Source organism: Algoriphagus alkaliphilus (genome assembly GCF_900103735.1).
Classification (GTDB): domain Bacteria; phylum Bacteroidota; class Bacteroidia; order Cytophagales; family Cyclobacteriaceae; genus Algoriphagus; species Algoriphagus alkaliphilus.
This window is the reverse complement of record NZ_FMXE01000022.1, coordinates 1-57,671: the sequence shown is the minus strand read 5'-3', so window position 1 is coordinate 57,671 and position 57,671 is coordinate 1. Positions and strand designations below refer to the sequence as shown.

The 57,671-nt window shown below is 43.4% G+C and carries 40 protein-coding genes (1 of these 40 running past the window's edge); 25 read left to right on the top strand and 15 right to left on the bottom strand.

Going from position 1 to position 57,671, the window contains the following annotated elements:
• Window positions 1-364 carry the start of a 2-oxoacid:acceptor oxidoreductase subunit alpha gene (locus tag BLQ81_RS14800; RefSeq protein WP_092731358.1) on the bottom strand. It extends 1,472 nt beyond the left edge of the window, so 364 of the gene's 1,836 nt are visible here — the first part of the coding sequence; its start codon is at window positions 362-364; its stop codon lies beyond the left edge, outside the window.
• Window positions 361-2,166, bottom strand: a complete 1,806-nt coding sequence (locus tag BLQ81_RS14795) for an FAD-dependent oxidoreductase (RefSeq protein WP_092731356.1) — start codon at window positions 2,164-2,166, stop codon at window positions 361-363. Before BLQ81_RS14795 ends, BLQ81_RS14800 begins: the two co-directional genes overlap by 4 nt.
• Window positions 2,167-2,759: 593 nt before the next feature.
• On the opposite strand from BLQ81_RS14795, the gene BLQ81_RS14790 reads away from it, so the two are divergent.
• From BLQ81_RS14790 to BLQ81_RS14725, 14 genes are all read left to right on the top strand, one after another.
• Window positions 2,760-6,485 carry an ATP-binding protein gene (locus tag BLQ81_RS14790; RefSeq protein ID WP_092731354.1) on the top strand — a complete coding sequence of 1,242 codons (3,726 nt, stop codon included), beginning with the start codon at window positions 2,760-2,762 and terminating at the stop codon, window positions 6,483-6,485.
• 3 nt (window positions 6,486-6,488) lie between these two features.
• Window positions 6,489-18,536 carry an ATP-binding protein gene (locus tag BLQ81_RS14785; protein WP_092731352.1) on the top strand — a complete coding sequence of 4,016 codons (12,048 nt, stop codon included), beginning with the start codon at window positions 6,489-6,491 and terminating at the stop codon, window positions 18,534-18,536.
• The gene (locus tag BLQ81_RS14780) at window positions 18,533-19,696 is read left to right on the top strand and encodes an FIST signal transduction protein (protein ID WP_092731350.1); all 1,164 of its coding nucleotides are present in this window, start codon (window positions 18,533-18,535) and stop codon (window positions 19,694-19,696) included. Before BLQ81_RS14785 ends, BLQ81_RS14780 begins: the two co-directional genes overlap by 4 nt.
• A 24-nt stretch (window positions 19,697-19,720) precedes the next feature.
• On the top strand, window positions 19,721-20,860 hold the full coding sequence (locus BLQ81_RS14775) for an FIST signal transduction protein (protein WP_092731348.1): 1,140 nt from the start codon (window positions 19,721-19,723) through the stop codon (window positions 20,858-20,860).
• Entirely contained in the window at window positions 20,861-21,910 is a 1,050-nt protein-coding gene (locus tag BLQ81_RS14770; RefSeq protein WP_092731346.1) for a sensor histidine kinase, read from the top strand. It abuts the gene before it with no gap.
• 141 nt (window positions 21,911-22,051) lie between these two features.
• Window positions 22,052-23,431, top strand: a complete 1,380-nt coding sequence (locus tag BLQ81_RS14765) for a sensor histidine kinase (protein WP_092731344.1) — start codon at window positions 22,052-22,054, stop codon at window positions 23,429-23,431.
• Window positions 23,432-23,461: 30 nt separating this feature from the next.
• Complete coding sequence (locus BLQ81_RS14760) at window positions 23,462-25,267, top strand: patatin-like phospholipase family protein (RefSeq protein WP_092731342.1); 1,806 nt, start codon at window positions 23,462-23,464, stop codon at window positions 25,265-25,267.
• A 78-nt stretch (window positions 25,268-25,345) separates the two neighbouring features.
• A complete protein-coding gene (locus BLQ81_RS14755; protein WP_092731340.1) occupies window positions 25,346-28,597 on the top strand; it encodes an ATP-binding protein in 3,252 nt (1,083 codons plus the stop codon).
• Window positions 28,598-28,601: 4 nt separating this feature from the next.
• A complete protein-coding gene (locus BLQ81_RS14750) occupies window positions 28,602-28,982 on the top strand; it encodes a response regulator (RefSeq protein ID WP_092731338.1) in 381 nt (126 codons plus the stop codon).
• 86 nt (window positions 28,983-29,068) lie between these two features.
• Complete coding sequence (locus BLQ81_RS14745) at window positions 29,069-29,587, top strand: sensor histidine kinase (protein WP_175454241.1); 519 nt, start codon at window positions 29,069-29,071, stop codon at window positions 29,585-29,587.
• A gap of 10 nt (window positions 29,588-29,597) precedes the next feature.
• Window positions 29,598-29,978: a response regulator gene (locus BLQ81_RS14740; RefSeq protein WP_092731334.1), complete on the top strand. Its 381-nt coding sequence runs from the start codon at window positions 29,598-29,600 to the stop codon at window positions 29,976-29,978.
• Window position 29,979: 1 nt separating this feature from the next.
• Entirely contained in the window at window positions 29,980-31,020 is a 1,041-nt protein-coding gene (locus BLQ81_RS14735; RefSeq protein WP_092731332.1) for an adenylate/guanylate cyclase domain-containing protein, read from the top strand.
• A gap of 18 nt (window positions 31,021-31,038) precedes the next feature.
• Complete coding sequence (locus tag BLQ81_RS14730; protein WP_092731330.1) at window positions 31,039-31,782, top strand: DUF6090 family protein; 744 nt, start codon at window positions 31,039-31,041, stop codon at window positions 31,780-31,782.
• A 150-nt stretch (window positions 31,783-31,932) separates the two neighbouring features.
• Window positions 31,933-35,562, top strand: a complete 3,630-nt coding sequence (locus tag BLQ81_RS14725; RefSeq protein ID WP_092731328.1) for an amidohydrolase family protein — start codon at window positions 31,933-31,935, stop codon at window positions 35,560-35,562.
• 175 nt (window positions 35,563-35,737) lie between these two features.
• Here BLQ81_RS14725 and BLQ81_RS14720 read toward each other — a convergent pair whose 3' ends face one another.
• Entirely contained in the window at window positions 35,738-36,202 is a 465-nt protein-coding gene (locus BLQ81_RS14720) for a TspO/MBR family protein (protein ID WP_092731326.1), read from the bottom strand.
• Window positions 36,203-36,204: 2 nt separating this feature from the next.
• A complete protein-coding gene (locus BLQ81_RS14715) occupies window positions 36,205-36,507 on the bottom strand; it encodes a DUF4286 family protein (protein ID WP_092731324.1) in 303 nt (100 codons plus the stop codon).
• Window positions 36,508-36,603: 96 nt separating this feature from the next.
• Between BLQ81_RS14715 and BLQ81_RS14710 the strand changes: the two genes are divergently transcribed.
• The 10 genes from BLQ81_RS14710 (at window position 36,604) to BLQ81_RS14665 (ending at window position 46,529) form a co-directional block, all read left to right on the top strand.
• A complete protein-coding gene (locus BLQ81_RS14710; protein ID WP_092731322.1) occupies window positions 36,604-37,269 on the top strand; it encodes a carotenoid biosynthesis protein in 666 nt (221 codons plus the stop codon).
• A gap of 96 nt (window positions 37,270-37,365) precedes the next feature.
• Window positions 37,366-37,812 carry a sterol desaturase family protein gene (locus BLQ81_RS14705; RefSeq protein ID WP_092731320.1) on the top strand — a complete coding sequence of 149 codons (447 nt, stop codon included), beginning with the start codon at window positions 37,366-37,368 and terminating at the stop codon, window positions 37,810-37,812.
• Window positions 37,809-38,705, top strand: coding sequence for a MerR family transcriptional regulator (locus tag BLQ81_RS14700; protein WP_092731318.1), 897 nt, complete (start codon window positions 37,809-37,811; stop codon window positions 38,703-38,705). The genes BLQ81_RS14705 and BLQ81_RS14700 overlap by 4 nt, the downstream gene beginning before the upstream one ends.
• A gap of 192 nt (window positions 38,706-38,897) precedes the next feature.
• Window positions 38,898-39,410: an RNA polymerase sigma factor gene (locus BLQ81_RS14695; protein ID WP_092731316.1), complete on the top strand. Its 513-nt coding sequence runs from the start codon at window positions 38,898-38,900 to the stop codon at window positions 39,408-39,410.
• 4 nt (window positions 39,411-39,414) lie between these two features.
• A complete protein-coding gene (locus BLQ81_RS14690; RefSeq protein WP_092731314.1) occupies window positions 39,415-40,899 on the top strand; it encodes a phytoene desaturase family protein in 1,485 nt (494 codons plus the stop codon).
• A 21-nt stretch (window positions 40,900-40,920) separates the two neighbouring features.
• Complete coding sequence (locus BLQ81_RS14685; protein ID WP_092731312.1) at window positions 40,921-41,763, top strand: phytoene/squalene synthase family protein; 843 nt, start codon at window positions 40,921-40,923, stop codon at window positions 41,761-41,763.
• Window positions 41,763-42,467: a lycopene cyclase domain-containing protein gene (locus tag BLQ81_RS14680; RefSeq protein WP_092731310.1), complete on the top strand. Its 705-nt coding sequence runs from the start codon at window positions 41,763-41,765 to the stop codon at window positions 42,465-42,467. Before BLQ81_RS14685 ends, BLQ81_RS14680 begins: the two co-directional genes overlap by 1 nt.
• A gap of 11 nt (window positions 42,468-42,478) precedes the next feature.
• Window positions 42,479-43,324: a 4-hydroxy-3-methylbut-2-enyl diphosphate reductase gene (locus tag BLQ81_RS14675; RefSeq protein WP_092731308.1), complete on the top strand. Its 846-nt coding sequence runs from the start codon at window positions 42,479-42,481 to the stop codon at window positions 43,322-43,324.
• A gap of 16 nt (window positions 43,325-43,340) precedes the next feature.
• The gene (locus BLQ81_RS14670) at window positions 43,341-44,045 is read left to right on the top strand and encodes a fatty acid desaturase (protein WP_092731306.1); all 705 of its coding nucleotides are present in this window, start codon (window positions 43,341-43,343) and stop codon (window positions 44,043-44,045) included.
• 81 nt (window positions 44,046-44,126) lie between these two features.
• The gene (locus BLQ81_RS14665; RefSeq protein WP_092731304.1) at window positions 44,127-46,529 is read left to right on the top strand and encodes a TonB-dependent receptor; all 2,403 of its coding nucleotides are present in this window, start codon (window positions 44,127-44,129) and stop codon (window positions 46,527-46,529) included.
• On the opposite strand, the gene BLQ81_RS14660 is transcribed toward BLQ81_RS14665, so the two are convergent.
• The 9 genes from BLQ81_RS14660 to polA all read right to left on the bottom strand — a co-directional run bounded on the left by BLQ81_RS14660 (window position 46,526) and on the right by polA (window position 56,296).
• A complete protein-coding gene (locus BLQ81_RS14660; protein WP_092731302.1) occupies window positions 46,526-46,987 on the bottom strand; it encodes a DUF1905 domain-containing protein in 462 nt (153 codons plus the stop codon). The genes BLQ81_RS14665 and BLQ81_RS14660 overlap by 4 nt on opposite strands.
• A gap of 47 nt (window positions 46,988-47,034) precedes the next feature.
• Window positions 47,035-47,478 (bottom strand): outer membrane insertion C- signal, encoded by a 444-nt coding sequence (locus tag BLQ81_RS14655; protein WP_092731300.1) that lies wholly within the window; start codon window positions 47,476-47,478, stop codon window positions 47,035-47,037.
• A 76-nt stretch (window positions 47,479-47,554) separates the two neighbouring features.
• The gene (locus BLQ81_RS14650; protein ID WP_217636673.1) at window positions 47,555-49,015 is read right to left on the bottom strand and encodes a pyridoxal phosphate-dependent decarboxylase family protein; all 1,461 of its coding nucleotides are present in this window, start codon (window positions 49,013-49,015) and stop codon (window positions 47,555-47,557) included.
• A gap of 61 nt (window positions 49,016-49,076) precedes the next feature.
• A complete protein-coding gene (locus tag BLQ81_RS14645; protein ID WP_092731296.1) occupies window positions 49,077-49,445 on the bottom strand; it encodes a DMT family protein in 369 nt (122 codons plus the stop codon).
• 51 nt (window positions 49,446-49,496) lie between these two features.
• Window positions 49,497-49,664, bottom strand: a complete 168-nt coding sequence (locus BLQ81_RS22040; RefSeq protein ID WP_407640250.1) for a hypothetical protein — start codon at window positions 49,662-49,664, stop codon at window positions 49,497-49,499.
• A 63-nt stretch (window positions 49,665-49,727) separates the two neighbouring features.
• The gene (locus BLQ81_RS14640; protein WP_092731294.1) at window positions 49,728-50,651 is read right to left on the bottom strand and encodes a DNA cytosine methyltransferase; all 924 of its coding nucleotides are present in this window, start codon (window positions 50,649-50,651) and stop codon (window positions 49,728-49,730) included.
• Window positions 50,652-50,657: 6 nt separating this feature from the next.
• Window positions 50,658-51,731 carry a HindVP family restriction endonuclease gene (locus BLQ81_RS14635; protein WP_092731292.1) on the bottom strand — a complete coding sequence of 358 codons (1,074 nt, stop codon included), beginning with the start codon at window positions 51,729-51,731 and terminating at the stop codon, window positions 50,658-50,660.
• A 233-nt stretch (window positions 51,732-51,964) separates the two neighbouring features.
• Complete coding sequence (gene radA, locus BLQ81_RS14630; protein WP_092731290.1) at window positions 51,965-53,338, bottom strand: DNA repair protein RadA; 1,374 nt, start codon at window positions 53,336-53,338, stop codon at window positions 51,965-51,967.
• Window positions 53,339-53,461: 123 nt separating this feature from the next.
• On the bottom strand, window positions 53,462-56,296 hold the full coding sequence (polA, locus tag BLQ81_RS14625) for a DNA polymerase I (RefSeq protein ID WP_092731288.1): 2,835 nt from the start codon (window positions 56,294-56,296) through the stop codon (window positions 53,462-53,464).
• 162 nt (window positions 56,297-56,458) lie between these two features.
• On the opposite strand from polA, the gene BLQ81_RS14620 reads away from it, so the two are divergent.
• Window positions 56,459-56,755 (top strand): hypothetical protein, encoded by a 297-nt coding sequence (locus tag BLQ81_RS14620; RefSeq protein ID WP_092731286.1) that lies wholly within the window; start codon window positions 56,459-56,461, stop codon window positions 56,753-56,755.
• 70 nt (window positions 56,756-56,825) lie between these two features.
• On the opposite strand, the gene BLQ81_RS14615 is transcribed toward BLQ81_RS14620, so the two are convergent.
• On the bottom strand, window positions 56,826-57,275 hold the full coding sequence (locus BLQ81_RS14615) for a hypothetical protein (protein WP_092731285.1): 450 nt from the start codon (window positions 57,273-57,275) through the stop codon (window positions 56,826-56,828).
• 76 nt (window positions 57,276-57,351) lie between these two features.
• Window positions 57,352-57,671, bottom strand: a 320-nt coding sequence (locus BLQ81_RS23025) for a transposase (protein ID WP_317042032.1), incomplete at its 5' end; no start/stop codon positions are given.

The following is a 57,671-nucleotide window of genomic DNA, read 5'->3' as shown; positions in this document are numbered from 1 at the left end:
TTTCCATCATGGGAATTCCCAAATAATGAATGTCCTCCCTTACATAGTCCGGATTCAGTTTTTTGGTGCTGTCATAGATAAAATACCCACCGGGCTTTACACTTTGCACGTCCTTGGCCATGCTTTGAGGATTGACACTGATCATCAAGTCTATCCCCTCTCTTCGGCCCAGGTATCCTTTTTCACTGACTCTTACCTCATACCAGGTAGGCAATCCCTGGATGTTGGAAGGGAAAATATTCTTGGGAGTAACCGGGATACCCATCCTAAATATGGTTTTGGCAAAAAGATAATTGGCACTGGCTGATCCGGTACCATTTACATTGGCAAAACGTACGATAAAATCATTGATGCGGGTTTTCATTTTTGGATTGCGGGTAAGGAAGCTGGTATCTGATAGGCTTTGGTGACACTGTAGAAGTATTTTTGCATATCCCAAGCAGAAGTCGGACATCGCTCGGCACAGAGTCCGCAATGCAGGCAGACGTCCTCATCTTTGATCATTACCCGTCCGGTTTTTAAGGTATCGGAGACCAGCAGATCCTGAGATTTATTTTCCGCGGGCACCAACAAATTCTGCCGAAGCTCATCCTCCTCCGCGTTTGCGGTGAAGGTGATGCAGGAAGTAGGGCATACATCCATACAGGCATCACACTCAATGCAGCGATCTTCGAAAAATACAGTCTGCGCATCACAATTGAGACAGCGTTGTGCTTCTTTATAGGCAGTTTGAATGTCAAAACCCAGTTCGACCTCTTTCTTCCGGTCTTTGAGTGTGATGGATTTTCTCGCCTGGGGCACTATATACCTGTGGTCAGCGGCTATTTGGCTGTCGTAGCTCCATTCATGGATCCCCATTTTTTGACTGACCAGATTGGTATAGGGAGAGGGCCTGTCCAAAAGGTCTTTCCCCTGACAAAACAAATGAATGGAAACTGCCGCCTGATGCCCATGTGCTACGGCGGTGATGACATTTTCCGGCCCAAAAGCTGCATCTCCACCGAAAAAGACCCTAGACAGGGTGGACTGAAAGGTTTTTCGGTCCACTACAGGCATATCCCATTCGTCAAAGTCCAATCCTAAATCCCGCTCGATCCATGGAAAACTGTTTTGCTGTCCAATGGCCACCAGTACCTCATCCGCTTCAATGAACACCTCCGGTTCATCTGTGGGAATGAGCTCTCTTTTACCTTTTTCATCATAGACAGCTCTCACTTTTTGGAATTTCATCCCAATAAGCTTTCCGTCTTTTACTTCAAAGCTCAACGGCACATGATTGTCAAAAATCTGTATATCCTCGTGCATGGCATCCTCCTTTTCCCAAGGCGATGCTTTCATCTCTTTGAATGGACTCCTGACCACCACTTTGACATCTTTCCCACCAAGCCTCCTGGCAGTTCTGCAGCAATCCATAGCGGTATTTCCCCCTCCCAGCACAATGACCTTGGGGGAAATGGATTTGGTGTGTTCAAACGCCACACTTGCCAACCACTCTATTCCAATATGAATCCCCGCAGCACCTTCTTTTCGTCCCGGCAACTTGGGTAGATCTTTTCCTCTTGGAGCTCCTGTACCCACAAAAACCGCGTCGTAATTCTTAGAAAGCACATCTTTTAGACTACTGACATATGTTAAAAATTGGGTGTGAATTCCCATGTCAAGAATGTAATCCACTTCCTCATTCAGCACAGTCTCCGGTAGTCTAAATGATGGAATCTGACTCCGCATCATCCCACCTCCGGCAATCTGCTCATCGAAGAGGTGGATTTCATAACCCAAAGGAGCCAAATCCCTGGCGACCGTGAGTGAAGCCGGACCCCCGCCGATCAGGGCGATTTTTTTTCCATTGGATGCAAAAGGACCTTGGGGCATTAAGCTTTTTACCTCACCTTTTTGATCTGCGGCAACCCGCTTTAATCTACAGATGGCCACAGGCTCCTCTTCTACGCGCACCCTTCGGCAGGCGGGCTCACAGGGTCGGTCGCATGTTCTACCCAAAATACCGGGGAAAACATTGGACTCCCAATTGATCATGTAGGCTTCGGTATATTTTTCAGCTGCAATCAGTCGGATGTATTCAGGAACAGGAGTATGCGCCGGACAGGCATATTGGCAATCCACCACTTTGTGATAATATTCCGGATCCCGGGTATTGGTAGGCTTCATGGTTGTTTTGGGTTTCGTTTAAATTGAAATCATCAAAATTTAATTAAGGTTATCAATAGATAATTTAAACAATAATTTTGCAAAAAAGCCAGTACATAGTTGAAACACAGGATCTCTATTGCCTCAAAAAAATTCCTGAATACATTCTCCCATTGAAAAGATTCGAAATAGGGCCATCTCTACATTTTACATTCGATCTCCCAGGGTAGCTTAAGTCAAGTTAGGGAGAAGACAAACTTTAGTATTACCACTCCCAAGGGCTTTTCCCTTTTCTTTGAATACAGTCATTTTTTTGTATTTCCCTTACTTAAATATGCGATTTATATCTCCGTCCTCGATTCAAACCTGCTTTATTTCAAAAACTTATCCTAAATTGAGGGTACCACTATTTTTTACTATTCACAAGAGATCTGAGCTTATTTCTTAAGGGTAACCGATTTGCCCTGAAGCGATATTAAACCTGTTCCTACACTACATCTAAGAAGAATTGTTGCCCAGGATGGAACAAAGAATCTGGTAAACTCAGAAATATCCAAGCAAGATTGCCTTGGTATTCAAAGGGATAATTGCGCTCAATTTTAATCTAATCACCTATGAAGGTTTCTTCTCACTTGGCTCATTCGTATAATTTTATTTTTCTTGTTTTTCTCGGCTTGACTTCCTGTGCTAAGGACTCTGACATTCCTTTTCCCGAAAATCCCTCAGGTTTTGAAATCCCCAAAGCCGTTCCTTTCGAATTACCAGAACCAGAACCTGTCAACTGGAAATTCTTTCCTCCCGACAGTGTACCAAAAGGGGTCAAATTCAATCTAAAACTGGAAAGCCTCCCTTACAAGCCATTTTCGGCAAATGAATTCAGACCACTTAAGGCCCCTGCTAAGACAAACTCATTCGAATGGGACAAGCTGGAAACCATTTCTTTTGATTTGGACACCATTCCCGGTAAAGCCATCCCTGTCAAAAAGTTTTTGTTGCCAGCTCCAATTATCTCGGCCGCCTCGGTCCCTTCGGTGTGGCAGGGAGGCACTGCGGCCATTGTCCGATTAGGCCAAACCGAAGGATTGCTCGGAAACAAAGTCTATGCTATGGTCAACGATCCCTACGGGAACATGTGGATTTCTACAGATAGAGGATTAACCAAATACGATGGGTCAGAATTTTTGACCTACAATTTTTTTGGCAGGGCAGATAATGGCTCGGTTGAGATTATTCCCAAGTTGATTTTTGACCAGCAGGGAAGGCTGATCATTTCAAGTATGGTGACAGGTGTTTACCGACTCGATATCACCTTGGGCTTGGTTGAGCATTTTCAAACGGATAAAGGGTACATCCGAATGGAATATGACGATCAGGGAAAACTTTGGGGAGTAAACGGTGGACTTTACCTGATGGATTTGGATGAAAAACTGATCACACAGATAGAAATGAAGTCCGGAGAAAACACCTACACAGCGGTATTTGGTGTCAAAAACGATTCGAAAGGAAATCTTTGGATTGGTCTGGGTCAAAAAATAGGGATCATGGATCCCTCCAGAAAATCCATTCGCCTGATTGGAGACCCGGAGGGTCTTTTTGTAAGGACATCTTACGAATTCACGGAAGACCCAAAGGGGAATATTTGGATTTCAGCCTTTTCCCCAGGAGCCTTTTCAATAAATCTTGAAAGCCAAACCATTCAAAACATGGGACCGGAGCAGGGATATTTTGGACGCACCGCAGATGTGCTTTTGGATGAAAGCAAACGGCTTTGGCTCATTTCCGAGGACACTGTCAGGATCTTGGATCCGGAAACTGGCTTCATGAAAAAACTTGTCACGGGCGCAGTTACCCGAGACAATAATTTCCCCTCCTCTTCTATGGTAGGAAGGGATGGTACTATTTGGTTGGGTACAGATAAGGTTGGGATCCTCCTTCTGAATCCTAAAGGAATGCTTTCGGATTATTTCCGAGTCGAAAACGGAATTGCCAGCAATGATGTATGGGGAATCAATGAAGATTCGAAAGGAAGAATTTGGCTGGGAACCTACAGAGGGCTGAACATCTATGATTCCCAAAAAGAACGGCTCTATCTTTTCCAATTCCCCGGTGATCAGCTAACCAATGATTTCAGACAAATTAATAAAATAGGTGAGGATTTGTTTTTTGTGGGAATGGCAAGAGGCTTCTCCATTTTTGACCTTAAATCCAATACAGCAACAATTTATGACACCCGAATTTCCATGGGAATACCTACCATTTTCATTGGGGAGAAAGCCGCAGATGGTAAAATCTGGATGGGTTCAGGTGCTGGATTAATTGTATTTGATCCTCAAACAAATACTGTCAAACAACTCGGGAAATTTAATGGCCTTACATCGGATATGGCTTTTGTTGTTAAGAAGGATAAAATGGGCCAAATCTGGGTATGTACAGATACCGGAGTTCATTTATTTGACCCAAAGGGTGGTTCACAACGGGTCTTAAACAAAAGCGCCGGATTAATGACGGATTACAATTCCATGCTTTTTGAGACTTCGAAAGGTGAAATCATTCTAGGCGGAGATATGGGATTTTCCATTTTCAACCAAAAAGAAAAAACCATTATGCACGTATCCGGAAAATCAGGAATCAATCCCCCTTCCCTTTATGACATGAATGAGAGCATGGGCAGAATTCAGGTCGGCTCCGAAAACGGAATCATTGTCGTGGAAAGGCCTGATAAAAATTTCGCAAATTCCCTTTGGCGCTTTACGAATTTTGGCAAATCATCCGGACTTCCTTACAACGATCATAATCAGGCGACGTCTTATGTCAGCTCCACAGGTGAAGTTTGGTGGGGTGCTGCACCTATTTTGGTGGTTAATCACCAAGATCCAAGGATCGACAGCATTGCACCGATAGTGCACATTAAGGGCATGAATATCATGGATCAAAATCCGGTTTTTCTAAAACCCTCCTTTTACCAAGCAGGACTTCAGGAAGGCGATACTTTATGGCAGAGTGACTTTTCCAAGGGATGGACGAGGTCAAATCTACCAGCAGACAGCAGCTACCTGGCGCAGAACAAAATTCAATGGAATAGCATCAGCCCAGGTTTTCACCTTCCAATTGGCCTAAAACTACCTTACGATCAGAATTCCTTTAATTTCTCCTTTGTCAATCAGGCTGCCCAAGGCAGGGATCAGATCGTATATCGCTACATTCTCGAAGGTGAGGATGAAGAATGGTCAGATGTAAGCCCGAAACCTGCCTCGCGGATTTATTACAATTTGCTACCTGGAGAGTATACCTTCAGAGTTGCCACACGGGGATTCAACGGGGTCTGGAGTGAACCCGAATCATTGACCTTCACCATTCTGCCTCCTTGGTGGCAGACTTGGTGGGCTTATTTTCTTTTTGCCGCGTTTTTTGGAGGCTTGACTTATGCGATTGTCTATGTGCGTTCCCAATACCTGAAAAAGGAAAACCGGATTTTGGAGGAAAAGGTCAGTCACCGTACCGAGCAACTGAAAAAATCCATTGACGACCTCAAATCCACCCAATCCCAACTGATACAGGCAGAAAAGATGGCCTCACTCGGTGAACTCACCGCTGGCATCGCCCATGAGATTCAGAATCCATTGAATTTTGTCAACAACTTCGCCGAAGTAAGCAGCGAACTCATTGATGAAATGAAGGAGGAACTGGAAAAGGGAAACATGGAAGGCGTGGTGGAAATATCAGACGACCTCAAAGAAAACCTTAAAAAGATTAATCATCACGGCAAACGGGCAGACTCCATTGTAAAAGGCATGCTGGAACACAGTCGGGGCAGTACTACCGACAAAAAACCAACAGACCTCAATGCCCTGGCAGATGAATTTTTACGGTTGAGTTATCACGGATTACGTGCCAAAGACAAAAGTTTTTCAGCTGAATTTGAAACAGAACTTGACCCAAATTTACCGCTGGTAAATGTAGTCGCTCAGGATGTGGGCCGAGTTATTTTGAATCTGATCAATAATGCATTCTATGCCTGTGCTGAGCAGAGTCGAACGTCTTCCGAGGACAGCTTATCATCCTACAAACCAAAAGTATCTGTCCTGACCCGCTTGGTTGAGCTCGCGGGCACTCATGGTGGAGTAGAACTCTGCATCAAAGACAATGGAATAGGAATCCCAAAGGCAATCAAAGACAAAATCTTCCAGCCTTTTTTCACTACCAAGCCCACAGGAAGCGGAACCGGCCTCGGCCTCAGTCTAAGCTACGACATAATCAAGTCGCATGGCGGTGATCTCAGAGTCAAAAGTGAAGAGGGAGAGGGAACCGAAATGATCATCTTTTTACCCATTGAGGACTAATACATGGCATTAACAAACGATCAACTCGCCCTGGCAAGAAGTATTTACGAACTCTACTGGGAAACCTACATCCGAGGAGACTTGAAAACATTCGCTTCCACCCTCGATGAGGATTTTGAAATGATAGGTACTTCTGAAAGTGAAGTTGCTCAAAGCAAAGCGGAAGGCATCGAATTTTACAAGGCACAGATGGCAGAAGTGGTGGGGAAAGTGGAAATGAGAAACCGACAGATCTCAGCAAAACCTTTGAATGATATGGTTTTGGTCAATGAGACATGTGATATCTATGTATGGGGAGAGCCGGAATGGATGTTTTACTCCAAGATCCGAATATCCACCCTCCTTCATGAAACCGCATCCGGCTGGAAAGTCATACAACAACACGGTTCCCTGCCTGATATGCGTGTGCAGGAAGGAGAAACTTTGGCCTTGGAAAAAATCACCAAGGAAAACCTGGAGCTCCGGGATGCGGTCAAGCGGCGAACCATTGAACTGGAAAATAAAAACCGGGAATTGGCCATAGAATCGGCTCTTGAGAAAGTGCGAGCCGTAGCCATGGGTATTAAAAAACCGGAAGATATGCTGGAAGTCTGTCGCATTATTTCCGATCAATTGCAGGATTTTGGAGTCGAAAAAATCAGGAATATTCAGACGGCCATCATCGATGAGGAGAAAGGAATCTATCTCTGTTACCAGTACTTTACCCCTTATGACAAAGAGGCCGTAGAACGTACAGAATATCTCAAAAGCCCTGTAGAACATGGGATGGTCAGGCAGATGATGGCATCGAAGGACGGACATTTCACCGGGACACTTTCAGGAAGAGAACTGGAGGAATTCAGAGAGCACAGAAAAGCAGAAGAACATTTTCCCGACCCAATTTTGGATGAATCAAAAGAAATCAGCCACTGTTTTTTGTCCATAGGTGAGGGGGGGTTAGGCCTGACGCTTTACCAGCCAATGGATACTTCAACATTGGAATTGTTCAAGCGATTCCATCAGGTTTTTTCGCTGGCTTATTCCAGATTTCAAGATATTCAAAAAGCAGAAGCCCGCGCCCGGGAGGTTGAAATCGAACTTGCCTTGGAGCGGGTCAGGGCCCAGACCATGGCGATGCACAGCAGCGAGGATGTAGGGAAATGTGTTGTCAAGGTGTTCGCTGAACTTACCGCTTTGGGCGTTGATGAAGGTACCCGCTTTGGTATCGGCATCTTGAATCCTAACAATGAAAAAAATCAGCTCTGGACTGCCCGAAATGACGGAGAGGAAGTCAACATGCATATTGGCAACCTGGATATGAGCTGGCATCCTCTGCTAAAAAGTGCCCGGGAAGCATGGAAAGCACAGGTTCCTTTTCACAAATACGTGTTGGAGGGAGAGGATTTGCTGGATTACTACCAAATGCTCAATAATGCACCTGACTACAAAATTCAGATTCCTTTAGAAAAACTACCCAAAAAAGAAATCCAACACTGTTTCATTTTCGAGCACGGATTTTTTTATGCCTTCAGTCCCCGTGAATTTCAACCTGAATTGATTCAAATCACAAAAAGATTCAGTTCACTTTTTGAACAAACCTACAGAAGGTATATGGATTTGGTCAAAGCAGAGGCACAAGCACGAGAGGCTGAAATCGAATTGGCTCTCGAGCGGGTAAGGGCAAGAACCATGGCCATGCACCATACGGAAGAGCTCAAAGAGGTCATTCAGGTAATATTCGATCAATTTGTAGGTTTGAATATCCATGTCGAACATGCCGGATTTATTCTGGACTATAAGGAAAAGGAAGACATGAATATCTGGCTGGCAACCCTCCAACAAGGAGTGCCAACTGAGATCACCATTCCCTATTTTGATTCTCCACATTGGAACAGTTTCCTTGGGGCAAAAGCAAAAGGGGCAAATTTCTTTGCCAACCTGCTTTCTTTTGAAGTCAAGAACAAATTCTATCAGGACCTTTTCGAGTGGATTCCGGAATTGACGGAAGAAGCACAGCAAGCCATTTTCAACAAACCGGCACTTGCCATCTCCACGGTATTGTTGGACAATGTGGGATTGTATATCGAACATTATTCAGAGACTCACTTTACACCCGAAGAGAATGCAATTCTGATGCGCTTTGGAAAAGTATTCCAACAGACCTACACCCGCTTCCTGGATTTGCAAAAAGCGGAAGTGCAGGCAAAAGAGGCCCAGATAGAAGCTGCCCTGGAGAAAGTACGTTCCCGCTCTCTAGCCATGCACAAAAGTGGCGAGCTAAATGAAGTGGTCATGGAATTATTCGAAAGACTAAATGACCTTCAGATTCCGGTAACCGCTGTGGGAATCAGCATAAACATACAAGACTCAAAAGATCTGGATAATTATACATGTGGACTGGTTGATAGCGGTATTGCCATCAACAATTACCGTCTACCCTATTTTGATCACAGAATTGCCAATGATTTTTTTGAGGCCCGGGAAAAGCAACTTGATTTTTTTGTTGGCAATTATTCAAAGCAGGAAAAAGACAGTTTCTATGAATATGTAATTAACCATACGGAGTTGAAAAATGAATTGACGGAGGACATAAAGCAATTTATTTTTCAAAGCCCCTCTTACTCTATTTCTGTGGTGACCACAAAAAACACCATGATCACCCTAAATGATTTTGAAGGAAAATCATTGTCGGTTGATGAAATAGATATTTTGAAGCGTTTTGCCAAAGTCTTCGAACAAGCCTACACCCGTTTTCTCGATCTCCAAAAAGCAGAAGCACAGGCAAGGGAGGCACAGATAGAAGCTTCATTGGAAAGAGTAAGAAGCCGAAGTATGGCCATGCACAAGAGCGATGAGCTGCTCCAGGCGGGTGAAATTCTTTTTTTAGAAATGCAAAAGTTGGGTATTGAAAGCCTAACTGCCGGTTATGTATTGATAGATAAGGAAGGAAAAAACGGGTTGAATTATACCCCGCATCCCGGTACCAAAAAACTAATGTCGGTGCCTGTAATCATTCCTCATAATGAAACCAGCCACATGCAACAAGTGGTGGAGCATTGGAAAAAAGGCAATCCTTTTTTCATCATTGAAATGGATGAGGAAGAAACTATCCAACACCAGACTTTTATTGCCGAACGCAGTACCAACTTCCCGCTGACTGCAGCACAACTTATTGCCATTTCACCTTCGAAATTGTTTTTGCATAATTTCTATTTTAAAGAAGGGTATGTATTGATAGTCGGAGGAACAAAATTATCCGGCGAACAAACAGAAATTATGTTGCGCTTCGCCAAGGTGTTTCAACAAACCTATACCCGCTTCCTCGACCTTCAAAAAGCCGAAGCGCAGGCACGAGAATCTCAGATTGAAGCTGCTTTGGAACGAGTTAGATCAAGATCGATGGCCATGCACCAGAGTGAAGAACTCAGGGAAGTTATTCAATTAATGTTTGAGCAATTCCGGTTGTTGAATTTCAACATTGACTCAGCTCAATTTGACCCTAATTATAAGGAGACCGATGACCTCAACCTTTGGACGGCAGTACCCGGTCAACCCTACTCTTTATTGCTGCATATTCCCTACGCTGACATAACTTTATTTAATTCATTGAACGAAGCCAAGAAAAGAGGGCACTCATTTATTACTCAGCATTTATCCTTAGAAGAAAAAAATCAATTTTTTCGACACTTCTTCCAGCATATCAAAGATATTCCTGTAGAAAGACAAAAATTAATTTTTGATGGTCCAGGCATGTACCGGGCTGTAGTCTTTATGGAAAATGTTTCGCTGGCCATCCAAAACTACTCAAACACTCCTTATACAGAGGAAGAAAATGACGTGCTCAAACGGTTTGGTAAAACCTTTGAACAAGTGTATACCCGCTTCCTCGATCTGCAAAAAGCCGAGGCGCAGGCAAGGGAGGCGCAGATAGAAGCGGGATTGGAGAGAGTGCGCGCTAGAACCATGGCCATGCAGCATAGTGATGAATTATCCGAATCAGCATTTGTGCTTTTCCAGCAACTTCAGATTCTAGGATTGGTTCATGAGCGAATCAATATTGGGGTGGTCAAAGAAGAGAGTAAAACAATTGATTTCTGGATCACCGAGCAGGGAGGCAATCAGATCAATACCCGGTTTACTGGCAGAATCGATGAGCATACCACACTTTCCAAGATGTATCAGGGCTGGAAAAACAAACGAAAACTGATGGTTATAGACCAAACAGGTAAGGATTTATCGAATTGGTTGAAATACTTGAAGGAGGAAATCGGGATACCTTTTGATCCTGCATTTTTACATAACCGTCGCGTTCAGACGGTAGGCTTCTTTTCAAAAGGAATGCTGGTCTTGACGACTCCCGAACCTTTGCCGGACGAACATCTACAGCTTCTGGAAAAGTTCGCCGGAGTATTTGATCTGACCTACACGCGTTTCAGCGATTTGAAACAAGCCGAAGCGCAGGCTAGAGAGGCACAGATAGAAGCGGCTTTGGAACGAATTCGAGCCAAAGGGGTGGCTATGCATCATTCCGGAGAATTGAAGGACGTGTTAACAGTATTGTTTAACCAATTTGATATTCTGGGTATCAAGCCGGTTCAGGCGCAACTTTCCCTTTTCGATTTGGAAAATAATAAGTTCTCTTTCCGATCAACCGGGAAAGGAGGGCGAGGAAATGTGGGAGAGCAAGTCATTGATATGGATGCCATGGATACCTGGAAAGAAACGATAGATACCTGGAAAGCAAGTAAGCCCAAGTCCATCAGTACCGTCTATTTTCCAAAAGAAATTCTTCCTCAGCTTTGGGCATTGTTTGATGAAGTAAGAAAACAACTTCCGGAAGAAGATATAATAACACAGGAAGATTACCCGGACGGTGTTTATGTCACAGAGGGAAATTTCAATTATGGATACATTGGTTTTTCGCACAGTAGAAAAGCAACTGCCGAAGAAGAGGATATTGTAATCCGTTTTGCCACCGAATTCGGGCGATTGTACCAGCGTTTCCTCGACCTGCAAAAAGCGGAATCACAAGCTCGGGAAGCGCAGATCCAATTGTCACTCGAGCGAATCAGGGCAAAGGCGATGTCCATGCAGCACAGCGATGAACTCAGTGGTTTCCTTACAGTCCTGTTTGAGCAATTTAAGGTGCTCAATTTAAACCCAGTTAACTGCCACCTAAATTTTTTGGATATTGAAAATAATCGAAATATTTTCCGAATTACTGGTAAAAGGGGGGCAGCCTTAATTGCCACTCAAGAAATAGATCTGGATGCCTCACCGCTATGGAAAAAAAGGAAAGAGGATTGGAAAGCCGGACATCCCAATGATGTGGATGTATTGTATGTTCCGTACGAAAACCATCTGGAAATAAATGCAATTTTTGAAGAATTATTGAGCAAACTTCCAAAGGAGGATCGCCCACTTCCAGAAGACTTCCCGGATGGTCTATATGTTATTGATGGATATTGTAGATATGGTTACTTAGGCTATAGTGCAAGCAAACCGCCATCTGATGAGGAAAAGGAGATTACCAGACGTATTGCAAATGAGTTCGGTAACGTGTACCAGCGATTCCTCGACCTTGAAAAAGCAGAGGCCCAAGCCAGAGAGGCCCAGATCCAATTATCACTCGAGCGGATCAGGGCAAAGGCAATGTCCATGCAGCACAGCGATGAACTCAGTGATTTCCTTACAGTCGTTTTTGAGCAATTTCATGTACTCAATCTACGACCTGTAGCCAGTCAACTATCTTTCTTAGATATTGATAACAATCGTAGCATTTTACGATTAACAGGAAAAAATGGGGCAACCTTAATTGCAACTCAGGAAGTAGATCTTGATGCATCACCTTTTTGGAAACAAAAAGTAGAGGACTTTAAATCAGGCCAGCCAAATGATGTAGATGTACTCTTTGTTCCCTACGACAAGCTTCCTGAAATAGTCGAAATTTTAAAAGAAATATTGGCCAAACTACCGGAAGACGAACGCCCTCTACCTGAGGACTACCCAAATGGTCAATATATTGTTGAGGGAACTTTTAAATATGGTTACTTAGGATACAGCACTACAGGACCGCCTTCCGATGAAGAAAAGGAGATTACCAGACGTATTGCAAATGAGTTCGGCAACGTGTACCAGCGCTTCCTCGATCTCCAAAAAGCCGAAGCCCAAGCACGTGAAGCACAGATAGAAGCGGCTTTGGAAAGAGTGCGTGCAAAAACAATGGCTATGCACAAAAGTGAGCAGTTGCCCGAAACAGCCCAAGTGCTATTCGAACAATTTGCTGAATTTGGAAAAATTCCCGACCGAATTGCCATTGGCATCATCAAAGAAGAATTGCAGGTCATTGAATGGTGGGTGACCGACCAAATGGGTAGCCAATTGGCCCGTCATTTTAATTCCTCCATTCTACAAACAACCATTGCACAATTTTTTACTGCCTGGAAGGAAGGCAAAGACAGCATTATGGTTGACCTCTCGGGCGAGGCCTTGAAAGAATGGGTTGCCTTTGTAAGGGATGAAGTGAAGATGCCCATAGATGACTCAAACATGAAGGGGCGAAGAGTGCACCACGGTGCCTTTTTTTCTCATGGATTGTTGCTCATCAGTGCACATGAGATGATGCCCAGTGAGACCATGCAGCTGCTGGTCCGCTTTGCCAAAGTGTTTAGCCAAACCTATACCCGCTTCCTCGATCTTCAAAAAGCCGAAGCTCAGGCCCGGGAAGCGCAGATCGAAGCGGCTTTGGAAAGAGTGCGTAACCGGTCTATGGCCATGCACAAAAGCCAAGAGTTAATCTATGTGGTTCGAGTTCTCGATAAAGAAATAAAGGGATTAGGGATTGAAATCAATGGCACACAAATCTTAACTGATTTTAATAATCTGGAAGAGGGGGTATATAGTTGGTTTACGACAGAAGGGGAGGATTATTTGGAAAAATTTCACGTTCCACTTTTCGAACACACCCTTAACAAACGAATCTCTGAGGCAATCCAGGCTGGGGTGGATTTTTATATGGATAGTTATTCGGGAGCTGAAAAGAACGAATATTTCAAATTGCTATTCAAAAATTCTGATTTTAGAACTATACCGAAAGAAAGACAGGACTTAGCGTATAGTATACCGATATTTATAAGAGCAACTGTCCTATCTAAAAATTCCATTTTAGCTTTTCAACGGTACTTTCCCAAGGAATTTTCGGAGGAAGAAGGAGATATTTTCAAGCGATTCGGCAAAGTCTTTGACCAAGCCTACACCCGCTTTCTCGATCTTCAAAAAGCCGAAGCTCAGGCCCGGGAAGCGCAGATTGAGGTCGGATTGGAAAGAGTGCGGGCTAGAACTATGGCCATGCATAGCAGCGACGATGTAAGCATGGCCACTGCAACTCTCTTTACTGAACTGGAAAAATTAGGAGTTCAAAATCTTCGCGGAGGTATTACAATAATAAGCCCGGATCAAACACAGGAAGTTTGGTCTGTAAACCATTTGCCCGAGGGGATCACCTTAAGAGCTATCGGGAATTTTGATATGCGCTTGCATCCCTTTTGGCATCAACTATTCAAAGCATTTAAAACCAAAGAGGAGTTTCAATATTACTGGCTGGCAGGAAAGGATAAGGCAAATTACATTGCCTTACTAAATACAACACCGCATTATTTAGAGCAGCCTATCACAGATTTTCCGGATGTACATATTCAATCTTACTTCTTTGGTGAGGGAGCAATTTGGACAAATTCTTTACTCCCACATTCAGAGGGTGACAAGCAGATCATGAAAAAATTTGTTTCTGTTTTTTCGTTGACTTTCCGCCGATACCTTGACCTCCAAAAAGCCGAAGCCCAAGCCAGGGAATCGCAGATTCAACTTGCCATGGAGAGAGTGCGCGCAAGAACTATGGCAATGCAACACAGCAGTGAATTGGGAGAAACATCTGCGCTGTTATTTCAGCAGATACAATCCTTAGGTGTGCCACCATGGAGTTGTGGGTTTAATATCTGGGACCAGGGTGATACGGTTTTCACTTCCTACATGGGTAGTCCCGATGGCGCTATTTTGGATGGGCTTAAAATTCCGCTCACGGAAGAAGCTACGTTTATACACTTTCAGGAATCAAGGGACAGGGGCGACAAGCTTTTTGTAGATGTATTGGAGGGAGAAACTCTGGAAGCGCACTACCGGTATTTTCTGTCGCTTCCGGAAATCAAAAAAGCCTTTGAAAAAAGAGCTCAAGCCGGTGACCACCGCCCTACTTTTCAAATAAACCACCTTGCCAATTTTTCGCATGGCAACCTCATGTTCATTACCTATGAGCATTGTCCCCAGGCACATGATATTTTTATTCGCTTCGCCAAAGTCTTTGAGCAGACTTATACCCGTTTCCTGGATCTTCAAAAAGCAGAAGCTCAGGCAAGGGAAGCGCAGATTGAAAATGCATTGGAGAAAGTCCGATCACGAACCATGGCGATGCAGCGCAGCGATGAATTGACAGATGTTGCAGGTCTGTTGTTCAATCAGGTCAGTGCCTTGGGTATTAAAACATGGACCGCCGGCTTTAATGTATGGAGCGAAGACAATAACTCTTATGTGGACTATTTAAGTCTTAACGGAGAAATTTATGGGCCTAATACCGTGCACACAGAAAAGGCTGAGGCATTAAAGGATCTCAGTAATGCCAGGAAAAGCGGGGTAGAATTTGATGTCCTGTATATGGAGGGAGAAAAGATCAAACAATTGCACATGGCACTTGGCGGGGTTGATGAGAAAGAGTATGATAGAATGCTGAAGGATGGGCTCCTCCCGTCTCACGAATATGAACATTTTGTGTTTGGTGCCAAAGTAAGCGTGATGTTTATTACCTATGAACCAGTGCCCGAAGCCCATGATATTTTTAAGCGACTCGGTAAAGTTTTCGAACAGACCTACACCCGCTTCCTTGATCTCCAGAAAGCAGAAGCGCAAGCAAGGGAAGCAAAAATCGAAACTTCTCTGGAAAAAGTCCGATCCCGAACCATGGGTATGCAAAGCAGTGAGGAACTCCCTGAGGTAGCAAATCTCCTTTTTACCGAAGTGCGAGCACTTGGGATTCATGCCTGGAGCTGTGGGTACAATATTCTCGCGGAGGATAAAAAATCAGCTACCTGCTGCATGAGTAGTGAGGGAACCCTGCAAACGCCATTTCAGCTTCGATTATGGGGAGAAAATTCATTCAAAGAAATGGGTGAATTCGTCCTGAGTGATCATACAATGTTGGTTCAGGAACTTGGCGGTAAAGCCTTGGAGGAGCACTATGCATACATGAAATCTTTCCCGGACCTGAAGCCCACTTTTGACGAAATTGACAGGCTTGGGCTTTCACTACCCACCTATCAGATCAACCACCTCTGCAAATTCAACGGTGGATTTATCCTGTTCATCACCTATGAAAAGGTGCCCGAATCACATGCGGTTTTCAAACGCTTCACCAATGTTTTTGACCAAACCTACACCCGTTTTCTGGATTTGAAAAAAGCTGAGGCCCAAGCAAGGGAATCAGAAATAGAAGTAGCTATAGAGAAAGTTCGGTCGCGATCGCTTGCAATGCACAAAAGCGATGAATTAAAAGATGTAGTGTTTTCAGTCTTTGAGCGGCTGCGGGATCTCCAAATTCAAACCGACTCCACCAACATCGTTGTCTATCATGATGAAAGTGCGAAAATGGAGTTTTGGGCGGCTAATGAAATGAACTACTCTATGAAATTTTCTCTTCCAATGACCGGTAGGTTTTATCCTATGGAAGGCATTGAGGCTAGAAAGGCCCAAAAAGCCTATTGTCAACATCTTCCCTTCGAAGAAAAAAACATGTTCTGGAAAGAGCTTTTCAATACGCCAGATTTTCGAAAAGTACCGGAAGCCAGGAAAAACTTTTTGTTGGAAAAAACAGAATGTCTAATTCAGTTGGTTGCTTTTGGAAAGGTTACCGGCATCATGTTAAATCGCCATTTTAATAATCCGTTTAGTGATGCGGAGATTGAAATCGCAGAGCGGTTTGCCAAGGTTTTTGACCAAGCCTACACCCGCTTTCTCGACCTTCAAAAAGCAGAAGCCCAAGCACGGGAAGCTCAAATAGCAAATGCATTGGAAAAAGTCCGATCAAGGTCATTGGCTATGCAAAGTCCAGATGAGTTGATCGAAGTAGCACAGTTGCTCAGGGAAGAAATGGGGGCGTTGGGCGTAGAGGAACTGGAAACCAGCTCGATTTACATTCAAGAGGATCACAGTGGTTCGACGCAATGTTGGTTTACCATTAAGAATCCGGATAACCCTGAAAAAGCGATAACCGACCAAATGACCCTTGACCTTCAGGATACTTGGGTGGGGAGAAAGATGGATGAATTTTTCCACTCCAAAGCAAAACATACTTCCATCCTGATGCAGGGTAAGGAAAGGATTGAATGGATCCGCTACTGTGAAAAAAAATCCGACCTGTTTGGAACCAGCAATTTTTATGGAGAGAAAATTCCCGACCGAACCTATCATTTGTATAAATTTTCCAATGGCTACATCGGTGCCGCTGCTCCCGGTGAGATTTCAGCTGAAAGCTGGGATCTTTTAAAAAGGGCTACGGCAGTATTTTCATTTGCTTATACCCGTTTCAGGGATTTGCAGATGGCCCAATCCAGTGCCCGGGCCGCCATGCGACAGGCTTCATTGGATCGGGTCCGAGCAGATATTTCATCCATGCGAAATGCTGATGACCTCGGCAGAATTACCCCACTGGTATTCAATGAACTGACGACACTGGGTATTCCATTTATCCGATGCGGGGTATTCATTGTGCATGAGAATAAGAGTAACGTGGAGATTTACCTATCCACCCCAGAAGGGAAGTCGCTGGCTGTAATGACACTTCCTTTTTCTGCCAATGAAATGACCTCCAAGTCTGTAGAAGCCTGGAAAAAAGGCGAAGTCTATGTCCAGCATTGGAATCAAACCGATTTTATCAATTGGGGTAAATCCATGCAGGAACAAGGTTATGTCAAGGACCTAAAAACTTATCAGGGCGCTGAAGCAGCGCCAATGTCACTCCACCTGCACTTTGTCCCTTTTACCCAAGGATTGCTTTATGTTGGTTCAACCGAAACTTTGTCAGAAGATCAGATTGATCTGGTAAAAGCCTTGGCCAAATCGTTTGCCATCGCTTATGCCCGATACGAGGATTTTGTCAAGCTGGAACAGGCCAAAGCTGAAGTAGAATCGGCCATGAACGAACTCAAAGCTACCCAATCCCAACTTATCCAGCAGGAAAAACTTGCTTCCCTTGGCCAACTCACAGCAGGGATTGCCCACGAGATCAAGAATCCACTGAACTTTGTCAATAACTTCTCGGAGGTGTCGATTGAACTGGTAGATGAGGCAATTGAGGAAAGAAGCAAAGGCCCCGATGCAAGGGATGAGTCTTTGGTGGATGAAATTCTGGTAGACATTAAGTCTAATCTTCAAAAAGTTCATGAACATGGGTCGCGTGCCAATGGAATAGTGACTTCGATGCTTCAGCATTCACGGGGAGGATCGGGCAAACTAGACCCTACTGATCTTAATGCTTTGGTCAAGGAATATGTCAACCTGAGTTTTCACGGAATGCGTGCAGGAAAAAATCCCATCGATGTCGAAATCGCCTTTGATCTCGATCCCAAAATAAAAGAAGTCCCACTGATCAAGGAGGACTTTATCCGGGTGATTATCAATTTGTGCAATAATGCTTTTGACGCTATGAGGGGAAAGAGGTACGAAGTACAAAGTACCAAGTACGAAGTAGAGGAGGGAAATGATGTAGAATACTTGCCAAAATTGCGAGTGTCTTCAACTCTTGAAAATGGCAGGGTTCGGATATCAATTGAGGATAACGGCCCCGGCATCCCTGACGAGATCAAAGACAAAATCCTGCAGCCTTTCTTCACCACCAAAAAAGGGACGGAAGGTACGGGACTTGGGCTGAGCATTACACATGATATTGTGAAGGCACATGGGGGGGAATTAGAAATAGAGACATCCATCAATAAAGGGACAACTTTTATTATCAAACTAAGCAGATGAACGCCAAATCAATTACAGGAAAAACACCTTCAGACATACAAAAAGCATTGGAGGAAAGCATAAGTGATGCCCGCCAGCCTGATGGGCAGGATTTCAAACCAACCCTTGCCATCATCTTGATAAGCAATATGGACGATGCAGAATCACTCCGCTCTATTTTTGGGAAACAGGGCATTGCAATTTTCGGGGTAACAGCACCTCAAAAATTTTCCGAAGACGGAATTTCAGAAGATGATATCCTGGTGATGCTCCTGGATATAAAACCAGACTACTTCAAAATAGTATTGAACGATTACCAGGGATCATCGGCCTACGAAGCAGGGTATAATGCAGGCATATCCGGAAAAAATGCTTTTGCAAATCCAGGCTTCATCATTTCACCATTGGATTTCAGAGTTTCCAACGATGAACTAATCCGAGGATTGACGGATGCGACAGGCAATGATATTATGATTGCGGGTGGCGTTAGTGGTGATCCGGCTGATTTTTCAGGGGTAGTTTTCACCAATTCTGTATCAAGTACAGGAGGATTACTTGCACTCATCATTGATCAGGACAAAGTTTCCCTATGCGGATTAGCTGTTTCAGGATGGAAACCGGTAGGTACTACCAAAATAATTACCAAAAGTGGAGGTTCCTGGGTTTTCACAATTGATAATGAACCGGCTATGAAGGTCATTCAAAGATATTTAGGCGATGAAATGTTAATTTCAAATTCGAAGGCTACCGGGCTGCCTCCTTCACCAGATCTTGGCTATCCTTTACAATTTGAAAGGGCCTCAGGAAATGCGATAGCGAAACCTGCGCTGTTTTTTAATCCTGCTGATCAATCTATCATGATAGCCGGTGGAGTAAAGGAAGGTGATCATTTCCGTTTTTCTCTGCCACCAGATTTTGATGTGATTGACAAAGTGGTAGAAACCACCAGAATCAGTAAAGAAAAGGAGATGCCGGATGCCGATGCGTTGTTGGTTTTTTCATGTGTAGGAAGATTAGGGACTTTCGGTCCTTTGATATCCACAGAAATAGAAGGATTGGCATCCACCTGGGGCAAGCCCATGATAGGCTATTTCTCCTTGGGTGAATTTGGAAAACTGGATGAAGGCCGCTGTGAATTTCAGGGAACAACAGTAAGCTGGGTGGCCTTGAAAGAAAAATAGTAATTCTAAAAAAACACTGAACCCATGATAGCAAAATCAATCAAAGGCACCTCCTTGGAAGAAATTAAATCCGCTTTGCAACAAAGTATGTCAGATGGGTTTAGTCCCACCCTGGCAATTGCTTTTGTTTCTGTCAAACAAGATCGTCAAGCCATCTGCGAAGTATTGGACGAAGCTGGCCTGGCCATTTTTGGAGCTACTACGAATGGAGGTTTTATGGATGACCAAGTGGTTTTGGGAGAAGCAGCGATCTTGCTATTGGACATGAATCCGGCATATTTCCAAATTTATTTTGAGGAATACCCGCAAAAGAACTACCGTGAAGTGGCTGCAGGTATTGCGAATAAGGCATTGAAGGATTTTTCCAATCCTGCATTTTTAATAACTGGCAGCCATTTGGAAACGGATGCGGAGCAATTGCTTTTTGGGTTTGAAGATGTTATAGGCAAGCAGGTGAATATTTACGGTGGCATGGCAGGAGATGATTTTTCTTTTACCAATCAATTTGTTTTCACTAACACAGAAGAATCTAAAAGAGGGATTATCGTCTTAGCCATTGATGAGAATAAAATAAAAATAAAAGGTAGGGCTACATGCGGTTGGAAAGCAGTGGGTACGGAACGTACTGTCACAAAGAGTGTAGGCAATCATGTGTACACTGTAGATGATATTCCGGTATTGGACCTTACAATCAAGTATGGAGGAATTGAAAATGCCACACCGGATAATGGCGGATTTTCCATCGAGGTGGCTGCTCAATTTCCATTGCAATTGCAACGGGAAGTCGGGGACCCGGTAATGAGGCCAGGCCTGTTGGTAGACTGGAGTGACCATTCCTTTTACTGCAGCGGATCTGTGCCCCAAGGCTCCAAAGTGCGCTTTTCCCTGCCCCCGGATTTTGACGTGATTGATAAAGTAATTAAAGCTTGCGAAGATTTGAAGGCTGAAGAAATGGAGGAAGCAGATGCATTAATTATTTTCAGTTGCGCAGGCAGATTCATTACGCTGGGGCCTTTGATTGGTGATGAAATAGAAGGCATGCGTAACGTGTGGGACGTGCCGATGGTGGGGATGTTCAGCAATGCAGAGCTGGCACGGGCAACCGGGGGAAATCTGGAGATGCATAATCTTACCACCTGCTGTGTGGTGCTAAAAGAAAAATAAATGAACATACACCTCCAGCATATTCTCGACACATTACTTCAGATTGAAGCCATTACTGATGAGCAAAGATCTTCCCTCAATAAAACCCTGAAGGAAGCGGATAAGGAGTTGACCATTTTGGAATTCAAACTGGATCGGACAGAAAAAGTAAAGCGTACCACTGCCATTTTACTCGAAGAAACCATTGAGGAGCTTGAACTGAAAAGGAAAGCTATTGAAGAAACCAATTCCGCTCTTCAACGATCTTTGGAAGACCTCAAAGCTACCCAATCCCAACTTATCCAGCAGGAAAAACTTGCTTCCCTTGGACAGCTCACCGCCGGTATCGCCCATGAGATTCAGAATCCGTTGAATTTTGTGAATAATTTCTCCGAGGTGAACAATGAATTGATTGATGAGCAACTCGAAGAAATCGAAAAGGGCGATTTGGAGGAAATCAAAGAGTTAGCTCTGATTATGAAAGAAAACTCAGAGAAAATCACCCTCCACGGCAAGCGGGCCGATGCCATCGTCAAAGGTATGCTAGAACACTCCAAAACCGGTTCGGGCAAAAAAGAACCCACCAACCTCAATGCACTCGCAGAAGAATTTTCCCGACTGGCCTTCAATTCCTTCCTTGCCAAAAACAAGGACTTCAAAGGAGAATATAAGTTGGAATTGGATCCTGAACTTCCATTGCTAGAAGTGGTGCCCCAAGACATCGGCAAAGTCCTGCTGAATCTTCTCAACAACGCTTTTTACGCCTGTGCTGAGCAAAGAAAAGACCTGTCAGGTTTCGAAAACCTGACAGGTCTAACGCCAACAGTCACCGTCTCCACCAAAAACCTCGGTGACAAAATACAAATCTCTGTCAAAGACAACGGCCCCGGTATCCCCGAGGCCATCAAAGACAAAATCTTCCAGCCTTTCTTCACCACTAAGCCCACTGGACAGGGCACGGGATTGGGATTGAGTTTGAGCTATGATATTATTAAGGCGCATGGGGGGGAAATCCATGTCGAATCCAAGCCGGGAAAGTTAACGACGTTCGAAATTTTATTACTTATGTAAAAACCCGTAACTTTTGAAAATCTGAAAAAGGAAATCGCCGAAATCACTCAATTAAACTTATAATCCCCAGGTTCAAAGCCCGGCCAGGACAGGTACTCGCTGAGCAAACTTATCACTTAAGAAGATAGCCCGCACAACTCCATGATTCTGATCAACGTCATTTCACTTTTCCTTCTTTTTTACCTAAAAAAAAGCAGTGGGACTCAGGAATTTCCTGCACAGCTTAAGCGATACTTTAACTATGGAATGATCGCTGCCGGGGTCTTAATTGGCATTGCAATTATTGATCTTCCTCCCCAGATTCTTTTTCAGTTGCTTTCTTTTGTTCTGGTCGGGGGAATAGTTTATCTAATCTTATTTACTCCTGAGCTCGAATCTCAAAAAACGATGGCCATCACTCCACTTCCGATAGTGGGGGTAGAACTATTAAAATATCTGATCGAAACGATCAGTCCTTCCATTTATAATACCCTCGAAAATTATCTAAATGCCGCGGGTTTTTTTGCACTGATCTGGGCTGTGACGATGTGGCTGAATCACCGCAAGCAGATGAAGGAAATTGAGATCGAACGGATTTTTTTAAAGGAACAAGAGCGCCAACTTAAAGCTACTGCAGAACAGAAATCCCAATTGGAAACCCTGGTCGCCGAGCGTACATCTGAGATTCTCAAACAAAAAGAAGAGCTTCAAGATGCCCTTGACCACCTTCAATCTACGCAAGAGCAATTGATCCAGCAGGAAAAACTCGCCTCATTGGGTCAATTGACTGCCGGAATAGCACATGAAATCAAGAATCCCCTGAATTTTGTCAATAACTTTTCGGAGCTCAGCGTGGACTTTTTAGAAGAAATCGGTGAGGAAATGGCCAAAATATCCGACAGTAAGGAAAAGGAAAATATCCTCGAACTGCTGGAAGATGTCAAATCCAACCTTGTCAAAATCCGGCACCACGGATCTCGGGCAGACAGTATTGTCAAGTCAATGCTGATGCATTCCCGAGGGGGCACAGGGACCATGGATCCTACAGATCTCAATGCGCTGATCAAAGAATATTCAAACTTGGCATTTCATGGAATGCGAGCCAACCCAAATCCGATCAATGTAGATATTCAGCTGGATTTGGATGAAAGCCTTCCCATTATTCATCTTAATGCAGAGGACTTCAGTCGGGTTATCCTGAATCTGGTCAAAAATGCCTTCGATGCCATGCGGGATAAAATCACAGCCCTTGGTAATGATTACAAAGCCAAGATTCAAATCCAGACCAAAGACCAAGGAGATCATATTCTAATCAAAGTGGAAGATAACGGTCCCGGCGTACCGGACGAGATTCGGGATAAGCTCCTGATGCCATTCTTTACCACCAAAAAAGGAACCGAAGGCACTGGCCTTGGACTGAGTATCACGCATGATATCATCAAGTCCCACGAAGGCAAATTGACTATCGAATCAAAAGTCGGAGAATTTACCCGGTTCAGCATACTACTTCCAAAAGTAAAACTTGGGGAAAAATCAACTTAAAAAACTCATTAAATTTTAATTTCTTTCAGCTTGGATCCTAACCTCAGTAAAAACGCACACAACAGAAAAATCCTCCTTCGCCTTTTTGGTGAACTTGGGGAAGAGTTATTAGCTCAAATTCTCGAAAACGGGCAAAGTCTGGAGTTGGAGACAGGAACCTTCTTGTTTCATCAGGGGGACACAGATAATTCGCTCTACATCGTCATTTCCGGAAGATTCCGAGCCTTAGCTAAGCAGGACGACGGTACCCTTCACGCGCTCGGAGACATCGGAGAGGGTGAGCCTATCGGAGAGTTTGCGCTTTTTATGGCCGAGCCCCGATCAGCATCTGTCGTGGCCATCCGAAAGTCGATTGTGTTGAAGATCAAAGAAGCCCAGTACCTGGATATTGTTTCCAAACATCCGGCTTTCTCCAGTAAACTGACCCGATTTGTAGTCAACCGACTCCGTCGAAATGCACTTCAGCAACATTTGGAGACCTCCGCCAAAAATATAGCGGTCATAAATCTCCAGTCGGCAAACGATATTTCAGCTTACACTGAGGCTGTGAAAAAGGAATTTGAATCACTTAATGTAAGGATACAAATCCTTGATCATGATTCCCATGCCAATCTGGAAACCCAGGAAATGTATGATACGCTGGAGGAGCATCCGGGATTAAACTTTTTGGTCTGTAGCGATGCAGATTTAGCTTGGTCCAGGCAATGCATTATTTATGCGGATTTGGTCGTGCTGGCCACAGATTTTTATGGAGCGAGTGAAATTCAGGAAATAGAAAGGCACCTCGATCTCTATTCCCAAAACATTCTCAACAAGAAAATTTACCTCCTGCTGCTGCATCCCGAAAAGGCAAAATTCCCTGAAAACACCCGAAAATGGTTTGTCGACCGGAAAATCGATCTCCACATTCACTACCGGAAAAACCATGGGCCGGATATTCGGCGCTTTGCCAGGATCTTGGCAAACAAAGCCATTGGGCTGGTCCTGGGAGGCGGTGGTGCCAAGGGTTTTGCACATATGGGAGTCATCAAAGCATTGGGCGAAGAAGGTGTGGACATTGACTTTTTAGGCGGAACTAGTGCAGGTGCATTATATGGTTTGACATGCGCATATTGTGACTTTGACCGGGAAAAAATCGACTTCTACAGTAGAGACTCCGCCAATAGTAAGCTTACCACCAACGACTTCACCATCCCGCTGATCTCTTTTATGTCCGGAAAAAAGATGAGCAATTACCTCATAAAAATGATGGGCGAAACTTACTTGGAAGACTTCTGGGTGGGTAGTTACTGTGTTTCGACCAACTACTCCAATGCCACCTCTCGGGTACATGACCGGGGTCTGGCCTGGAAACAGATTGAAGCCAGCATTGCCATTCCGGGGATTTACCCTCCTGTGGTGATCGACAATCAGCTCCATGTAGACGGAGGAGTGGTGGACAATTTGCCCATAGAGACAATGTACAATTATCCGGTCAGACATATCATAGCGATATCGCTTACGCAACTCAAATCGAGGCCCGTGGACTTTGACGAAACGCCCTCGGCAGCTGCGATGCTTTGGGATAAAATTACCGGAAAGAAGAAATTCAGACTCCCGGGCATCACTTCGATCCTGGTCAATTCACTGACGCTAAACAGCCGCCAAAAACAGGAAATGACCAAATCCGGCGTTGCAATCTACCTGGAAATGGAGCTAAAAGGTATTGGGATGATGGACGACAGCCGATGGAAGGAAATTGTCCAAAAAGGCCACGATCAGATGAAAGCGATCTTGGAAAGCCTACCTAAGGAAGAACGATTCTGGCAGCCTCTTGAAAAAAAATCGCTTGAATAAATTGGAATCGCCCGTAACACCCAACTAATCAAGAACTTTTTACTATTTTCAAAGAATAGTCCAATAGAAAACATTTTTATGCAAAAAAAATTATTGGTTTCGGCTTTTCTGGTTTTCCTGCTTTTTGCCTTAAAACCTGTTGGGGTATACGCACAAATAAACGCATCACAGGGGATACCGACAATTACCAATTATTCAGCTACAGATTTCGGGACAGGGGGACAGCAGATTTGGAGCATTGGCCAGGATCAAAAAGGCTATATTCATATCGGTACCAGTATCGGGATGTTGAAGTACAACAGCAAAAATTGGAACCTGTTGATATCTCCGATTAAAGGCTTCAATACCAACGTACGAGCCATGCATAAGGCCAGGTCCGGTGTCTTATACTATGGGTCACTGGGGGATCTTGGTTTTTTGTCAGAAGATAAAGTAGGCAATACGATACAGGTTTCACTTCTTCACCTACTTCCTGCCGAAATTGTTTTCAATGATATCTGGTCCATTCAGGAATTGGATGGAAAGATTTACTTCCAAGCCCGTGAAGCCATTTTTATTTATACTCCCCAAACGGAAACCCAACAGGCATCCATTGAGATATGGAAACCAGATTCCATGTTTATGTATTCCTTTGCAGCAGATGGAATTTTCTACACCCATCAAATGGATCTTGGGCTTTACCGTCAAACGGATGGCATTTTAGAATTAATCCCCGGGAGTGAATTTTTGGGAAAGAACCGGGTTCAGGTACTTCTTCCCTTTACCGCCCCGGGAGAATTCTTGGTGGGAGCATTTTCAGGAGGGCTTTTCCATTTTGACGGAAAAAAATTCACCACCTTCAAAACAGAATTTGACAACCTTATGACCGAGAGAAGTCTCTACAAGGGTATACGGCTGTCGGATGATACGTATGCCCTGGGAATACTTAATCAGGGATTATTTATCATGGATTCGGGAGGCAAAATCATCAGTAAATTCAGTACTAAAAACGGGTTGATTGATGACAGTATCTATTCCCTTTTTCTGGATATAGCAGGTACACTTTGGGTAGGCACAAATAATGGTCTATCCAAAATCGAAATTTCTTCTCCTTTGACTCGATTTGTTTCGGATGAGCATGATCTCGGAAGCCTGCTCTCACTCAATGCCTTGAATGACATATTATATGTCGGAGGCTCGTCCAGTGTGCTCTATTTGGATAAGTCAGATGGAAAAATCAAAAAAGTAAACGGTATTCCCAATTCACAGATTTTTGATCTGAAAATCGATGGCGATCAGATGCTGTCCAGTAATATTGGCATATATGCCATTAAAGGAGGTAATTCTGAATTAGTCCGCGGGACGGAAAATTTCCAGATTCTACGCATACTCGTGTCACAGAAGCATCCGGGCTACGTGTTTCTGAGCGGTTCATTTGGGATCCAGGTACTGAAAAGAACCCTTTCCACCAACAAAGCTTTTCAACTCGAAACTATCGGAGGGTTAAGTCAAATCGAACGGTATATCTATACCCTTGAGGAGGACTCTGAGGGAGATCTTTGGGGGGGAAGCCAGGCTGGTGATCTTTACCAAATTACCTGGTCCAAAACTGCCTCCGGAAATATTGATTTAAACAATTCAACCGTCCGCCAATTCGGCGAAAAGGACGGAATACCGGGCGTGGCAGGAAGAGTATCCAAGGTCAAAGGCAAAATCTATACTTCCGGAATGAATGGTTTTTATCAGTTTGACAAACCAACGAATGCATTTGTCAGAGATACCGTTTTTAGTTTTTCTGATGAGGTGGCAGATATCAATTTGGATTCCTATGCCCTACAGGTTGATGATTTGGGAAGAGTACTAATTGATTTCAAAAACGAACGAAAGCTCGCCATACCCAATCCTGATGGCACCTATTCCCTGCAGGACTTCCCTATTAATCTGTTTACAGGACGGGTAATTTCTGCATTTTATTCGGAACCCAACGGTGTAATTTGGTTAGGTTCGGATCAGGGCCTCATCCGAATCGACAATCAAAAATCAGTCAGTACCGACATTCCTTTTCCGGTATATTTCAACCGGATTATTGCCATTTCGGACACATTAAACCATGGAATCCAGAAGGCAGAAGACCCCCGCTTTAAAATGCCCTTTAAGAATAATTCCATCCGGTTTTCTTATGCGGCACCTTTTTATATTCAGGAAAAATTGACCAAATACCAGACATTTTTAGATGGTTTTGATCAGGACTGGGGAAAATGGGAGGATAATTCTTTTCGAGAATTCACCAATCTCCCTCATGGGACATACACCTTTAAAATTCGCGCAAAAAACATCTATAACTCCATTTCGGATGAAATCTCCTACGAATTCATCATTCTTCCACCCTGGTATGCCACTTGGTGGGCTTACCTTCTCTATTTTGTGGGATTTGGACTATTAGTCTTTGGCTTGGTCAAATTTCAATCCGGCCGCCTGGTTGCCATCGAAAAAGAACGAGCAAGACAAAAAGAACTGGAGCATGCCCATGAAATCGAAGAAGCCTACCAAAATCTAAAGTCTACGCAGGAGCAACTGCTTCAGCAGGAAAAACTTGCTTCGCTCGGTCAACTCACTGCAGGTATAGCACACGAAATCAAAAACCCCCTGAACTTTGTCAACAATTTCGCCGATCTCAGCATAGAACTCATCGATGAAATGCGTGATGAACTCGAAAATGATAATAAAACCGAAGCCTTGTCAATTTCTGAGGACATCAAAAGCAACTTGCTTAAAATCCATCAACACGGCACCCGGGCAGATAGCATTGTGAAATCCATGCTCCTTCACAGTCGCGGTGGAAGTGGAAAAATGGAACCCACAGACCTCAATGCCATGATTCAGGAATTTTCCAATCTCGCTTTTCACGGTATGCGTGCAAGCAAAAACCCAATCAATGTGGGCATCGAGCTGAAGTTGGACGAAAGCATCGGTAAAATCCCACTTTACACAGATGACTTCAGCCGCGTGATCCTCAATCTCTGCAACAATGCCTTTGACGCCATGCGAGAAAAAATTGAGATTAAAGAAAACAGCACAAAAAAGTACACTCCTGAGTTAATCATTGTCACCAAAAGCTTAAAGGACGGCGTCGAGCTGATTTTTAATGACAACGGTCCCGGCATTCCGGAAGAAATTCAGGATAAGATTCTCCAGCCTTTCTTTACCACCAAGAAAGGGACAGAAGGCACCGGTCTTGGACTCAGCATTACGCATGACATTGTCAAGCGTCACAGTGGAAACCTGACCATTCACTCCCAAATTGGAGTCGGAACCCAATTCACAATTTTTTTACCAAACCAAAATCCATAAGCTTATGAAGATTCTATTTGTAGACGATGAAAAAGATGTAGAGGCCTTGTTCCGTCAGAAGTTTCGAAAAGAAATCAAATCCGGCGAAATTGAACTGGCTTTTGCCTTTTCTGGCAAGGAGGCCTTAAACGTGCTGGGTGATGAAAATCCCCCAAAATTTGTCTACGTTTTTTCCGATATCAATATGCCGGGCATGAGCGGTTTGGAGCTGCTGGATCAAATAAAAATCCGCTTCCCCAATATCCAGGTCAGTATGATTTCCGCATATGGAGATAGTGAAAACTATGATCGTGCGATGAACTCGGGTGCAAAGGGCTTTTTCACCAAACCGGTGGATTTTGAACGACTGAAAAAGGAAATTGCCGAAATGGTCAAAAATCAGTAAGTAGGATTTTAGAGGATGTCAAATCCAATCTTGGGAAAATCCGGGATCATGGATCTCGGGCAGACAGTATCGTCAAGTCCATGCTGATGCATTCCAGAGGCGGAACTGGCACTGTAGAGGCTACTGATCTCAATGCCTTGATTCAAGAATATTCTAATTTAGCCTTTCACGGAATGCGCGCAAATAAGAATCCTATCAATGTAGAAATCCATTTGGACTTGGACGAAAATCTTGGGTTGATCACTTTAAACGCTGAAGACTTTAGTCGGGTGGTTCTCAATTTGATAAAAAACGCTTTTGATGCTATGCGCGACAAAATAAGTATGGTAGGATCAAATTATAAAGCTAAATTAGAAATCAGAACCAAGAACTTAACCAACAGAGTTTTGGTAGTGGTAGAAGACAATGGACCGGGTGTTCCGGAAGACATACGTGACAAACTTTTAATGCCTTTTTTTACAACCAAGAAAGGTACAGAGGGAACTGGATTAGGACTGAGTATCACCCATGATATTATCAAATCCCATCTAGGCACGTTGGAAATTGAATCGACGGTAGGGGTATTTACCAGATTCACAATAGAATTACCTATTAATAAAACCTAACTTTTTTCGCATGAAAATTTTAATCGTAGATGATGAACAGGATGTAGAAATCATGTTTCTGCAAAAATTCAGAAGAGAAATTAAAAGCAAGCTATTGGAAGTAGAATTTGCTTTTTCGGGACAGGAAGCTTTGGAATATTTGGAACGGTCCGGATCGCCCGATGTCGTGTACGTCTTTTCAGATATCAATATGCCCGGAATGAGCGGACTGGAACTTTTGGAAAATATTAAAAGCCGATTCCCCCATATACAGGTCAGTATGATCTCGGCCTATGGGGACAAGGAAAACTACAACAAAGCCATAAAATCTGGCGCAAAGGGCTTTTTTACCAAACCTGTAGATTTCGAATCCCTCAAAAATGAAATAGCAGAATTGCTTACCGACAAATAGAATGGCAAAAATCCTGGTAGTGGATGATGAGGAAGATTTAGAGATGCTTTTCCGCCAAAAGTACAGACAAAAAATTCGCTCGGGTGAGTACGAAATGTTTTTTGCGCTCAATGGACAGCTTGCTCTTGACACCTTGAGGGAGCACCCTGACATGGACATGATCCTCAGCGATATCAACATGCCCGTGATGGATGGATTGACCCTGCTTTCTAACACCAAGGAACAAAATCCCCTCTTGAAAACCGTGATCATTTCTGCTTACGGGGATATGGAAAATATTCGCAAAGCGATGAATCTGGGTGCTTTTGACTTTGTGACCAAACCCGTTGACTTTCAAGACCTCGAGATCACCGTCGAAAAAACACTCACCTACATCAATCAGATTAAGTCAAATATCAAAGCGATCCGGGAAAATGACATCCTAAAAATGTACGTGGATGAGACGGTATTGAATTTCATGGGGGGCAAGGAGATTGAATCCGCCCTGATGGAAAATGAAACAATAGAAGGAACTGTTGCTTTTGTCGACCTCTGTGGATTTACACGAATCTCCGAAAATGAGAATCCCAATACTGTAGTCACTTTGCTCAATGAATATTTTGACCTGATGGTCCGGGAGATTATTGATGAAAAAGGAAGTGTGGATAAGTTCATCGGAGATGCGGTAATGGCCGTCTACCAAGGACCAAATCATCTGGAAAGAGCCATCACCAGCTGCATTGCTATTCGGGACAAAATGGAGGCAATTCCCGAATATTCGGAAGCAACTCATTTCAAACCACAAGTGTCCATCGGCATCAACTCCGGGGAAATGGTTTCTGGAAATATCGGCTCAAAATCCCTAAAACGTCTGGATTACACTGTGATTGGAGATACGGTCAATGTTGCAGCACGCCTTCAGGCAAAAGCAAACCCAGGGCAGATTCTAATCATGGAACATTGTCAGGCACAGATACCTGACAAATTTGCTTTTAATCGAATAGGGGAAATGGCCTTGAAAAATAAAGCAAATCCAGTCACGGTATATGAAGTGAGCAAGTAGAAACCTTTCTCAGCAAATATGATCTCTCTATTCCGAAAAATCCGCCAATCACTCCTCCAACAGCAAAAAATAACTCAATATCTCGCCTATGCAATCGGCGAGATTTTTTTGGTCGTGATTGGGATTTTGATCGCACTTCAGATCAATACCTGGAATGAGCTTCGCAAAACACGGGTTTATGAACTGAAAATGCTTAAAGAGCTTAAATCAACTTTGGAAAAAGACAGAAGGTATTTTTCTTCACAGATTCCCCGATTAACCAGCAAGCAAAATGCATCAAATCGGCTGTTGCTCATGGTAGAGAACAAAGAAGAAAATCCCGACACACTGAATAAATATTTTTCCAACTTACGATTTGACATCCTTTTTCAGTATAATTCAGGTGCCTATGGATCAATCAAATCAGGTGGAATTGATAAAATTTCCGACGATTCGATTCGGTCCAAAATGGCCGACATCTATGAGTTTTTGATCCCCAGAAGTGAAAAGATTTTTGAGGGGCTAAGTGCCTCAGACGCCATCGAAAAAGAACTTGTAGAGGCACTCACCGAAAGAGTCATCGTCAAATTAGGGAACGGAGAAAAATCCATTCAAAACAGAATAGCTGATCCCAAAGTGATTTACGATGACAGATTTTTACAGTTAATCCAACTGCACAAAAGAAACACAGCTGTCACAAAAAATCGATTAGAAAGCCTTTTCCCCCCAATGGACAACCTTCTTGAACTACTTGATGCAGAGCTTACTAATTCGAAAAAGTAGTTTCACCATTCATTGTCCTTTGAGCACAACTGCTCTTTTAATCAAATTCTCTTTAAAATGTCCGAATACGATCTATTTGGAATGACTTGAGTCTTAATAGTTGTATAAAACCAAACATTCCCAGTAGATTAATTGCCCAAATAAAATCATATGAGAAAAATCACTCATCCTGCATTGCTGCTTGCCCTTGGGGCTTCGGTAAGTTTTGCAGCATTGATTCCAAGAAATAGCAGCTCAATATTCCCAATGGAAATAGCAGCTGGAATCCCCTCCGACAGTGTCAAAAAAGACAGCTTGGAGTATCCAAAATTCAAAGAACTTCCTCTAAAGCCTGAGCGCGAAGTCAAATTTACCACCAAGGAAGGGACATGGATAAGTGTGGATGTGAGTCCTGACGGTAAAACGATCGCTTTTGATCTCATGGGAGACATCTACACTATACCTATGGAAGGCGGCAAAGCGTCGCCGATCACCACAGGAATAGCTTATGAGACTCATCCGAGATTTTCTCCTGATGGAGAAAAAATCCTATTCACATCAGACCGTGCCGGTAATGATAATCTTTGGTACATCGACCTAGTCAAAAAAGACACCGTTCAAGTTACTAAAGACAAAACAGGTGACGTACCCAGTGCGCATTGGACTCCGGACGGGGAATATATTGTCGTATCCAAAGGCCGAAGAATTTCCAAACTTTGGATGTTCCACAAAAATGGCGGAGGAGGAATCCAGTTGAATGAGAATCCGGCGACAATGAAAACCATTGATCCGTTTGTGAGCCCTGATGGAAAGAAAGTCTATTTTTCTCACCGAACAGGCGCATGGAACTACAATGCCACATTGCCTCAATATCAAATCGGGACTTACGATTTCGATAAAGGTGAAATTACCAGCATCACCTCACGGTACGGATCAGCTTTCACCCCCACACTCAGCAAGGACGGAAATTGGATGGCTTATGGTTCCCGTTGGGAAGATAAAACAGGATTGGTTTTACGTAATCTGAAAACTGGCGATGAAAAGTGGCTGGCCTATCCTGTGCAGCGGGATGAGCAAGAATCCATCGCCCCACAGGGAGTTCTGCCGGCAATGGCATTCACCCCGGACAGCAAATTCCTGATTGCGTCATACGGTGGAAAAATCTGGAAGCTTGCCATTGACGGTAGCCCTGCCCAAGAGATTCCTTTCGAAGCAGACGTCAAATTGGCCATGGGGCCAAGACTCTATTTCAATTACGAAATCAAAGATACCACAGCCAAACTTGCCACTCAAATCCGGGATGCCGTCCCTTCTCCCGATGGGAAAAAACTGGCTTTCACAGCCTTGAACAGATTGTATGTTATGAATTACCCGGACGGAAACCCAACCCGGGTGACATCCAATGAATTCACAGAAGCGATGCCGACTTGGAGTCCGGATGGCTCCCAGCTGGTATTCACCACTTGGGATGAAAAGCAAGGGGGTCACCTATACAAAGCCTCTTTTGGAGCGCGAGGAGCAGTGACCAAACTGACAACTGAATCTGCTTTATACATGGTCCCTGCTTGGGGTCCAAATAACAAAATTGTGGTATTCAGGGGATCAAACCGACTGCTTCAGGAGGCTGAAGGTCCGGGTGTGAGCGGTGCTGAAGCAGAGCTGGTGTGGATACCAGCATCAGGAGGTACACTTCGAAAAATCATGAATGCCGGAAACCGAGGCAATGTCCACTTTACCCAGGACACTTCGCGGATTTTCTTAAATGGGCCCGGCGGAGCATTGCTCAGTGTGAAATGGGACGGGACTGACGAGAAAGTCTATGCCAGAATCACTGGGATCACGCCTTTCGGTTCTGCTGCCGATCCTCATGATGATCACGAGCATGTCAGCTTGGAAGAAATCTCCTCTGTAAAATATGTCATGGGTGTACCTCTTTCGACAGCAGATGCGGTTAACTATTGCATGCTGCCGGAAGGATCCAATGCCCGCGAACCTCAGATGACACCTGCGAGTGCAAGTACTATTTTGATGGCTCCAACCGGAAACAAGGCTTTGGCAAAAGTCAACAACAACATTTATGTAGTCACCATCCCGACTGTCGGCAAAGTTCCAAGCATCAATGTGGGAGATCCTGCTTCAAGTAATTTCCCTTCAAGACAACTGACCGAAATCGGGGGAGAATTTCCTGCCTGGGAAGCCAATGGCAAAAAAGTCCATTGGTCTCTTGGCAATGGACACTGGGTATATGATGTCGGTCGCGCGGAATTTGTTGAAGATTCTGTGAAAGCTGCCAAAAAAGCTAAAATACTGGATGATGCAGACAGCGTTTCAACGCTGAAAGCGAAAGGTCCTGATGCCCTGAAACTGGCTGATTCTTTGGCAAAAGCTGAAAAAGAACGAATCAAAGAACTTTTCAAAACCGATAAAGAAAAGGCCAAAGCAGACAGCATTCATAAGGCTGAACTGAAGGAAAAAGAATCCTACAAGCCCGCTGAGCATCAAGTCAAAGTTTATTTTGCGAAGGACACTCCGAGCGGAAGCATACTTTTGAAAAATGCCAGAATCGTGACCATGAAAGGATCGGAAGTCATCGAAAATGGGGACATTTTGATTGAAAAAAATCGAATAAAAGCGGTAGGAGCCACTGGAACTCTGGATGCCGGAAACGCAAAAGTCATCGATGCTTCCGGCAAAACCATCACTCCGGGATTCATCGATACCCATGCTCACATGTGGCCTACTTGGAACCTCCACAAAAACTCGGTGTGGATCTATGCTGCCAATTTAGCTTATGGAGTGACCACCACCCGTGACCCTCAGACTGCTACTACAGACGTATTGACTTATGGCGACATGGTGGAAGCAGGGATGGTTCCCGGACCTAGAGTATATTCCACAGGCCCTGGTGTGGGCTACTGGATGTATAACCTCAAGTCCTTGGATCAGACAAAAAGTGTCCTGAAGCAATACAGCAAATACTACAATACCCAGTACATCAAAATGTACCTAGTGGGTAATCGTCAGCACCGTCAGTGGGTAATCATGGCTGCAAAGGAACAGAAGCTGATGCCGACCACCGAAGGTGGATTGGATTACAAACTCAACATGACGCAGCTATTTGACGGGTACCCCGGTCATGAGCATTCTATTCCTGTGTATCCACTTTATTCTGATGTGACCCGAACGATTGCCGAAAGCAAAATGGCATACACGCCAACTTTGCTGGTTTCCTACGGTGGACCTTGGGCCGAAAACTTCTATTACACTACAGAAAGCCCACTGCACGATCCGAAACTGAATCGCTTTACTCCTTTCAATGAAATAAACTCCAAGGCAAGAAGAAGAGTCGGTGGTCTCGGGGGTTGGTTTGCTCCGGAAGATCATGTTTTCGAAAAGCACGCCAGAGGTGTCAATTCAATTGTAAAACAAGGTGGCTTGGCGGGAATTGGATCACACGGTCAGCTGCAAGGCTTAGGGTATCATTGGGAACTTTGGTCTGTAGCCAGCGGTGACATGAGTAATCTCGATGCGATGCGAGTCGCAACCATTCTCGGAGCAGAATCGCTTGGGCTGGACAAGGAGTTGGGAAGTATCGAGGCAGGAAAGTTGGCCGACTTGGTGATCATGGATAAAAATCCGCTAGAAAACATCCGAAACACCAATACTATCACGCATGTTGTGAAAAACGGTCGGGTGTACGATGGAAATACCCTGGATGAAATCCTACCAACACCCAGGAAACTGGATGTGAGCTCCTGGACGAAAGAGGCACCGAAAGTGACAACAAGCGTGAAAGACTGATTCTGATATTGATTAGCTCAAAAGTAAAAGAGGCTGTCTCAAAAGGCTTCTCGGTGTCAGCCTGAGTACCTGACCAACGAGAGTTGGGCAGTACGAAGGCCATTTCCAGTATATTGGGCTACATTTCGACTACGCTCTATGTGACAATCGGTACTTATGAGACAGCCTCTTTGTTCTAGTTTAATACCAATATCGCAGCATTCAATGCTGTTGCAAAGGTCACCCAAAGCAGATACGGCACCATCAATCCTGAAGCTAGTGGACTAACTTTACGGAACTGAAGGATACAAAGGACAATCGCTACCCAAAGCGGAATGATGACCAACAGACCAAAAAGCGGGGATTGCATTCCAAAAAAAGCCGGGGACCAAAGTGCGTTGAGAATCAATTGTACCGCGTAGAGCTTCAGAATTGGTTTTTTCAGAGGATGATCGCTTTTCCAAATCAGGTAGCAGGCGACTCCCATCAGCACATAAAGCAGTGTCCATACGGGTCCAAATAGCCAGCTCGGCGGATTCCAACTGGGCTTAATGAGCGTCGGAAACCACGTTTGTACCGAAGCAAAAGTGAAAAAAGCTCCCAAGCCTCCGGCTATTTGAGGTAGGGCTATACTAATCAGAAATTTGAGGTAGTTTGGCATATTCAGATAGTTTCGAGCAAAGTCCGAAAAGCTATTGCCTTATCCTTGTAGCGCGATTGCGTCTTAGTCCGAAGTCCGGGTGCATGCTTACTTTCATACTCCATCATCAATTTTAGACTTTCGGTAAAAAACTGAATACAATAATTGGTGGATCCGTCATCCGTATCATGAATTAGCCTGAAAAACTTATGCTCATGAAAAATCCCGGTTTCCATCACTTCTGGGATGTGGGTGCTTTTCATCCATAAAATAAAGTCCTGCTCGATGTCCGGGCTTACGTTTATAGTAATATTGTAGAGGATCATAATCAGTGAATGGGGTTTTATTTACTTTTGTGGCTAACAATTACGAGACTGTAAAGTTAGGAATCCAAATACGAACTGCCGCCTACTCAATCAAATATGCACAAATATGTCCCTTCCCGTGGGGAGCCTCGGATTACCAAACTACTGATAGCCAAGATAATAATTGTTGCGCTTCATTTGGTAGGGATTATTGGTCTCAGCCTACCTGAATATCAGGATTTGTTTTTGAAACTGACCCCTGCACAGTTATTAACCTCCTTGATTTTGATTCTAGCTTTTCATAAAGGCTGGAGCGACGCATTTCCTATCTTTGCAGCAGCGGCTTTTTGGATAGGCTTTGGATCCGAGATAATAGGCATTCATACAGGATATCTCTATGGAGACTATGTCTATGGCCCCACTTTAGGCACAAAACTTTGGGATGTCCCCATAATTATCGGTGTCAATTGGTTTATTCTGAGTTATTTAACCGGCTCCCTTTTTCACAAAATTCCCAATGATTATTATGCTGCTTTTTTGGCTGCAAGTGCAATGACTGCATTGGATTACATCATTGAGCCGGTTGCTGTAGCCCTTGATTTTTGGGCTTGGAAATTTGACGTTATTCCAACAACCAATTATCTGGGCTGGTTAGGCGTTTCCTTTCTGATTCAACTGATTTATCGGAAAGCAAATTTTGAAAAGTCCAATCCAATTGCCGTGTTTCTATTGATGGCTTTGATTATTTTCTTTGCGGTTTTAAACCTTACCTTGGAGGTATAACCAAATTTAATTCAGAAGAATTACCAATTCTCCTAACATATAACACAGATTTGAATTAAAATTTAACAAAACCATTTAAATCAAGTTGTCTCGGTAATGATCACAGCAATAGGATTTATAGCATTAGGATTTGCTGCCATGGAATTTTCAGGTTGGTTTATTCACAAATACCTGATGCATGGACCTCTCTGGATGATTCACAAAACGCATCATCAGCCCTCGAAAACCTTTTTTGAGCTGAATGATCTGTTTTCTGTATTATTTGGAAGTATTGCTTTGATTTTGATCTTCACAGGAGTAGAAAGTTTAGATTACCGATTTTGGATGGGTGTTGGAATCAGTCTCTACGGAGTACTATACTTCGTACTGCACGATGTTCTGGTACACCGAAGGCTGAAATGGTTTGACCGACCAAGAAACACATTCCTAAAGGGAATTTTTAAAGCACATCAGGCGCATCACCGAACCAATCAAAAAGAGGATGCTGTATCTTTTGGTTTGTTTGTAGTACCCAAAAAATTCTTTAAAAACGAAGAAAATTGAGCACGTATTCGATAAAAGATCTGGAACAGTTGTCGGGGATCAAGGCCCACACCCTTCGTATTTGGGAACAACGCTACAATCTGCTTAGCCCTAAGCGGACAGACACCAACATTCGTTTTTATGATGACGATGACCTCAAACTTATTCTCAATGTCGCTTTACTTAATGACAATGGATATAAAATAAGTAAAATCGCATCCATGGACATGGATGAATTGAGGCGGGAGGTAATGAAGCTTACGGACAGGACTCTCACTCACGACGACCAAATCCATGCCTTAACTATCTGTATGATAGAAATGGATGAGGACCGATTTGACAAGGTACTCTCTACCAATATTCTGAAGCTGGGGTTTGAGCAGACCATGATGAATATCATATATCCTTTCATGTCCAAAATCGGCGTATTGTGGCAGACAGGAGCAATCAACCCGGCACATGAGCATTTTATCTCAAATCTTGTACGCCAAAAGTTAATTGTGGCCATTGATGGACAAGTGGCCAATGGTGAAGGCAAAAAATTTCTTTTGTTTCTACCAGAAGGTGAGCTTCATGAAATCTCCCTCTTATTTGCCTCCTATTTGATCAAGAGCAAAGGAAACAAGGTGATTTACCTGGGACAGAATACTCCCAATGAAGATTTAATGACAGTATATAAAATCCATCAGCCAGACTACATGATGACGGTAATCACGACATCTCCCTCTTCTGAACATGCCCAAGATTACCTGCACTCCCTTTCTGCCCGCTTTCCCAAAACTCAAATTTTGATCACGGGTTATCAGGTCATCGGTCACGACCTTGATATGCCGGTCAATGTGAAACTGATGAATTACATTCGAGACATCAAAGATTTTCTTGACGAGATCAATCTTGTCTCTGAAGTGAAATAGTTTAACAAAAATATCATTCGATTAAACAAAGGCGTTTTTACCAAAAAGCGCCTTTTTTGATTCTCAGAAGTCTTTTTGAGGGAATTTAGCTTTGAGGTTTGATTTTTGTTGAAATTTTTTTGAAATAATTCAACATTGCGCTTGTTTTTTGTTTAATCTTTCATAATTTTGATTCAACAAAAACAAACAACCATGACGACTCTAGAATTTAGCTACTCACTTAACAAGCTTTCAAGTTCGTTAAAGCCTTTTGCCATGAAATTGACAAGAGACGTTGACGATGCAAATGACCTTTTGCAGGATACTATGGTGAAAGCATTTACCAACAAGGATAAGTTTACAGAAGGAACCAACCTGAAAGCATGGTTGTATACGATCATGAAAAACACCTTCATCACCAACTATCAGCGAATGGTGAGAAGGGGGACTTTTGTTGACACTACAGATAATCTACATTACATCAATTCCAGTGATTCTTTGATTGAAAATGGTGTCTTCGGAAATTTCACCATGGATGACATTAATGAAGCCATTGACAAACTTGATGATGTTTATAAAACTCCATTTATGATGCATTTCCGCGGATTTAAGTATCATGAAATTGCAGAGAAGCTTCAAATACCGATTGGAACTGTAAAAAATAGGATTCATATTGCCCGTAAACTGCTCAAAGAAGACTTGATCGTTTACAAGCATAAAAATTGATCCGATGAGTAAAAAACAGGTAGTGGTTATTGGATCCGGTTTTGCCGGACTTTCAGCCGCCACACATCTTGCAAATAGTACCGGTTGTTTAGTCACCCTTCTTGAAAAAAACGATTCCCCGGGCGGTCGAGCCAGAAAGTTCGAACACCAGGGGTTTGTTTTTGATATGGGTCCCAGTTGGTATTGGATGCCTGATGTGTTCGAAAACTATTTTGCCCATTTTGGAAAGAAACCATCAGATTATTACGATTTGGTGAGGCTTGATCCATCCTACACAGTAATTTATGCTGAGAATGACCTACTGGATATTCCTGCTGATCTGAAGGAATTCAAAAAAATGCTGGACGAGATCGAACCCGGGGCGGGAGCGCAGTTGGATAAATTTTTGGCTCAGGCAAAATACAAATACCAAGTCGGAATCCATGATTTGGTAAATCGCCCAAGCAGGTCTCTTCTCGAATATGCCTCACCGGGCTTGCTGGTCGATATGATCCGGATGGATATTTTCCAATCCATGTCAAAGCACGTGCGGAAATTCTTTTCCCATGATAAAATCATTCGTCTGATGGAATTTCCGGTGCTTTTTTTGGGAGAAACAGCAGAAAATATCCCAGCACTTTACAGCCTGATGAACTACGCAGACATTGCATTGGGAACTTGGTATCCCAAAAAAGGGATGCATGAAATCATCAAAGGCATGGTAGCTTTAGCAAAAGAGAAAGGAGTAAAAATTCGCTATTCTGCTGAAGTAGACCAAATTGAAATCGAAAACGGACTTGCCAAAAGCGTCCGTTTGAAATCCGGGGAAAAAATCCTTGCTGATGTCGTAGTAGCAGGTGCTGATTACCACCATGTAGACAAACATTTGCTCGACCCCGCTTACAGCAACTATTCCGAGGAATATTGGGATAAACGAGTCATGGCTCCCTCAAGTCTACTGTTTTATCTTGGAATAAATAAGCGATTGAAGAACCTTAGACATCACAATCTTTTCTTTGACGAACCGCTGGGCCCTCATGCAGATGCGATATACAAAAATCCAAGATGGCCTGACAAACCTTTATTTTACGCTTCAGTACCTTCAATTACTGACCCAACAGTCGCTCCAGAGGGTATGGAAAATATGTTCTTGCTGATTCCACTTGCTCCCGATCTCGAAGATTCGGAAGAGATGCGGGAAAAATCCTACCACATTATCATGGATAGACTTGAAAAAATCACAGGGCAGGAAATACGCAGTCATGTAATATACAAGCGCTCCTATGCACACAGCGATTTCAAGTCGGATTACCATGCCTTTAAAGGCAATGCTTACGGACTGGCTAACACTTTACTTCAAACTGCGATCTTAAAACCCGGTCTGAAAAATAAAAAAGTAAGCAATCTGTACTACACCGGACAGCTGACGGTACCGGGCCCCGGTGTCCCCCCATCATTGATTTCCGGGGGAGTTGTGGCGAGAGAAGTGATGAAAGAAAACAATTTGTAGACAAAAAGGTATATTAAAGCAATGGATGCAATTGCGCTATATGACCAAACAACGCTAGAGTGTAGCCGTCTGATTACCCAGCGGTACAGCACTAGTTTTACGCTAGGAATTAAGACCCTGGACAGAAAGTTACACCTGCCTATTTACGCCATTTATGGCTTTGTGAGGTATGCCGATGAAATCGTGGACACTTTTCATAATCAGGACAAACAAGCACTTCTGGAGCGATTTAAGAAAGACACCTATGAATCGATTAAAGCCGGCATCTCACTCAACCCTGTCCTGCATGCATTCCAGTTAATCGTCAACAAATATAAAATCGACCTGGACCTGATCGAGGCATTTCTCCACAGTATGGAAATGGATCTTGATTTCAAATCCTACAACGATTCCAAATACCACGAATACATCTATGGATCGGCCGAGGTGGTCGGCTTGATGTGTCTCAAGGTTTTCTGTGAAGGAGATGTAGCCATGTATGAAAAACTGAAAGACCCAGCCTGTAAGCTCGGCGCTGCTTTTCAGAAAGTAAATTTCCTGCGTGACATAAAAAGTGATTTTGAAGAGCGGGGAAGAGTTTATTTCCCGGGTGTTGATTTTAACCAATTTAATCAGTGTGTAAAAAAGCGCATTGAAGATAATATCCAAAAAGACTTCAATGATTCCTTGATTGGAATAGAGCAGTTGCCGAAAAGTGCCAAATTGGGCGTGAAAGTCGCCTATCTCTACTATCAAAAACTATTTGACAAAATTAAAGGTCTCCCGGCAGAAAAAATTACTCAAACTCGAATCCGAATTCCGAACTCCCAGAAAATATCGCTCTTGGTAGGTACCTATTTCGAATCCAAACTCGGCCTCACGTGATGGAAAAGTACATTTATCTTGGTGTAAACCTATTTGCGATATCTTATCCACTCGCTCGCTCTTTCGAACACCGGGTTAAATTCTCCTCTCACTGGTATGCGCTTTTTCCGGCAATCCTGATCACTGGAGCAGTTTTTCTGAGTTGGGATTATTGGTTTACACAAATGGGCGTTTGGGAGTTCAACCCGAGATACCTGTTGGGAATCTATTTCTTTGACCTTCCACTGGAGGAATGGCTTTTTTTCATCACAGTACCTTTTGCCTGTGTCTTTATATATGAAGTTTTGATTTATTTTTTTCCAAAAGACTATTTCCAACCATTCGCCAAACCTTTTGTCTACGTCGTGATCCCCTTCCTCATTGGTTTGGGTCTTTTTCATCTGGATAAATGGTACACCTCAGTCAATTTCTTGGTAGGTGCCGCAGCACTTTTAGTGCATTTTATGATTTTCAATGATAAGTACTTGGGCAGATTTATGTTCGCTTACCTCGTTCATTTGATTCCTTTGATGCTTTGTAATGGGATATTGACAGGAGGACTGACCGAAGAACCTATTGTGATTTATAATAATGCAGAGAATCTGGGAATCAGGATATGGACCGTACCAATCGAGGACACGATCTATTCCATGACCCTGTTTCTTATGAATATCTCTATTTTCGAAAGTATACGAAGCAAAAAAAACAATTCGGATCCAAAGTAGTTTTAATGTTTATGAAAAATCTTCAGGTTCAAATTGACAATCATTCCGGCTTCTGTTTTGGGGTGGTTTATGCCATAGAAATGGCCGAAGAGATTCTTGAAGAGCAAGGGTACCTTTTTTGTCTTGGGGATATTGTCCATAATGATGAGGAAGTCAACCGACTGACCAGAAAAGGCCTAAAAATCATTGAACATGAAGAACTCTATAGACTGAAAGATGAAAAAGTGCTTATCCGTGCACATGGAGAGCCCCCTTCTACCTACCAATTGGCCATAAAAAATAACCTGACTCTGATCGATGCAAGCTGCCCGGTAGTACTAAAGCTCCAGAATCGAATTAAAAATTCTTTTGACAAGGACGAAACGATCTATATCTATGGTAAACATGGTCATGCAGAAGTGATCGGCCTACTGGGACAAACCAACAATAAGGCAGTGGTCTTTCAGGATATTTCAGAATTGAACATCCCAAATCTGCCAAAAAGTATCACGCTGTATAGTCAGACGACCAAAAGCACCGATAAATTCTACGAAATCAATGACATCCTAAGACAAAACGGCATCACTGTCAACACGAATGATACGATCTGCCGTCAAGTGTCAAACCGGGACAAGGAACTTCGGGATTTTGCCGAAAAGTTTGACAAGATTGTTTTTGTCAGTGGAACCAAATCTTCGAACGGAAAGGTTCTTTACAATGTCTGCAAGGATAAAAATCAAAATACTTATTTTGTTTCCAACGCTGAACAGATTGAGAGTGATTGGTTCAATCCCAACGAAACTGTAGGGATCTGTGGCGCGACCTCCACACCCATGTGGCTAATGGAGCAAGTAAGGGAAAGGATTCTCACCTTTTGATTAAACACAACAAGCCATGAATACGGCCATCACTTCCAAAGGCTTGGATCCCAAAGGTCTTTTGATCGGCTGGGGAATAATCGTTTTATGGGCCATATCACTGGTTTTCCTGCTTTCTTATGAAATCAACTGGAAAAATCCGCTGGTATACCTTGGGATATTGGTTCAAATGCACCTTTACACCGGGCTTTTTATTACCGCACATGATGCAATGCATGGGATAGTTTCTTCCAATAAAAATTGGAACAACCTAACAGGATGGATTGCGGCCATGCTCTTTTCTTACAATTTCTATTGGAGACTATTCCCAAAACATCACGACCATCATCGGTTTGTCGCTACCGACAGAGATCCGGACTATCACGCTTCAGGCAATTTCTTGGTTTGGTATTTTAGTTTTATCAGACAATACATCACCATTTGGCAGTTTCTCCTTATGGCAGTTACATTCAACATACTGAAGCTTTTTCTTCCCACAGAAAACCTAATCGTGTTCTGGATGATCCCCGCAATCCTTTCTACACTTCAGTTATTCTACTTTGGAACCTACCTGCCCCACACGGGTGAAAGTACAAACAGGCACCACTCAAACTCCCAATCAAAAAATCATGTTTGGGCGTTTATTACATGCTATTTTTTCGGATATCATTTCGAACACCATGACTCCCCCTGTACCCCTTGGTGGAGACTATGGAGAGTAAAAGAGCAACAAACGGCGTAATTCCGTTGATTTTTGTAAAATTTTCAAGGAGAAACAAACTATCTGAGTGATTTTTAATTGTACTTCTAAGCCAGCTTTCAAATGACTTTCAGACTGATTTTACTAGTTCTTTTTATTATCCCATTTCAGGTTTTTTCACAGGGAACCATCAAAGGTAAAGTATTCAATCCCGCCAATAATCAACCCGTTGCTTTTGCCAATGTATTGATTTTAAATACTGACTTAGGTGCAATCACCGATGAAAATGGACTTTATGAAATCAAAGCAGTGCCTCCTGGACTTTACAATGTGCGTGCAAGTTTCGTGGGATACAAAACCTCCACAGCTTTCGAAGTCCAAATTACCCTGGCTAGAGCGGTTCAGTTGGATTTTGAACTGGCCGAGTCGGCATCTGATCTCAGCGAGGTAGTCATCAACAGTGATTTTACCCGATCAGAGGAAACTCCACTTTCGGTAAGAAGACTCAACACCAATGAAATCGAGCGCTATCCGGGAGGTAATCGGGATATCTCACGAGTAATCCAAGCTTTGCCTGGAGTCGCGAGTACTCCAAGTTTCCGAAATGATATCCTGATCCGAGGTGGAGCACCAAACGAGAATAAATTCTATGTAGATGAAATCGAAGTACCGGTCATCAATCACTTCTCGACGCAAGGCTCTTCAGGCGGTCCTGTTGGTATTTTAAACGTGAACCTGATCAAAAATCTGGATCTCATCGCAGGAGGATTCCCTGCAAACCGGATGGACGCACTGAGTTCATTTTTCGAAATCCAACTCAAAGACGGTCGCCGGGATAAAATGGCTACCCAAGTAACCGTGGGAGCTTCGGAGTTGACTCTTTCCAATGAAGGCCCTATTTCTGAAAAAACCACCTACTTCCTTTCAGCTAGAAGATCCTACCTGCAGGGATTATTCAGGCTTTTGGGCTTACCTTTTCTCCCGACATTCAATGACTTTCAGCTCAAGACCACAACAAAACTGAACGACAAAACCGAATTGACTTTCATCGGATTGGGCGCGATTGACAATTTTGAATTGAACCAGGATATTCCTGACAAAGAAACGGAGGAGGACCGCGAAAATCGGCTTTACTTACTGGATGTGCTACCTATCCAAACTCAATGGAATTATGTCACCGGACTTAAATTGAAACGTTTCCGTGCAAATGGATTTTGGACTTTTGTACTCAGCCGGAACATGCTAAACAATCAGTCCATCAAATTTGCCGGAAACGACAACAGCTCGGTGGCAAACCTTCTTTTTGACTACAGCTCTCAGGAGTCCGAAAATAAATTCCGGGCTGAAAACAGCCTCTTTGGAAAAGGCTACACGATCAAATACGGGATGAATTATCAATATTCCCGCTATTTCATCCGTAATTTCGACAGGGTTGCACTTGCAAGTTCGGGCGGAGTGATTGATATAGAGTCCACCTCCTTTTTCAGTCAATACGGAATCTTTATTTCAGGAAGTAAAAACTTCTATCAGGATCGCCTTCTGTTGACTGGAGGGGTTCGAATGGATGGAGCGGACTTTTCGGAGACGGCCGCTAATCCCTTCAACCAAATCAGCCCAAGAATTTCAGCATCCTATCAACTCAGACCCAATTTATTTGCAACAGCAAACGCAGGCATTTATTACCAAAAGCCACCCTATACCGTGCTGGGATTTAGAAACAATGAAGGAGAATTGGAAAATAGAGAAAATGATGTTCGGTTCATCCGAAATTCACAACTCATCGCCGGAATTGAATTTCTTGTTCCCGAAAAAAACCGAAGGTTTACTGCCGAAGCGTTTTATAAAAAATATAGTTATTATCCGACTTCGATCCGAAATGGAATCGCTCTTGCCAATTTAGGTGCCGATTTTGGGGTAATTGGAAATGAGCCTGTGATTTCCAATGCAGAAGGAAGGGCGTATGGATTGGAGTTTCTGGCGCAACAGCGTCTCTTCAAAGACTTCTACGGAATTGCAGCTTTGACCTTGGTCAGAAGTGAATTTACCAATTCAAATACCACTGGATTTATACCATCCTCATGGGACAATAAGTTTATTGTGAGTTTGACAGCGGGGAAAAGATTTGATAAAAATTGGGAAATTGGTACTAGATGGAGATTTCTTGGCGGAACACCCTACACCCCATTTAACCTGGAGGAATCCAGCCTGATCAGCAATTGGGAACTGAGAAACTCGGGAATCTTGGATTTCAATCAAATCAATGCCATCCGACTGGATCCTTTCCATCAGTTAGATCTTCGGATCGACAAAAAATACTTTTTCAAGCGATGGAATCTCAACTGGTACCTGGACATCCAAAATCTCTATAATTTCCAAGCGGAGCAGGCACCTCTCCTGATTCCTGTCAGAGCCAGTGATGGAAGTATCTTGGTAGATCCCAATGATCCTTCACGCTATCAATTGAAATTACTGTCCAACACTGCAGGTACTATTTTACCAACTGTTGGGATAATCATTGAATTCTAAGTCAAAGTTCCGAGTTCGGTTAGCAATTTGACAATTCGGTGAGCCTTCGCCTCCTCAGAATTTGCCGTGTAGATATGCTCGATCCATTGCTTTTGAGCTGCATCACTGAGGTTTCGGAAAATCGGGAGTTTACCGGGGTCATCTTCGAGACAGGCTATTAATTCGTCTGGAATGGTGGTGGGTATTTCATCCCGAAAGAGTTTGAATAGGACTTTATCTCCTGCTTTTTTTCCTATGGTTTGTCGGATTGGCTTGGCAATCGGCATAAATAGAAATCCATCGCCCATCGGCATGAGGTGCTTTCCTTCAAATTCAAATCCCTCGATCGTCCCACAGACTTTCAACATTCCAAAAGCCTTTCCCGAGGGCAAAATTGAAATCGGAATTCGAATAAAAGTCCAGCCTCCCTTACCGGGAAATCTTTCCAGAAAAAACTCTCCTTCGATGATTTGTTCCATAAAAAAGCCGTCTGTGTCAGACGGCGAGAGCTATAGATTTATAAACTTTACTTCAATCTCCAACGGACATTTAACCCAAAACCGGCTCTAAACTCGGTCACCTCCACTAAGAACAGATAAGGCCTGAAATCCAATCCTATGGTAATCGGAACTTCAGAAAATGCATATTCGGCCCCAACCTCTGCGGCTGCTCCGAGTCTAAAATTCTCAGAGAGATAAACGGAAGGTCCAAAACCGGCATACCATTGGAAATCCGTATCCGGAATATCAGCATAGATCGGGTTCCAAAGTGCGTCAATTCCCAGACCATTTCCTCCAAAACTAACGTCAGCGTGAATCCTGCTAAATTCACCGAGAGCAAATACCCCGTCAATAGCGACGTTGTTACCATAAAAATCTCCAAATCGAAGACCGATTTCCTGAGCATGAGACTTCACTGAAGCCAAAAGAGAAATGCCCAAAACAAGGGCGAATAGTTTGATTTTTTTCATGTTGATTTTAAAAGTTTGGTGTAAAATTAGCGAAAATTGAGCCAACTTTTCAGACAAAACTACATCAAAAGCTTGCTCATTGAATTTCAGAGCCTATTCTCAACACTTCCCTGACCAGCAAATCCATGTCGCCCATTTGCGTCCGCTGATTTACATTGGCGATCCGCAAAGTGTATTTCCCGTTTAGAATGGTAGAACTCGGCGAGGCAATTCCCTCTTCCTGAAGCCGAAGTAAAATCCCCCGATTTAGCTCCCCAAGCTGATTTTCAGTATAACCCGGTTTGATCATCCGAAAACAGGTAATGCTCATTGAAACGGGTGCCATCAGTTCCAAATCTGGACTCATATTCACTAAATCTGCCAGATATTCTGCCTGCCGATTGTTTTGGGCAATCATTTGGGCATATTTCTCCCTTCCATGCTCTTTGAGCGACATCCAGATTTTTAGTGCTTTGAATCCTCGGGAAAGCTCAAATCCATGATTGTTGATTGAATCCAAGCCCCCTGAAAGACCCCTACTTTCCTGAATCAAATAATTCGGCGTGAGCGCAAAGGAGTCCCGATGTTTTTTGGCATCGCGGATCAGCGTACACCCGACTTCATAAGGCACATAGAGCCACTTGTGGAGGTCAAACGCCAAACTATCGGCCTCCTCGATAGCTTTGAGTCGATCAGCATATTTTGGATCAAGCCTGGCCAGGGCACCATAAGCTCCGTCAACATGAAACCAAAGCCCATATTTTCTTGAAACAGCCAAAAGTTCATCCATCGGATCAATTGCTCCGGTGTTTACCGTGCCCGATGTGCCGACAATGCAGAAAGGCAGCAGCCCTGCTTCGATATCTCCCTGAATTTGAAATTCCAGCTCCTCCACCTTCATTTCAAAGTGATCATTCACCCCGATTTTACGAACAGCAGCTGTTCCCAATCCAATGATTTCAGCGGCCTTTTGTATGCAGGAATGTGTCTCTGTAGAGCAATATAAAACCAACTGCGCTGATGCAGCCTTTAAACCTTGAGTTCTGATTTTTTCATCCCGAAAAGAATTTCTGGCGACGGTCAATGCTGTGATATTGGCCATCGACCCACCACTGACCAAAATCCCGGAGGCCTCTGAAGGAAAATTCATCAGCTCTTTGCACCAATTGACCACCTGCCGATCCACATACATCGCCGAATGCTCGCCAATCGCCACGTTGGGATTCATACCGGAAGCCAGCAAATCCGCCAAGACACCAAGTGGTGTACCCGTTCCCTGAATCCATGCAAAAAAGCGCGGATGAACATTGCCTTTGTTATAGGGGAAAATATTTTGTTTGAACTCTCGATAGACGTCCTCGGGATTTTGGCCTTTCTCGGGAATCGGCTGATCCAAAAACTCCTTCACTTCCTGAGGAATTGGCTTCCAGATTTTTTCATTGCGAATATTTTCCCAGTAGTCAAAGAGATCATCGATCATCCGATGCCCAAGTTGGCGCATGGCGTCCCAGTTCTCCGGGTCGAGTGTAAGGTCCTTTTTTTTAGGTTTTTCAAGCATATAGATTTGTGGTCTTTGCATTCCAAAGATGGGAAATCATGGATTCGCTTGCATGAGAAGATTACTTTTTGAAAATAAAATAGACAGCCAATATCAGAAATACAGCCCCGATGGCATGATTCCATTTGACGGTTTCTGTTTTGAATGCAATCAGCGTGAAAATCATAAAAATGACCAGCGTGATGACTTCCTGCAGCACTTTGAGCTGGACAAGCGAAAAAGGACCTCCATTTCCTGCAAAGCCAATTTTATTGGCCGGCACCTGAAAAATGTATTCAAAAAACGCGATCCCCCAACTAATCAGAATAACTGAAACCAGTCCCAATTTGCTAAACCACTTCCACTCGGCAAATTTCAAATGACCGTACCAAGCCAAAGTCATAAAGGTGTTGGAAAGGACAAGAAGGCCAATGGTAAGAAGTGCTTTCATAAAATAAATGACTAAAACCGCTCAAAAATACGCTGTCTTAATGTTCTGTTTTCAAAAAATCAACTGATACATTGCCTCCAACTTACTCACTTGGAGGATTTGTATCTTAAATTTCTTCAGGTCCAAACCTTTCACTGCATACTTGGACACCATGATTTTCTTGAAGCCCAGTTTTTCCGCTTCTGCGATCCGTTTCCGGCGCAGATTTCTCCAAGTCAATTTTTGGTAGCAACCTAGGTACTCGAAAAGTAGAATCTTAAAATTCAGTCACTTCCTGAACCGTCATTTTGCAAATTGTAAGATGCCAGATTCCTCTTCCTTGTAGGCTAAAATGCAATCACCCACATACTTTGCAAGATTTACAGGAACCGCATTTCCAATAATCTGTTCTAAAGTTGTTTTGTTTAGTCCATTCCAAATAAAAGTTCTTGGAAAGGTTTGGATGTAGGATCTTTCTATTGCAGTTAAGGGTCTCACATGCTCTAATTCTTTTGTAGAATCACCCTCGTGGAATACATAACCGGGAGGAATTGGTCTATTTACACCTCTAATAGTGGGACTCGGCTCGTCAATGCTAAAAATACCTCGTCTAGCGTAGCTTCTGGCATGTCTATAATAGTGCTCCGTGTTTAGTTGGTCGCCCAAATAATCTCTTATAGTCATGCTTTTATTCGCTAGTCTACTGAGAAGTCCATACTTCAAAAAATCAGCATATGAATCTAGACGACCGATTAAAATCATTCGCTTTCTTTTTTGAGGCACTCCACATTTGCTTGCATCTAGCACCATTTCTGTAAAGCTATACCCGGCTTCTTTTAACAAATTCTTGGCTTCGGCAAAAACTCCAGTTTTTTTAATTCTTTCTACATTTTCCATTAAAAACCAATTGGGTAGAACGCCAATTACAATTTTTGCAAAAGAAATAGTTAAATCACCACGGGTTCCATTTTCATTTCGCTTTCCTGCGCTAGAGAAATCTTGACATGGAGGCCCTCCTACGATGATATCAGGACTAAATTGCTTAATGTGATCAACAGCATTCTCAACATCTGTAAGATCAAACTCAAATACAGGATGATCAAAGTTTTGTTGGTAGAGTTTGACTGCAGCACTCCAGTATTCGTATGCAGCCACTACTTCCAAACCTGCGTTTTGCAAGCCCAAAGACAATCCACCACAACCCGAAAATAAATCTACAGCTCTCATTTTTTTCTAGAATAAATCTGGCGAATTGGCCAATACTGCATCAAACCGCCTTTCTGGCGAAAGCAGTGTATGTCCGCCTCCTAATATTATTTTTTTTATTTCTTGTTTTGTTATCCGAGGTTTTAGAAGTTCATCAGATTTCATCAACAAATTTGTTTTTCGGCCTGAAACCGAAAAAGCTTTGTCATTTTTTACTGTATAGGTTAATTTTTGAAAAATATCTTGAGAATCAAAATTCCCTCGAATGTAGAATTCGTTAAGCATAAAAAACAATTGGATTAGTGCTCTAGTTGGGCGATTTACGGGTACAGTTATATCTAATGGAACTTGTGCAGCTTCGGTCATAAATAACTTTGTGAATGCTAAATCGGACCAAACAAACACGTCTAAGCAATTGTCTGCCAAAAGTGGTTTCTTTCCCAGAGTTTTCCAGATAGGTTGAATAATCGCGGGCTTTTGGTTGTCAAGATTGTCTTTAATCAACCAATTCATTATCTCCCAAATCTCTCCAATTTTGGGATTGACTTGAGCAGCTTCAGTATAGCTTGAAATGTTTCCGAATCCATTTTTCCCAAAATATTTCTTCAAATCTTCCCTGTTGTTTTTGTAGATAGAAGCCAAACTACAAGCCAGAAAATGAATTGAAGGCATTCGGATTACAATTTCGCTTCCATATTTTTCCTCTGGTAGGCTATGAGTACTTTCGTCAGGGAGCGTAGTCAACTTCACTTCATATCCCGCTAATATATCAGACGTTTTATGATTCATGAGCATTAAATCGACACTAGGAGGATTATTTAGTGATAGTGTCTGAAATGGTGTGAAGGATGACTCAAAAGAGTAGTATAAATAGTCATCCAATGGGTCTAGCACAAAGAGCTCTTTAGCAGAAATATACTCATTGACAATTGTATTGTCAATCCCCATTTTTAAATAGACGGGTTTAACTCCAATACTTCCCATGTAAGCGATAAGTGCAGCTGGGAATGTGGAATTAAATTTGTTTTTTCCCCAACTATCTGGCTTAGAAATATCTCTATTTGAATGATTTATTCCGAATAATGCTGGTTTTTGATTCATAAAGATCGGCTAGTTGTGGGCGGTTTTTTTATTATTTCGTGATTTGATTATCCGCAATCCTGCCAGTAAGAAAGATTAGGCTATATAAAGTTGCGGATAATCGTCCACAGACGACTGTCAACAGTCCACAGCTCGTTTTTTGGAACTTCAAACCTTATTTTATTTTGCTACTGGCAAGAAAGCGGACATACATATTTCGTGAATATAGGATTTTGAAAAAAGAAAATTGTCTCTCAAAATATCAACTGATACATCTCCTCCAACTTACTCACTTGGAGGATTTGTATCTTAAATTTCTTCAGGTCCAAACCTTTCACTGCATACTTGGACACCATGATTTTCTTGAAGCCCAGTTTCTCCGCTTCAGCGATGCGATTTTCGATCCGGGAAACTGCCCGAATCTCTCCTCCCAATCCAACTTCCCCGGCAAAAGAAATATGCTCGGAAACCGGGGTGTCCTCATAGCTGGAAATCAACGAAGCACAGACTGCCAAATCCAAACCCGGATCATCCACACGCAGTCCTCCTGCTACATTCAGGAACACGTCCTGCTGCCCTAGTTTCATCCCTCCCCGTTTTTCCAATACCGCCAGCAGCATATTCAGTCGCTTGGCATCGTGACCTGTACTGCTTCGCTGTGGTGTACCATAAGTAGCAGGACTGACCAAAGACTGGATCTCAATCAGCAGCGGTCGATTGCCTTCCATCATCGCACCGATGGCTACCCCGTTGAGCACTTCTTCGCGCTGGGTCAGGAGAATTTCGGAGGGATTGGCCACTGACCGGAGGCCTTCCGCCCGCATCTCGTAGATTCCGAGTTCGTGAGTCGAGCCAAATCGGTTTTTGGATGTCCGCAAAATACGATAGGTCAAATGCCGATCTCCCTCAAACTGCAACACCGTGTCCACCATGTGTTCCAGGACTTTTGGCCCCGCAATCGAACCGTCTTTGGTGATATGGCCAATCAAAAAAACCGGAGTACCTGTCTCTTTGGCAAATTTCATCAGCTCTGCAGTACATTCACGAACCTGAGAAACCGACCCGGCAGCAGATTCAACATATTGGCTGTTTAAAGTCTGAATGGAATCAATGACTAACAAATCAGGCTTGAGCACCTCGATCTGCTGAAAAATCTGCTGTGTATTTGTTTCCGATAGCACATAGCAATCCGGATTTTTTGCCTCCATCCGATCTGCCCGCATCTTGATTTGGGCTTCACTTTCTTCACCGGACACGTACAGAATTGTCCTTCCCTTCAGTATCAAAGCGATCTGAAGCATCAGTGTAGACTTTCCGATACCGGGTTCGCCCCCGATCAGGACCAATGATCCCGGCACAATTCCTCCACCCAACACCCGATCGAGCTCGGGGTCTCCGGTGATCCAGCGGGCTTGGGCCTCGTAATTTACTTCGTGGATTTTCTTAGGCGCATTTGCCTTTTTTGTCCCGGCGCCTTGAGGTTTCCAACTTCCTTTTCCTGTTTCCTCCTTTTGGACAATTTCTTCTACGTAAGTATTCCATTCTCCACATGCAGGACAACGGCCGATCCATTTAGGGCTCTGCGCTCCGCAGTTTTGACAGAAAAAGGTGGTTTTTACTTTAGACATGAGTTAAATACGAGGGACGAAATACGAAATACGGTGGAATTGGGTATTTGTGGGCTTCCTTTATCAAAAGTGTTGAGGCCCGTTACAATTTTGAAATCTTCCAATTTTTCAATCTTCCAATTCCTAGTGAGCCTGCAACCAATCCGGTCCCACTCCGACTTCTACTTCCACAGGTACGGCAAGTTTTATTGCGTTGGACATCAGACCGGGAATGTGTTTTTTCAATAACTCAACCTCGTCCTTGTGCGCATCAAAAACCAATTCATCATGTACTTGAAGTATCATTTTTGATTTCAGCTTTTCCTTTTTCATCCATTCATACACATGGATCATGGCGACCTTGATCAGGTCGGCAGCAGAACCCTGCAGCGGAGCATTGATTGCATTTCGCTCGGCAAAGCCACGCATGGTCATATTGCGGCTGTTGATGTCGCGCAAGTAGCGACGGCGTCCAAGGATGGTCTCGACATATTCATTGGTTCGTGCTTTCTCGATAGCTCCATCCATGTATTCCTTCACTGCCGGGAATTCAATGAAATAGGAGTCGATGATTTCCTTGGCCTCACCTCTTGGAATTGACAATCGCTGAGCCAATCCAAAAGGAGAAATGCCGTAGATAATACCAAAATTCGCCGTTTTGGCTTTTCTCCGCATATCAGATGTCACCTCTTCCAAGGGGACTTTGAAGATTTTAGCGGCTGTGGTGGCATGAATGTCACGCCCGTTGCGGAAGGCTTCCAACATGGATTCATCCTGCGAAAAGGCTGCCATCAGCCGAAGTTCAATCTGGGAGTAATCAGCAGAAAGCAATACATGATTTTTATCTCTTGGAACAAATGCCTTTCGGATCTCACGTCCACGGGCTGTCCGGATGGGAATATTTTGGAGATTTGGATTAATGGAGGAAAGTCTTCCTGTAGCTGCGACGAACTGATTGTAGGTCGTGTGAATCCTTCCGGTCTTTGGGTTGATCATGGTCGGCAGGGCATCCACGTAGGTAGATTTCAATTTGACCATCTGTCGGTAATCCAAGATCGCTTCGCAAATAGGATGTTCATTGGCCATTTTGCTGAGAATCTCCTCTCCGGTGGCATACTGACCCGTTTTTGTTTTTTTGGCTTTGGGATCCAGCTTGAGTTTTTCAAAAAGCACATCCCCCAGTTGCTTTGGAGAAGCCAGATTAAACCGAACTCCGGCCAATTCATAGACTTTCTTTTCGATCTCCTGACTTTCTTTTTCCAGCAAAACAGAAAGCTCCGCGAGACTCTCCGTATCGATTCGGACACCTTCAAATTCCATTTCTGTCAAAACCCGAATCAGCGGATTTTCCACGTCATCAAACAAACTTTCCAAACCATTTGCTTTGAGGATCGGATCAAATTTTTCTTTCAGCTTGATTGTGATATCGGCATCCTCTGCGGCGTAGGCTGTCACCTCATCCTCGTCCACGTCCCGCATATTGCCTTGGTTTTTGCCCTTCTTCCCTATCAGTTCGGTGATGGAAACCGGCATGTAATTTAAGTATTGCTGAGCTAACCAATCCATGCTGTGCTTTCCTTCAGGTTCGATGAGGTAGTGAGCCAACATGGTATCGTAGAGCGTTCCTTTGACATCAATCCCATAATTTTTCAGCACAAGCATGTCGTATTTTACATTTTGGCCGATCTTAGTAATCGACTCATTTTCGAAAACTGGGCGAAGAAGCTCCAAGATTTCCTGAGTTTCTGTCTGATTCTCAGAAACAGGAATGTAATAGGCTTCACCGGGGATGTAAGAAAATGACAAGCCTACCAATTCAGCCTGCATCGCATCCAAAGCCGTAGTCTCGGTGTCAAAACAAATCTCCTTTTGCAAAAGCAAGTATTCCACCAGGTCTTTGACTTCTGCTTTGCCCTTGACTTTATGGTAATTGTGGACGTTGGACCAGATCGTGTCCACGACCGGAGGAGAACCAAGTTCCAGCGGTTCCGATTCTTCATCTTCTTCAGAAATTGAACCTACCGGGGATCCTGCTGCAGGGGACCCAAACAAATCCATCTGTGCAGGAGCGTTGAGGGTGGCTTTTTTTGCACTTGGCTCTTTAAAAATCCGTGCAGCGAGTGTTCTGAATTCAAGTTCAGTGAAAATCGCACGTAGTTTATCCTCGTCTATTCCATCATATCTCAAGTCCTCTTCATGGAAATCTACCGGTACGTCGATTTTAATCGTCGCCAATTCTTTGGATAGTAAACCCTGCTGGGCAAAGTTCTCTACGTTTTCCCGTTGTTTCCCTTTAAGCCTATCCACATTGGCGATCAGTCCTTCGACCGTACCATATTCTTTCAGAAGCTTTACGGCCGTCTTTTCGCCGATACCGGGGATACCGGGGATATTATCCACAGCATCTCCCATCAAACCCAGAATGTCCCGAACTCTGTCGACATGATCAATATCCCATTTTTCACATACTTGCTTGGGGCCCATTACATCGACGCCATTTCCCATGAAGGCAGGTTTGTATAAAAAAATATGATCGTCTACGATCTGACCAAAATCTTTGTCAGGAGTCATCATATAGACTGTGAACTGTTCTTTTTCGGCTTTTTTTGCCAAAGTCCCAATAATATCGTCCGCTTCGAAGCCATCCATTTCCAAGATTGGAATACGAAAAGCTCTGACAATTTCCTTTACCCAGGGAATGGAAGCTGTAATATCCTCCGGCTGATCTTGGCGGTTTGCTTTGTAGGGTTCGTACTGTAAATGTCTAAAAGTTGGGGCTTTTGTGTCAAATGCCACCCCAATGTGGGTAGGTTTTTCCTTGTCCAGCACCTCCACCAAGGTATTGGTAAAGCCCAGCATGACTCCTGTATTCAATCCTTTTGAACTGATTCTTGGGTTCTTGCTGAAGGCAAAATGCGCTCTGTAGATCAGGGCCATCGCATCTAATAAAAATAGCTTGTGTGCTTGTTTTTGGGACATTTTTTGTAAGATATTTTAATAATCGGAAGGGCCAAGTTGAGGGTCCTAAGTTACAATTTTTCCGGTAGGGGCTTTTAGGGAATTGTATTATCTCTTGAAACTGTCATCCTTGGAATTCAATTTGTACATTTCAAAATGTCATACCTCAAATCAAATACTATTATGAAAAAGTTACTAGCTGTTTTGGCAATATTTGTCAGTGTTCAATTTGCAAACGCAACACCTGAGAAAAATCCAAAAATTGAGCCTACAGCAGCTCAAAAAGTTCGATTGGCAGAAATGGAAGAAAGACTTGAAGAAATCAAAGCCTTGGATTTTAAATCAATGAGCAAGGATGAAATTAAGTCTATCAGAACCGAAATGAAGGAAATGAAGGCTGAGGCGAAAAGAGCAGGAAATGGTATCTACATCTCTGTAGGTGCTATCATTATCATTTTGCTTATCTTACTTCTTATCTAATAAAAGCAGGCTGTCTTTAATTTCAAGGCAGCCTGTTTTATCTAAATTTTTTCAATCGCTCAGTACCTTTTCATTTTCCGTCTTTTTGTTCGGTCTCATTGAGGTAATTTTTAACCTGAAGACTTCTGAGAAAAATCAGAATTAGGGGAATCAGCCATACCACCTCATTGAAAAACAGGTGAAAAATACTTCGCTTGTTCCAACTCAGCTCAGGAGCGAAACCCAAGGTAAACCAGATTGCAGTGATGATTTTTCCGGTAATGCCGGCTAAAATTAGCCATACCCAGCTCACAGGGTAGAAAGCCGAAACAAAAATTATCAAGCCCACTGCAATTCCGAAGGTGCCAAAATAAGTCGCAGGAAGCGCTTGCAAGTCGGTATTTCCCATCGCCAACCAAAGGAACAATTGAGGCCCAAACCACTTGTAAAAAGCAGACCAAGCGATGGTGTAAATCCCTGCCAAAAGCAGTAATCCTCGGAAATGCATCGGAAAGCTGGGATTTACGGTAGTTTGATCCATGGATGATTTGATTATTTCAGCCGAATTAAACACCTTCAGCCGCTTTAAGTTTGGTATTTAGGGCCTGCTGAAAAACTCAGGCTGCATAAGTTAATAAAGCCAGTCCAGATTCCCTCTTGGACTGGTTTTTTATCTTAAAGACGGTTAGGATTACGTTCAACGTGTTATGAAATGCAGGATTTAACTTCTCCTGTGCTGAAAAACCTAGGCATGCCAGTGCCATCCCGGCCAGTTTGACCAGGTTCAGCACTAGGATGATGGAGGCGATCCACGATTGGCTGGTGTGTTTAAGTCTGGCTCTGATCCGGTTCATCCCGTATGCATTTTTAGCTTGTCCAAACTTCCCTTCGATCGGGTTCCTCTCTCCGGGTCTTACGTGGTTTTCCACTGCCTTGG

What these genes read in the sequence shown, in the direction of transcription:
- BLQ81_RS14710 (WP_092731322.1), top strand. Translation starts at nt 36,604, where the DNA reads ATGCACAAATATGTCCCTTCCCGTGGGGAGCCTCGGATTACCAAACTA.
- BLQ81_RS14725 (WP_092731328.1), top strand. Translation starts at nt 31,933, where the DNA reads ATGAGAAAAATCACTCATCCTGCATTGCTGCTTGCCCTTGGGGCTTCG.
- BLQ81_RS14750 (WP_092731338.1), top strand. Translation starts at nt 28,602, where the DNA reads ATGAAGATTCTATTTGTAGACGATGAAAAAGATGTAGAGGCCTTGTTC.
- BLQ81_RS14680 (WP_092731310.1), top strand. Translation starts at nt 41,763, where the DNA reads ATGGAAAAGTACATTTATCTTGGTGTAAACCTATTTGCGATATCTTAT.
- BLQ81_RS14785 (WP_092731352.1), top strand. Translation starts at nt 6,489, where the DNA reads ATGGCATTAACAAACGATCAACTCGCCCTGGCAAGAAGTATTTACGAA.
- BLQ81_RS14765 (WP_092731344.1), top strand. Translation starts at nt 22,052, where the DNA reads ATGATTCTGATCAACGTCATTTCACTTTTCCTTCTTTTTTACCTAAAA.
- BLQ81_RS14780 (WP_092731350.1), top strand. Translation starts at nt 18,533, where the DNA reads ATGAACGCCAAATCAATTACAGGAAAAACACCTTCAGACATACAAAAA.
- BLQ81_RS14740 (WP_092731334.1), top strand. Translation starts at nt 29,598, where the DNA reads ATGAAAATTTTAATCGTAGATGATGAACAGGATGTAGAAATCATGTTT.
- BLQ81_RS14620 (WP_092731286.1), top strand. Translation starts at nt 56,459, where the DNA reads ATGAAAAAGTTACTAGCTGTTTTGGCAATATTTGTCAGTGTTCAATTT.
- BLQ81_RS14645 (WP_092731296.1), bottom strand. Translation starts at nt 49,445, where the DNA reads ATGAAAGCACTTCTTACCATTGGCCTTCTTGTCCTTTCCAACACCTTT.
- BLQ81_RS14660 (WP_092731302.1), bottom strand. Translation starts at nt 46,987, where the DNA reads ATGGAACAAATCATCGAAGGAGAGTTTTTTCTGGAAAGATTTCCCGGT.
- BLQ81_RS14775 (WP_092731348.1), top strand. Translation starts at nt 19,721, where the DNA reads ATGATAGCAAAATCAATCAAAGGCACCTCCTTGGAAGAAATTAAATCC.
- BLQ81_RS14650 (WP_217636673.1), bottom strand. Translation starts at nt 49,015, where the DNA reads ATGCTTGAAAAACCTAAAAAAAAGGACCTTACACTCGACCCGGAGAAC.
- radA (WP_092731290.1), bottom strand. Translation starts at nt 53,338, where the DNA reads ATGTCTAAAGTAAAAACCACCTTTTTCTGTCAAAACTGCGGAGCGCAG.
- BLQ81_RS14745 (WP_175454241.1), top strand. Translation starts at nt 29,069, where the DNA reads ATGCATTCCAGAGGCGGAACTGGCACTGTAGAGGCTACTGATCTCAAT.
- polA (WP_092731288.1), bottom strand. Translation starts at nt 56,296, where the DNA reads ATGTCCCAAAAACAAGCACACAAGCTATTTTTATTAGATGCGATGGCC.
- BLQ81_RS14635 (WP_092731292.1), bottom strand. Translation starts at nt 51,731, where the DNA reads ATGAATCAAAAACCAGCATTATTCGGAATAAATCATTCAAATAGAGAT.
- BLQ81_RS14705 (WP_092731320.1), top strand. Translation starts at nt 37,366, where the DNA reads ATGATCACAGCAATAGGATTTATAGCATTAGGATTTGCTGCCATGGAA.
- BLQ81_RS14770 (WP_092731346.1), top strand. Translation starts at nt 20,861, where the DNA reads ATGAACATACACCTCCAGCATATTCTCGACACATTACTTCAGATTGAA.
- BLQ81_RS14735 (WP_092731332.1), top strand. Translation starts at nt 29,980, where the DNA reads ATGGCAAAAATCCTGGTAGTGGATGATGAGGAAGATTTAGAGATGCTT.
- BLQ81_RS14730 (WP_092731330.1), top strand. Translation starts at nt 31,039, where the DNA reads ATGATCTCTCTATTCCGAAAAATCCGCCAATCACTCCTCCAACAGCAA.
- BLQ81_RS14685 (WP_092731312.1), top strand. Translation starts at nt 40,921, where the DNA reads ATGGATGCAATTGCGCTATATGACCAAACAACGCTAGAGTGTAGCCGT.
- BLQ81_RS14655 (WP_092731300.1), bottom strand. Translation starts at nt 47,478, where the DNA reads ATGAAAAAAATCAAACTATTCGCCCTTGTTTTGGGCATTTCTCTTTTG.
- BLQ81_RS14640 (WP_092731294.1), bottom strand. Translation starts at nt 50,651, where the DNA reads ATGAGAGCTGTAGATTTATTTTCGGGTTGTGGTGGATTGTCTTTGGGC.
- BLQ81_RS14695 (WP_092731316.1), top strand. Translation starts at nt 38,898, where the DNA reads ATGACGACTCTAGAATTTAGCTACTCACTTAACAAGCTTTCAAGTTCG.
- BLQ81_RS14755 (WP_092731340.1), top strand. Translation starts at nt 25,346, where the DNA reads ATGCAAAAAAAATTATTGGTTTCGGCTTTTCTGGTTTTCCTGCTTTTT.
- BLQ81_RS14795 (WP_092731356.1), bottom strand. Translation starts at nt 2,166, where the DNA reads ATGAAGCCTACCAATACCCGGGATCCGGAATATTATCACAAAGTGGTG.
- BLQ81_RS14665 (WP_092731304.1), top strand. Translation starts at nt 44,127, where the DNA reads ATGACTTTCAGACTGATTTTACTAGTTCTTTTTATTATCCCATTTCAG.
- BLQ81_RS14715 (WP_092731324.1), bottom strand. Translation starts at nt 36,507, where the DNA reads ATGATCCTCTACAATATTACTATAAACGTAAGCCCGGACATCGAGCAG.
- BLQ81_RS14690 (WP_092731314.1), top strand. Translation starts at nt 39,415, where the DNA reads ATGAGTAAAAAACAGGTAGTGGTTATTGGATCCGGTTTTGCCGGACTT.
- BLQ81_RS14675 (WP_092731308.1), top strand. Translation starts at nt 42,479, where the DNA reads ATGAAAAATCTTCAGGTTCAAATTGACAATCATTCCGGCTTCTGTTTT.
- BLQ81_RS14720 (WP_092731326.1), bottom strand. Translation starts at nt 36,202, where the DNA reads ATGCCAAACTACCTCAAATTTCTGATTAGTATAGCCCTACCTCAAATA.
- BLQ81_RS14790 (WP_092731354.1), top strand. Translation starts at nt 2,760, where the DNA reads ATGAAGGTTTCTTCTCACTTGGCTCATTCGTATAATTTTATTTTTCTT.
- BLQ81_RS14670 (WP_092731306.1), top strand. Translation starts at nt 43,341, where the DNA reads ATGAATACGGCCATCACTTCCAAAGGCTTGGATCCCAAAGGTCTTTTG.
- BLQ81_RS14615 (WP_092731285.1), bottom strand. Translation starts at nt 57,275, where the DNA reads ATGGATCAAACTACCGTAAATCCCAGCTTTCCGATGCATTTCCGAGGA.